Below are 56,788 nucleotides of genomic sequence, written 5' to 3' on the forward strand. Positions count from 1 at the left end.
GGCCGAACTGACCTCCCCGGCCAACCCCAACTAACCAACTGGCGCTGCCATGCAACCCCCCGCGCCGCAGGCAAACCCCAGCCCAGTGCAACGCCCCGCGCCGCAGGCAAAGCTAGACGCGGACGATCAGGGCATCGCCCTGTCCCCCGCCCCCGCACAGCGCTGCCGCGCCGACCCCGCCGCCGCGGCGCCGCAGTTCCAGGGCCAGCGAGAGGACGAGCCTCGCGCCGGACATCCCGATCGGGTGACCCAGGGCGATCGCGCCGCCGTTGACATTCACCTTGTCGAGGGAAATCCCCAGGTCCTTGACCGACTGGACGGCGACCGCCGCAAACGCCTCGTTGATCTCGACCAGGTCGAGGTCGTCCGCGGTCAGCCCCTCCTTGGCGAGCGCCGCGGCGATCGCGTTGGACGGCTGCGACTGCAGCGAGTTGTCCGGGCCGGCCACGTTCCCGTGGGCGCCGATCTCGGCGATCCAGGACAGGCCGAGCTCCTCGGCCTTGGCCCTGCTCATCACGACGACCGCCGCCGCGCCGTCGGAGATCTGCGAGGACGTGCCCGCGGTGATCGTCCCGTCCCGGGTGAACGCCGGGCGCAGCTTGGCCAGGGACTCGACCGTGGTCTCCGCGCGGATCCCCTCGTCGGCCGAGAAGAGGACCGGCTCGCCGCGCCGCTGCGGGATCTCGACCGGGACGATCTCCTCGGCGAAGACCCCGTTCTTGGCGGCGGCTGCCGCGAGCTGGTGCGAGCGGGCGGCGATCGCGTCCTGGGAGGCGCGGTCGATGCCGAGCCGGGTGTTGTGGACCTCGGTGGACTCGCCCATCGGGATGCCGTCGAAGGAGTCGGTGAGGCCGTCGTAGGCCATCGCGTCGAGGAGTTCGACCGCGCCGTACTTGTAGCCCTCGCGCGACTTCGGGAGCAGGTGCGGGGCGTTGGTCATCGACTCCTGGCCGCCGGCCACGACGATGTCGAACTCGCCGGCCCGGATCAGCTGGTCGGCCAGGGCGATGGCGTCCAGCCCGGAGAGGCAGACCTTGTTGATGGTGAGCGCGGGCACGTTCATCGGGATGCCGGCCTTGACCGCCGCCTGGCGGGCCGGGATCTGGCCGGCACCGGCCTGCAGCACCTGGCCCATGATCACGTACTGGACCTGGTCGCCGGTGATGCCCGCGCGGACGAGGGCCTCCTTGATGGCGATGCCGCCGAGGTCCGCGCCGGAGAAGCCCTTGAGGGAGCCGAGCAGGCGTCCCATCGGGGTGCGTGCGCCTGCGACGATCACGTTGCTCATTCTTCGTAGCCCCTTTGCTGCGATGAAGGTCTGGGCGCGGCGCTGCCACGGTCACTGCGATCCAGGGTTTCCGCCCAATGTACTGATGCGTAACGTCGTCGTCACCCGGGGACAGGTGTGATCACGGGCACGGTGGGGCCGGGTTTCGCCGGGCGGCGGTTTGCGGTGCACTGGACGGCAACCCCTCAGGATGGAGAAATCGTGCTCACGCGGATCGACCACATCGGCATCGCCTGTACCGACCTGGACCGGACGGTGGAGTTCTACCGGGCGACGTACGGGTTCGAGGTGTTCCACACCGAGGTCAACGAGGAGCAGGGGGTGCGCGAGGCGATGCTGAAGATCAATGACACCGGCGACGGCGGCGCCTCCTACCTGCAGCTGCTGGAGCCGACCCGGGAGGACTCCGCGGTCGGCAAGTGGCTGGCGAAGAACGGCGAGGGCGTGCACCACATCGCGTTCGGCACCGCGGACGTGGACGGGGACGCGGCGGCGATCAGGGACAAGGGCGTCCGGGTGCTCTACGACGAGCCGCGGACGGGGTCGATGGGGTCGCGGATCACCTTCCTGCACCCCAAGGACTGCGGGGGCGTGCTGACTGAGCTGGTCACCTCCGCGGCGACTCACGGGTAACAACAGAAAACGGGGCCACCCCCCTGCGCACCAGGCCCGTGACGTGAGAAAATACGCCGGTGCCTCGGTGCGAGGGGGCTGGCGGGCGGGGGGATTTGCGACCCTGGGATCTGTCACCATGTCTTCCTGAGGCAGGATGGACATCCAAGAGACACCAAGGAGCTCACTCGGACGGCCCAGCGCCGTGCGGTGGCGACCCGACCAGGAGACGGATGGGACCGCGGAGTGCGGGGCTACGAGGCTGACGATCACCTCTCCAAGCTCGAGGCCGAGATGGATCGGCTGCGAACGGAGCGGGAGAAGGCCGTCACACATGCCGAGGACCTCGCCTACCAGGTGGAGGTTCTGCGGGCGAAGCTGCACGAGTCACGTCGGCAGCTCGCCCAGCCACGCGCGTTCGACTCCGTTTCCGGGCAGGCCGAGCAGATCCTGCGGACCGCCGAGATGCAGGCCGAGCAGCTGCGGGCGGACGCCGAGCGGATGCGGATCGAGGCCCAGAACGCCACCCAGCGGGTGATGCAGGAGGCCGCGGACCGCTCCGCGCGGGTCCAGGCCGAGTGGCAGTCGGAGGCCGAGAACCGGCGCAGGCAGCTGGAGAACGAGCTCGCCGAACTGCGCCGGAACGCCGAGCGGCACGTCAACGACAACGTTTCCTGGGCCGAGCAGACCAGGGCCGGGACCGAGGAGCAGGCCCGGCGGATCCTGGACGAGTCCCGGGCCGAGGCGGAGCGGCTGCTGGCGTCGGCCAGGGCCGAGGCGATGGCCGTGTCCGAGCAGGCGACCTCGCAGGTCGCCGCGGACGTCGAGTCCACCAGGGCCGAGGCCGACCAGGTGCTGCAGCGGGCCAGGTCCGAGGCCGAGCGGCTGCTGACCGCCGCCGCGGCGCAGGCGCAGGACGCCACCGACTCGGCCGAGCGCGTGAAGCTGTCCGCGCACAGCGAGGTCGGCGAGCAGTTGCAGCAGGTCCAGGCCGAGCGGGACGGGCTGCGCCGGGCCGCGGAGGAGCAGCGGGCCGAGTACGAGCGGCTGCGGCAGGAGGCGGAGGCGCTGCGGGCCGAGGCCGAGGCCGCCGCGGTGCGGGTGCAGGCGGACGCGGAGGCGGCCGGGGAGCAGCGGACCGCCACCGCGAAGTCCGAGGTCGCCAGGATGGTCGCCACGGCCACCAAGGAGGCCGAGCAGGTGCGCGCGGAGGCGCAGCAGCTGCTGGAGCAGGCCCGGGCCGAGGTGGAACGGCTGCGGACGGAGGCCGAGGAGGCCGCCGAGACGCTGCGCCGCGAGGCCGAGGAGTCCGGGCGGACCGAGGGCGCGGCGAGCGCCACGGTGCACCTGGCGAAGGCCGCGCGGACCGCGGAGGACGTGCTGGGCCGGGCCACCCGCGAGGCGGAGGAGACCCGGGCGGCGGCGGCCGAGGAGGCCGACCGGATCCGGGCCGAGGCCAGGACCGAGGTGGAGCGGCTGCGGGCGGAGAGCCGGGCCGGGGTCGAGCAGGCGCAGGGCACCGCGCTGGACCAGATCCAGGCGCACCAGGACGAGGCGGCCCGGCTCCGGGCCGAGGCCGAGGAGCTGCGGGCGGAGGCCGAGCGGGAGCGCAACGACCGGCTCGGTGAGGCCCGGCGGCAGGCCATAGCCCAGATCGAGGAGGCCGCCAAGACCGCGGAGGAGCTGCTGGTCCGGGCCAAGGCGGACGCGGACGAGCTGCGCGGCGGCGCGGCGGTGGAGCTGGCGAAGCTCCGCGAGCGGGCCAATGAGCAGGCCACCGAGGTGCAGAGCCGGGCGGAGGCGGTGCTGGCACGGGCCAGGGCCGAGGCCGAGCGGTTGCGCGGTGCGGCCGAGCAGGCCAGGGACGAGGCCGCGGCCGAGGCCGAGCGGGAGCGCGCGGAGATCGTCGCGGCGGCCGAGCGCGCCGCGGCCGAGTCGGCCGCCGCGGCGGCGGCTGCCGCCGAGGCGCTGCGGGTCGAGGCCGAGCGGCAGCGCGAGGAGCTGTTGGCCGCCGCCGCGCAGGAGCGGGACCAGGTGCTGCTGGCCGCCGAGCAGTTGGCCGGGGAGCGCGCCGACGAGGCGTCCGCCGCGGCGTCCGCGCTGCAGGAGCAGGCCCGGCAGGACTACGCCGACGCCGGTGCGGAGTTGGAGCGTCGCCGGGCCGCCGCCGAGGCGGACGAGGCCGCCGCCGCGGAGGCGCTGGCCGCCGCCGAGGCGCACGCGGTGGAGCTGCGCGAGCTGGTCGCGGCCGAGGTCGCCGGGCTGCGGTCGGAGTCGGCCGGGAAGATCGAGGCGGAGTACGCGGAGGCGCAGCGGCTGCGCGGCGACGCCGCCGAGGCGCTGACCGCGGCCGAGGCCTCCCGGGCCGCCGCGCAGGAGCTGGCCGACAGCGTGCTGGCCGAGGCCGAGGCCGAGGCGGCCCGGCTGCGCGAGCAGGCCGCCGCCGCCGCGGCGGAGTCCGACCGGGAGCGCGGGGAGCTGCTGGGCAGCGCCCAGGCCGACGCGGAGCGGATGCGCACCGAGGCCGAGGCCGCCGCGCAGGCATTGCGGACCGAGGCCGCCGAGGCCACCGAGCGGGCCGACCGGGAGCGCGCGGAGCTGCTCGCCGCCGCCGAGGCCGAGGCCGGACGGCTGCGGGCCGAGGCCGCGGACGAGCTGGCCGCCGCCGGGCGCGAGGCCGGGCAGGTCCGGGAGTTGGCGACCACCGAGGCCGCCCGGGTGCGGGCCGAGGCCGAGGCCGCCGCCGCGCTGGCCCTGGCCGGCGCGGAGGACGAGGCGGCGCAGGTCCGCCAGTCGGTGGCCGGGATGCACGAGGCCGCCGAGCAGCAGACCACCCAGCTGCGCGCCACCGCCGAGCGGGAGACCGCCCAGCTGCGGCAGGCCGCCGAGGCCGACGCGGGGCGGATGCGCGACGACGCCGCAGCCGAGGCCGGCGGGCTCCGGGCCAACGCCGAGGCCGACACCGCCGCGCTGCGCGAGTCCGTCGCCAACGAGGCCGCCCGGATCAGGGCCGAGGCCGAGGCCGCGCTGGTGGCCGGACGGGACGAGGCCGCCGCGCTGCGCGCCGAGGCCGAGGCGGTCCGGGCCGCCGCCGCCGCGGAGTCGGCCCGGATCGTGGAGGAGGCGGAGGCGCTGGCCGAGTCGGTCACCGGCGACGCCGAGACCGCCGCGCTGGCCACCACCGCAGCCGCCGAGGAGCAGGCCGACGCGATGGTGTCGGCCGCCCGCAAGGAGGCCGAGCGGCTGGCCGTGGAGGGCGCCGCCGAGGGCGCCGCGCTGGTCGAGCGGGCCCGCGCGGACGCCGACCAGATGCTGGTGGAGGCCCGCGGGGACGCCACCGCCATACGCGAGCGGGCCGAGGAGCTGCGCGACCGCACCGACGCCGAGACCACCGCGCTGCACGAGCGGGCCCGCAAGGAGTCCGCGGAGGCGATGAAGGCGGCCGGCGAGCGGGTCGACAAGCTGGTGACCGCCGCGACCGAGCAGGTCGAGGAGTCCCAGCGGGACGCCGCGCGGGCCCTGGCCGAGGCCAGGGAGCAGGCCGCGGCCCTGGTCGCGGCGGCCGAGGAGAAGGCCGGAGAGCTTGTCGCCGCGGCGGAGCGGGAGGCCGCGGAGACGCAGTCCGACGCGTCCACCGAGGCGAGCAAGGTCCGCCTGGCAGCCGTCCGCAAGGCGGAGGGGCTGCTGAAGGAGGCGGAGCAGAAACTCAGCGGGTCCACCGCGAAGGCGGAGGCCCGCGAGGCGGAGGCCGAACAGCACCTGGCCACGGCCAGGACGGAGGCGGAGCAGCTTCGGGCCGCCGCCGCCGAGGCCGCTGAGCGGACCCGCAAGACGGCGGCCCAGGCCGCCGAGGACGAGCTGGCCCGCGCCCGCGAGGAGGCGGAGCAGCTCACCGACGAAGCGCTGACGGAGGCCCAGCGGATCACCGACGAGGGGCGTCGTGAACTCGACGAACTCGTCAACCGCAGGAAGGACATCAACACCGAGATCGCTCGGGTGCAGGATGTCCTGCAGGCCCTGGAGTCCTTCGAGGCTCCGTCGTCAGGGTCCGGGTCGGGCAAGACGAACGGCAACGGGGGAAGTACGGCAAGCCGGACGAGCGGTGGCCGGGGCGCGACCCCGGCAGGCGTCGGCGCGGGCGCGCCCAGAGCGGGGGGAACCCGTTTGGGGGGCAAGCTCGGTGACGCCACACCACCCGATTGAGCGGACATTCTCCACTCTTCACGGGCTTTCAACCGATGACACTCCGAATCCGTGCCAGGATTCGCCTATTCACCCCACACCTCACCGGGCATACGACAGGAACTCCACCCCATGAGCGATCCACACTCTCCGCACGGCTTCGACACCGTGCGCCGCGGGTACGAGCGTGCTCAGGTCGACGAGCGCATCAGCAAGCTGGTCGCAGACCGGGACAGCGCCCTCGCCCGCATCACCGCTCTAGAGAAGCGCATCGAGGAACTCCACCTCGAAACCCAGAACGCACAGGCCCAGGTCACCGACGCGGAGCCCTCGTACGCAGGGCTCGGGGCGCGGGTAGAGAAGATTCTGCGCCTGGCCGAGGAAGAGGCGAAGGACCTCCGTGAGGAGGCCCGTCGCGCCGCCGAGCAGCACCGTGAGCTGGCCGAGGCCGCCGCGCAGCAGGTCCGCAGCGAGGCCGAGACCTACGCCAAGGACCGCAAGGCCAAGTCCGAGGACGAGGGCCAGCGCATCGTCGACAAGGCCAAGAGCGACTCGACCCAGCTCCGCGCCGAGGCCGCCAAGGACGCGCAGAACAAGCGCGAGGAGGCGGACGCCCTCTTCGAGGAGACCCGCGCCAAGGCCGCGCAGGCCGCCGCCGACTTCGAGACCAACCTGGCCAAGCGCCGGGAGCAGTCCGAGCGCGACCTGGCGGCCCGTCAGGCCAAGGCCGAGAAGCGCCTCGCGGAGATCGAGCACCGCGCGGAGCAGCTCCGGCTGGAGGCGGAGAAGCTCCGCACCGACGCCGAGCGCCGGGCCCGGCAGACGGTCGAGACGGCCCAGCGCCAGTCCGAGGACATCGTCGCGGACGCCAACGCCAAGGCCGACCGGATCCGCAGCGAGTCCGAGCGCGAGCTCGCCGCGCTGACGAACCGTCGGGACAGCATCAACGCCCAGCTGACCAACGTCCGCGAGATGCTGGCCACGCTCACCGGTGCGGCGGTCGCCGCGGCGGCCCAGCCGGACGACGACGCGATCACCCACGGGGTGCCCGCGCAGCAGTCGCGCTAACCGCGACCGACGAAGGCCCCGGAGCGCCCCCTCGCGGGGCGGGCCGGGGCCTTCGTCGCAGGCTGGCTACCGCACCCGCTCCAGCAGGCCGCGGACGGCCCAGTTGAAGGTGTCCGGGGCCTCCAGTGAGGAGAGGTGCCCGGCGGCGGGAATGACGGTGAGGACGACGTCGGGGAGCACCGCGGCCATCGCCTCGGCGTCGGCCACCGGGGTGATCGTGTCCTCCTCGCCGACCACCACCAGGGCCGGCACCGCGAGTTCCGCCAGCACGTCCAGCGAGGCGGGGCGGGCGGCCATCGCCCGCTGCGCCCAGGCGACGGCCTCCGGCGGGGCCTCGCCGACCATCCGGCGCAGCCGGTCCACCAGCTTGGGGCGCTCGGCCGCGGTGGTGGCGCCCAGCAGCGGTGAGGGGACCTGCTCGTTCAGCAGCAGCGCCACGCTGTCGCGGGCCAGCACCGCCTCGGCGATCCGCTCGCGGTTGGCGCGGGCCTGCTCGGTGTCCGCGGTGGCCTTGGTGTCCGCGAGCAGCAGCCCGGACAGCCGCCCCGGGTGCCGCCTGGCCAGCGCCATCGCCACGTAGCCGCCCATCGAGAGGCCGCCGACCACCGCGCGTTCGATCCCGGCCCGGTCGAGCAGCAGCGCCACGTCGTCGGCGAGCAGGTCGAGCGAGGGCTCGTCCGCGGGGTCGAGTCCGGTCCCGCCGAAGCCGCGCAGGTCGACGGCGAGCACCCGGGCCTCGCTGCCGTCCGTGCCCGGGAGTTCGTCCAGTTGGGGCTGCCACATCCGGGAGGAGAGCGGGAAGGCGTGCAGCAGCACCAGCGGGGTGCCGGTCCCGGTCTCACGCACGGAGATTCGATCGGTCATGGGTGCAGGGTATGGCCCGCTCGGCCGAACCCGTAGGGCGACACCGTCCGTTATGTCCTACTCTGACGCAAAGTGACCGGAGCCAGGCACACCCCCAGGGAGCGGCGATGATCGAGGTCCACGAGCTGACCAAGCGTTACGGCGAGACGCTCGCGGTGGACGCGCTCAGCTTCCGGGTGCCCGAGGGCGTGGTCACCGGCTTCCTCGGCCCCAACGGCGCCGGGAAGTCCACCACTATGCGGATGATGCTGGACCTCGACCGGCCGACCAGCGGCGCGGTCACCATCGACGGCAAGCACTACAACCAGCTCAACGAGCCGCTGAAGTACATCGGGGCGCTGCTGGAGGCCAAGGCCGTCCATCCGGGCCGCACCGCCTACAACCACCTGCTGTGGCTGGCGCAGAGCAACCGCATCCCGACCTCCCGGGTGGACCAGGTGCTCGGCCTGGTCGGGCTGCGCGAGGTGGCCAGGCGGCGTTCCGGCGGCTTCTCGCTGGGCATGGGGCAGCGGCTGGGCATCGCCGCGGCGATGCTGGGCGACCCGAAGATCATGATGTTCGACGAGCCGGTCAACGGCCTCGACCCGGAGGGCATCCTCTGGATCCGCAACCTGATGAAGTCACTGGCCGAGGAGGGGCGGACGGTCTTCGTCTCCTCGCACCTGATGAGCGAGATGGCGCTGACGGCGGATCACCTGGTGGTGATCGGCCGGGGCCGGCTGCTGGCCAATGTGTCGATGAACGACTTCATCGACCAGAACTCGCACGGCTTCGTCCGGGTCAGGACGCCGCAGCCGGAGGCCCTGCTCGACGCCCTGTCAGGGGCCGGGATCAGCGCCGCCCCGCACCCCGACGGCGGCTTCGAGGTGGTCGACGGCGACCCGGCCGCGATCGGCGACCTGGCCCGGGACCGCGGTATCGCGCTGCACGAGCTCAGCCCGCAGCGCGCCTCGCTGGAAGAGGCGTTCATGCAGATGACCTCGGAATCGGTGGAGTACCGGACCGGCGCCGAGCCGACGAAGGAGAGCTGACTGCCATGGCGAGCCCCGGAGCGGTCCTGCTCTCCGAGTGGACCAAGATCAAGACGGTTCGGTCCACCGTCGTCACCCTGCTGTCCGCCTTCGTGGTCACGGTCGGCCTGGGCGCGGTGATCTGCCTGGTCACCAACGCCCAGTGGAACAGCATGTCGGACCACGACAAGCTGACCTTCGACGCGACCAACACCAGCTTCTCCGGGATCTTCCTGGGCCAGCTGGCGGTCATCGTCTTCGCGGTGCTGGTGGTCGGCAACGAGTACAGCAGCGGGATGATCCGGGTCACCCTGGCGGCGGTGCCGCAGCGGGCCACCCTGCTGCTGGCCAAGACCGCGGTGCTGATCGCCCTGGTCCTGCCGGTGGCACTGGTCACCGCCTTCACCACGTTCTTCCTCGGCCAGGCGCTGCTGGGCTCGCACGGCGTCTCGCTGGGCGACCGCAATGTGCTGCGCGCGGTGATCGGCATGGCCCTCTACATGACCCTGATCGCGGTGCTGTCGCTGGGCGTGGGCTTCATGCTGCGCAAGCCGGTGCTGTCGCTGGGGCTGCTGATGCCCTTCTTCTTCCTGATCTCCCCGATCCTGACCGCGGTCCCCAAGGTCAAGACGGTCGCCCGCTACTTCCCTGACAGCGCCGGGCGGCGGATGTCCGAGGTCGTCCTCAGCAACGACATCCCGTACGGGCCCTACGCCGCGATCTTCGTCTGCCTGGCCTGGGCCGCCGCCTGCCTGCTCGGCGGCTACGTCCTGTTCAAGCGCCGCGACGCCTAGACGCCTAGTAGCGCGGGGCGTTGCGGCCGCGCTGGACCGCGGCGCCGCGGCGGTTCCTGGCGTTCCAGCAGGCGCGGTGCCAGTGCCTGCGGTCGTCCACGCCACCGAGCGCGCCGACCTCGTCGGCGGGCCAGGCGACCAGGTGGCCGACACCGGGCGGGATCTCCTGGTCGCAGCCGGGGCAGCGGTAGAACTTGCCGCTGTCGCCGGCCACCGGGCGGACCCGCCAGTCCTCGCCGCGGTAGCTCTCGGTCTGCTCGGTGAACCAGCCGCCACCGCCGCTCGAACGCGGTTCCGGCGGTTCACTCCCACGGGGGCGACTTCGGCGCGGTGACACGGTTCCCCCTGGGCGGGCGAGGATGCTGGACCCTCCAAGGGTAGCGGCCGGAACGCGTGGATCGTGCATTAGCACAAGATCTCTTATTGATCCAGAGGGCAACCCCAATTCCACCCGTTATCGGTCCTCTCAGCCCGAATTCGTGTGCCAGCGGCACATGACATGAGTTACTCCAGAGCGAAGGCGGGACCGAAGTTCCCCGCGGGACCGAGGAGTTGAATCCATGTCGGGCAGGACCAGAATCGCGGCGAGGAAGAGCAGCGGCGGCACCGGCGGCGGGCTCACCGTGCCCCACCAGCGCATCCACCACCGTACGGTGGCCAGGCCCGCCGCGCGGGCCCTCGGCGGCGGCGCCGGGCCGATCCGCACCGGCGCGTTCCTGCTCGCCGCGCAGTTCCCCGGGCAGGGCCACGCGGAGGCGCTGGACCGGGCGGTGTCGGCCACCGTCGCCGCCGAGCAGGCGGGGCTGGACAGCGTCTGGCTGGCCGAGCACCACTTCGTCCCGTACGGCGTCTGCCCCTCCGCGGCGACCCTGGCCGCGCTGCTGCTCGGCCGCACCAGCCGGATCCGGATCGGCACCGCGGTGAGCGTGCTGCCGACCCAGCACCCGGTGGCGCTGGGCGAGCAGGCCGCGCTGCTGCACCTCACCTCCGGCGGCCGGTTCACGCTGGGCGTCGGCCGCGGCGGGCCCTGGGTCGACCTGGACGTCTTCGGCGGCGGCGTGGAGGCCTTCGAGAGCGGCTTCCCCGAGGCGCTGGACCTGCTGCTGCGCTGGCTGCGCTCGTCCCGGGTCGGCGCGTCCGGACCGCGCTACTCCTTCCCCGAGGTGGCCGTGGTCCCCCGGGCCACCGAGCACCCGCTGCCGCTGCCGCTGCCGGGCGGCAGCAAGGGGCCCGAGTACGCCGGCGGGGCGGCGTTCGGAGCGGCGCCCACGGGTGCGGCGGGCACGGCCGGGCCGCCGGTGCTGGTCGCCTGCACCTCCCCCGGCACCGTCCGGCTGGCCGCCGCGCGCGGGGTGCCGATGCTGCTGGGGATGCACTCCGGCGACGACGACAAGGCCGCCATGGTCGCCCTCTACCGCAGCGCCGCGCGCGAGGCCGGGCGCACCCCGGAGCAGATCGACGCGATCGAGGCGGAGCACATGGCCGCGGGCGTCGCGCAGATCGAGGACAGCGCCGCCGAGGCGCGCCGGGTACTGCTCAAGTCCATGCCCGGCTGGCTCGGTTACGGCCTGTCCGCGCACCGCACGGTGGACGGGCGGGAGCGCCGGATGCGCGATCCGCACGAGTACACCGAGCTGCTCTGCGACCTGCACGCGGTGGGGACTCCCAAGCTCTGCGCCGACCGGCTGGCGGCGACGGCCGAGCGGACCGGGGTGCGGCGCTTCGCGCTGCTGGTGGAGGGTTCCGGCGATCGCGAGGCGACCCTGCGGAACGTCGCCCGGCTGGGGGGCGAGGTGCTGCCGCTGCTGGCCTGAGCGGTCGTCATCAGGCCGTCGCCGGGGGCGCAGGCGGCTCCTGGCGGGGCCGCGCCGTCCCGCCGACGTCGGGGGCGTCGGCGGGGGAACGGGGCGTCAGCCGTCAGCAGTCCCGGAGTTCCTCGGACTGGTTGAGCAGCTGGGCGCGGACCGAGGTGAACAGCGCGTACCGGGCCTCAGACCCGGGACCGGGCGGGAAGACCGCCACCCGGTGGCAGTTCTGGAACGCCAGGCGGACACCGAAGTGCCGCTCCAACGATCCCCGGATCGCATCACTCGCCATCGCGCGGAGCAGTTGGCCGCGGGCCTGCTCCGAGGGCGGCGGGACCTGATTGTCGGCGAATTCACTGCCGTCGACCTTCTGCTGGGCGACCAACGAGCTGATCAGGGCCCAGGCATAGGGCAGGGAGGTACGGACGCAGTCGACGAATTCCCTCTCGTCGACCTCGCCTCGCTCGGCCTTGTCAAGGAGGGCCGGTGAGACGTCGAGCGACATGGGTTCTCCTCTCGCATGCCTCGGGAGCCGGGCGGCCTCCGAGGTGGTGCTGCGGTGCGAAGGGGCTGCGGTACGAACGGGGAGGGATCGGGGGAGACCCGCCCCGCCCGCCAGTACGGCAGAGCCGCATACCTCCCGGTTTCGGAGAGGTGTACGGACCAGCGTCTCAGGGAACTCCGATGCTGGGGGCGGAACTTCACAATCCGCCTTGAGCACGGCCGGAATCGGCCAGAGCTGGGGGGCGGCACCGGTCATCGGCATCCTGACCCCCTTTCACGGCATCCCGGGACGCGCCGTCGGCCGCATCCGCGGATGTGCTTTTGGCGTGTACGTATCAAACCGTACCAGCTACCCCGCACACATCCTGCGGCCCTTCGACACAGCAAACGCACACACGCTCGCAGAGGGTTTCCCGGGAGCGGGTTCCACACCGGAATCGCTCCGAATGGCCCCCGTGGGCTAGCGTGGTCGGCCGTGCGTCTCGTAATTGCCCGCTGCTCAGTCGACTACGCAGGCCGGCTCACCGCCCACCTGCCGTCCGCCCCGCGGCTCATCCTGGTGAAATCCGACGGCTCCGTCGCGATCCACTCCGATGACCGCGCCTACAAGCCTCTCAACTGGATGTCACCGCCCTGCACCCTCAAGGAGGGCGACGGGCGGTGGACGGTCGAGAACAAGGCCGGAGAGAAGCTCGTCATCACCCTGGAGGAGGTCATGCTCGACTCCTCGCACGAACTCGGCATCGAGCCCGGACTGGTCAAGGACGGCGTGGAGGCCCACCTCCAGGAGCTGCTGGCCGACCGGATGGAGGTGCTCGGCGCCGGCTGGACCCTGATCCGGCGCGAGTACCCCACCGCGATCGGCCCGGTCGACATCCTGTGCCGGGACGACGCCGGGACCACCGTCGCCGTGGAGATCAAGCGCCGCGGCGACATCGACGGCGTCGAGCAGCTCACCCGCTACCTCGAACTGCTGAACCGCGACACCCTGCTGGCGCCGGTGAAGGGGGTCTTCGCCGCGCAGCAGATCAAGCCCCAGGCCCGGGTACTGGCCCTGGACCGGGGCATCAGCTGCGTACTGCTGGACTACGACGGCATGCGCGGCATCGAGGACGACAAGCTCAAGCTGTTCTGAGCCGGAGCCTCCGGCCTCCCCCGGGGTCAGACCACGGGGGAGGTCGGAGGCGCGGACTCCAGCGCCGAGGCCGACTGGGTGCTCGGGGTGTCCGTCGGCGTCGGGGAGACCGTGGCCGTCGGCGAGGACGCGGGTGACGTGGACGGCGGCGGCTTCGGCTTGGTCCTGGTCGGTGTCGGCTTGGCGTGACTCGGTGTCACCGTCGCGCTCGGGGTGTCGCTCGGCTGGGCCGGTCCGGTGGCCGGGTCGTGCGACTGCTCGCCGGGGTCCTGGGTCCGCGACCCGCTCGCGCTGGACGACGGCGTCGTGGTGACCGACGAGGACGGGGCGCCGACCGGCGCCGCTCCCCCGGTGTCCGCGGAGGTCGGCCCCGGCACCGCCGGGCCGGTCGCGCCCACGTCGGGCGGCACCGTCAGCCCGCTGCCCGCGCCCACCTTCTGGAACGCGCCGAAGCCCAGCGCGACCCCCGCGCCGAGCACCCCCATCAGCACCACACTGGCCGCGGCCAGCACGATCTGACGCCGGGTCACCCGCGAGTCGTCGGTCCGGTTGAACGGCAGCACCCGGCGCAGCCCGGACCGCCCGGCCCCGGACCGCCCGCCGAGCACGACGGTGCGCCCGGGGAGCAGCGAGCCGACGCTGTCCAGCTGCTTCAGCGCCCGCCGGCCGATCGCGGTGCCGCGGGCGTCGCTGAGCGCCCCGCGCAGCGCGACCGAGGCCTCCAGCTCGGCCCTGGACCGGTCGTACGCGCCCACGCACAGCGCCAGCACACCCAGTTCGTGGTGGAACCAGGCCTCCTCGGCGACCGCCTCGGTCGCCCGCGCGGACTCCAGGCCGAACCGCAGCGCGCGCTCCCAGGCGCCCCAGCGCAGGCCGAGCGCGAAGGCCGGGGCGGAGGCGCGGGCCAGCAGCACCACCTGCTGGTGCCGCCCCTGCTCGCGGTCCGCGTGCATCACCGCGAGCAGCACCTCGGCCTCGGCCGCGATCTGCTCCTCGGTCACCGAGGCGTGCCCGGTCCACCAGGCGAAGTGCTGGGCCGCGTCGGCGGCGGCGTCGGCGACCGGCCACTCCTCGGCGAGCAGCCCGGCGACCCCGGCGACCAGCCGGTGGTGCCGACTGCCGACCGGGGTGGCGAGACCGGCCTCGACCAGTTCCTCCAACGCCTCCTCGCCGTGGCCGACGTCGATCAGCGCGGGCAGGTGCGGTGCGCTGGGGCACTCGCCGCCGAGCGCGGTGGCCAGCCGCAGGGTGCGGCGGCCCGCGGTGCTCAGCCCGCGGGCGAGCCGGACCGCGGGCGCGGCGCTCTCGGCCACCGAGGGCAGCGGCACCGGGTCGACCAGCGGCTCCTGCTCCTCCCCGCCGTGCTGGCGCAGATAGGCCTCGAAGCCGCCGGGGGCGGGCTCCCTGGTCGGCACCAGGGCGCCGCCGGTGGAGCCCTCGGCGCCGGCCTCGATCGCCGCGGGCCCGCGCCACTCGGGGCCGGGTTCGCCCGCGGCCATCGCCTCGATCGCGCTCTCCCGGTGCCGCAGCAGCGCGGCGGCCTGGACGAAGCGCAGCGGCAGGCCCTCGGACTCGAACCACAGGTCCACCGCCCAGGCCCGCTCGGTCTCGTCCAGCGAGCGTCCGGCCAGCCGGGCCAGCAGGGCCAGCGAGGACTGCCGGGAGAGGCCCGGCAGCCGGGTGTCCTCCAACCGGGCGCTGCTCGGCGAGGAGGCGCTGAGCGGGGTGGCGACCGCGGTGGTGGAGGTGATCAGGAAGGAGCTCTCGGGGGCCGCGGCGAGCAGTTCCTCCAGTGCCTCCCCGCTGAACTCGACGTCGTCGACGACCACGACCGCGCACAGGTCGCGCAGCAGCTCCGGCAGCAGTGCCCGCCCGGGACGGTAGCCGGGGGCCTGGTGGGTGGCGCTGAAGAGGTCCTGCAACAGGTCGCCGGAGGTGCGGGAGTGGCCGGTGAGCCGGACCACCCCGGCCGGGGCGAGCCCGGAGCAGGCGGTGCCGACCGCGTCCAGGATGGCCGAGCGGCCCGATCCCTGCGGGCCGACCAGGCGGACCGAGCGGCCCTGCAGCAGCAGTCCGCGGAGCCGCTCGCAGAGCGCGTCCCGCTCCAGCAGGCCGCTGGTGACGCGGGGTCGGACGGTGGGGTCGGGGGCGACCGGGACGACCTGCGGCCGGGTGCCGGGCGGGAGGTCGAACGCGGTGCTGCCGTCCGGGGCGTTGACGACGAGCTGGAGCTCCCCGGTGACGACGCTGCCGGCACGGGCGCTGCCGTCGGCCGCGGTCTCGCCCTGCGATGGCTCGGCGAGCACCGCCACGGCCCGGTCCGGGTGCGCGAACGTGGCCAACTCGGCCGAACCGCCGCCGCGGTGGCGCACAGGCAGGTTCGCCGACGGATCGGCCTCCGCTATTCGGCCAAGGGTGTGCGACTCGGTGTCGTGGGCGGACCGGCCGTCCGGGCCGTCGCCCTCGATCGGAGTGGGTGTCTTCATCATCCTCTTTCGCCCCTGGGGCAGCTTTCCGACACCAACCCCCGGACTTTCCCACACTCTTCCGCAGCCGGAGCTCCGGCGGGAGAGGGGCCGGGCAGACTGTTATCCGAAAGTCACCTTGCGGGGGTTACGAGGGTGCGGAAACGGCAGCTTCGGGGACATAGCCCTCAATGGCCAGGATGCGGTGCAACTTGGTCGCCACCAGCAGCCGTTGCAGCTGGGCCGGGACGTCGCGCAGCACCAGCCGCCGGCCGCCGCGACCGGCCCTGCGGTGCGTCCCCATGATCACGCCGAGGCCGGTCGCGTCCCAGGAGTCCAGCAGCGAGAGGTCGAGCACCAGGTCACCGTGGCCGTAGTCGACGGCCCGGTGCAGCACGGAGCGCGCGTCGGCAGCGGTGCGCACGTCGAGGCGGCCCTCGATCGTGAGCCGGGTGTGGTCACCCCTGATCCGCATGCGCGCGCTCCCATGGAATAGCTGTTGAACTGATGCTTCTCTCATCTGACGCGGAACCAGGGGTCGGGGTTGCTGGCCACGGCGATATCGGAGAGGAATTCACCCTTAAGGGTGAGTAATTCTCTTTCTGCTTCGTACTAGTTTTCGTAGCTGTAGAAACCCTGGCCGCTCTTGCGGCCGAGATCCCCCGCCGTGACCATCCGGGCCATGATCTCCGGAGGCGCGAACTTCTCGTCCTGGGTCTCGGTGTAGATGTTCCTGGCCGCGTGCAGCAGGATGTCCACCCCGGTCAGGTCCGCGGTGGCCAACGGGCCCATGGCGTGGCCGAAACCGAGCCGGCAGGCGGTGTCGATGTCCTCGGCCGTGGCCACGCCCGACTCGTAGAGCTTCACCGCCTCCACCACCAGCGCCGAGATCAGCCGGGTGGTGACGAAGCCGGCCACGTCCCGGTTCACCACCACGCAGGTCTTGCCGACCCCCTCGGCGAACTCGCGGGCGGCGGCCAGGGTGGCGTCACTGGTCTTGTAGCCGCGCACCAGCTCGCAGAGCTGCATCATCGGCACCGGGGAGAAGAAGTGCACCCCGACCACGGACTCCGGACGCTCCGTCACCGAGGCGATCCGGGTGATCGGGATGGCCGAGGTGTTGGTGGCCAGCACCGCGCCGGGGCGGGCGATCCGGTCCAGCGCCCGGAACAGCTCCTGCTTGACCTCCAGCTGCTCGAACACCGCCTCGACCACCAGGTCGGCGCCGCCGACCGCGTCCAGGTCGGTGGTGGTGCTGATCCGGGCCAGCGCGGCCTCGGCCTCCTCGGCGGTGAGCTTCCCCTTGGCGACGAAGCGCTGGTAGGAGCCGCGGATACCGTCGAGACCGCGCCGCAGCGCCTCGTCCGTCACATCACGCAGCACCACCTGGTACCCCGCCTGCGCGGAGACCTGGGCGATGCCGGAGCCCATCAGGCCGGCTCCGATGACGGCGATCTGCTCGGCCACGATGGTGCCCTTCACGTGAGTCGGTTCGGACAACGCTGTCCATGTCCGCTGAATCTAACGTCGCGGATGCCCTCACGGCGACGGGTAGCCGTCTTCCAGTGGCGAAGCTCACGCTCGACAATGGAGTGGAGGACAAGGGAGGCACATCGTGGGAGGACTCGGCCCGATCGTCCAACTGGTGCTTCCCTTCGCGGTCCTGGGCGCCCTGGTGGCCCTGCTGCGCTGGGCCTGGAGCCCGCGGAAGGGGCGCTCGCTGGTCTCCCGCACGCCCCGGCGCGGTGCTCCGGACGAGTACGGGCTGCTGGTCGCGGTGGCCGCGCCGGCCACCGACGCGGAGACGCTCCGGCTGACCGCCCTGCTGGACGCGGCGGGCATCCGGCACACCCTGGTGGACACCACCGGCGGGCCGCGGCTGATGGTCTGGCCCGACTCCGCGCCCAGCGCCCGCCGGCTGCTCCGGGACACCGGCGCGGCGCCCTGAGCACCCGGCCCGGCCGGGCCCGGCGGCGGCCCGGCAGCGGCCTAGAGCCCGAACCCCGGGTCGGGCTCGCGGGTGACCTCCGCGCCCAGGTCGTTCAGCTGCCGGACCAGTCCGGCGTAGCCGCGGTCGATGTGGTGGATCTCGGAGACCAGGGTCACCCCCTCGGCCACCAGACCGGCCAGCACCAGCCCCATACCGGCCCGTACGTCGGTCGCCTGGACCGGGGCGCCGGAGAGCAGCGGGACGCCGCGCAGCACCGCGTGGTGGCCGTCGGTGCGGACCTGGCCGCCGAGCCTGGCCAGCTCCTGCAGGAAGACGAAGCGGGCCTCGAAGATGTTCTCGGTGATCATCGCGGTGCCCTCGGCCACCGCGTTCAGCGCGGCGAACTGCGGCTGCAGGTCGGTCGGGAAGCCCGGGTACGGCAGGGTCACCACGTCCACCGCGCGCGGCCGACGGTCCATCACCACCCGGAAGCCGTCCGGCACCGCGCTCACCTCGGCGCCGCAGGCGGTGATCCGGTCCAGCGCGATCCGCAGGTGCTCCGGGCGGGCGTGCTCCACGGTGACGTCGCCCCGGGTCATCGCCGCGGCCACAGCGAAGGTCCCGGCCACGATCCGGTCCGGGACGGTCTCGTAGGCCACCGGCGACAGCGCGGACACCCCCTGGACCTCGATGGTGGAGCTGCCCGCCCCGCCGATCTTGGCGCCCATCGCCTGCAGCATCAGGCACAGGTCGACGATCTCCGGCTCCCGCGCGGCGTTGTCGATCACCGTGGCGCCCTCCGCGAGCACCGCCGCCATCAGGATGTTCTCGGTCGCGCCGACGCTGGGGAACTCCAGCTCCACGGTGCTGCCGGTGAGCCCGCCGGGCGCGCTGGCGACCAGGTAGCCGTGCTCATTGGTGATCACCGCGCCGAGCCGGGTCAGCCCGTCGATGTGCATGTCCAGCCCGCGCGAGCCGATCGCGTCGCCGCCGGGCCGGGCCACCCGCACCTGCCCGCAGCGGGCCAGCAGCGGGCCCAGCACGGCGATCGACGCACGCATCATCCGGACCAGGTCGTAGTCCGCCTCGTGCCCCGGCTCGGCCGGGACGTCGATCACCGCCGTGCCGCTGTGGTGGCCGGGCAGCGCGGACCACTCCAGGGTCACCGTGCAGCCCATCCGCCGCAGCAGCTCGGCCATGATCTCCACGTCGAGGATCCGCGGCAGGTTGGCCAGCCGGGTCTCCCCCTCCGCCAGCAGCGAGGCCGCCATCAGCTTCAACGCGCTGTTCTTGGCCCCCGGCACGCGCACCCGCCCCGCGAGCCGCGCGCCGCCCACCACCCGCAACCGTTCCGTCATCTGGGCATCGTACGGGCAGCGCGGCGGCTCAACGGTTCTCGCCGGGCACCCAGAGCACGTCGCCCTGTGCCTTGTTGGCCGTCCTGGCGAGGATGAACAGCAGGTCGGAGAGCCGGTTGAGGTAGGTCGCGGCGAGCGGGTTGACGGTGTCGCCGTGCGCCTCGACCGCGGCCCAGGTGCTGCGCTCGGCGCGGCGCACCACGGTGCAGGCGACGTGCAGGTAGGCGGCGCCGGGGGTGCCGCCGGGGAGGATGAAGCTGCGCAGCTTCTCCAGTTCGCCGTTGAAGCGGTCGCAGTCCTGCTCCAGCCGGTCGACGTAGCTCTGCAGCACCCGCAGCGGCGGGTACTTCGGGTCCGGCGCCACCGGGGTGGCCAGGTCCGCGCCGACGTCGAAGAGGTCGTTCTGGATCCGGGTGAGCACGGTGACCAGCTCGTCCGGGAGCGCGCCGCAGGCGATCGCCACGCCGATGGCGGCGTTGGCCTCGTTGCTGTCGGCGTAGGCGGCCAGCCGGGGGTCGGTCTTCCGGGTCCGGCTCATGTCCCCGAGCGCGGTGCTGCCGTCGTCGCCGGTCCTGGTGTAGATGCGGGTGAGATTGACCATGCCAGGGAGCCTAGGGCCTCAGGCGACGTTGACGCGCTGTCCGGGCGGGGCGGCTTCCAGCCAGGCCAGGAAGCCGGTCAGGGCGTCCTCGCTCATCGCCAGCTCCACCGGCTCGCCGGCGTGCAGGCAGGTCAGCACGACCGCGCCGGAGAGCAGCGCCAGCTCCTCCTGGCCGACCGGGGTGCGCCGGTGCAGCACCTCGATCCGGGAGCGCTGGAGCACCTTGCGCGGGCGGGGGGCGTAGCTGAAGACCCGGAACCACTCCACCGAGTCGCGGTTGTAGCGGCCGATGCCGAACACCCAGCCCTTGCCGCCGCTGTCGCCGCCGCCCTCGGGCGCCGGGGCCGAGCCGGAGGGCAGCGGGGCGTCCGGGTCCAGCGGTTCCGCCGGGTCGGCGGCGGCCGGGACCCGCAGCCGCGCGGAGCAGTCGAAGGTGCCGCCGGGGCGCTGGATCAGCCGCCTGCGCACTGCGAACGCGCCCAGGCCGCAGAGGGCGACCAGCAGCACCGCCACCACGATCACCACCGCGTGGACCACGTCCTGCCACCTCCCTCGTGCGTCGGCCCGTGTGCCTTTTCAACGGCCCTCGCGCCCCGGGGGTAACTCTCGTTCTCCCGTGCGATCCGGCCGCTGTGGATACAGCGCGGTCCCGGGGCCACTCGCGTGCCCCGGGACCGGTCGTGCCCAGTGTGCGCCTAGCGGATCGCCGCCGCCTGGAGCCGGACCGAGGCCCGGCGCGCGGCGCCCGCCTCGGCGTCGGCCTTGGCCGCGGTCAGGGCCCGCTCGGCCCGCTCGACGTCGATCTCGTCGGCCAGCTCGGCGACCTCGGCCAGCAGCGACAGCTTGTTGTCCGCGAAGGACAGGAAGCCGCCGTGCACGGCCGCGATCACGGTGGTGCCGTCCGCCTGGCGGATGGTCACCGGGTCGGACTCCAGCACCCCGAGCACGGGCGTGTGCCCGGCCTGGATGCCGATGTCGCCGGACTTGGTACGGGCAAGGACGATCGTGGCCTCGCCCGACCAGACCTTGCGGTCGGCCGCGACCAGCTCGACGTGCAGCTCAGCCACTGTGGGCTCCCTCGGTCTTGATGCCCGTGCCGTGAAGCCCGGGTTGCGGAAAGAATAACCGGCGACCCGATCAGACGCGCAATCGGGTCGGCAAGGACCGAGGGGCGGTCCCGTACGGGGCCGCCCCTCAGTGCCAGCCGGGGCCGGGACGTACTACTTCTTGGCCAGCTCGGCCGCGTTGCGCTCCAGGTCCTCGATGCCACCGCACATGAAGAACGCCTGCTCCGGGACGGCGTCGTACTTGCCGTCGGCGATGGCGTTGAACGCGTGGATGGTCTCGTCGAGCGGGACCGTCGAGCCCTCGACACCGGTGAACTGCTTCGCCACGTAGGTGTTCTGGGACAGGAAGCGCTCGATCCGCCGGGCGCGGTAGACGGTGATCTTGTCTTCCTCGCTCAGCTCGTCGATGCCGAGGATCGCGATGATGTCCTGGAGGTCCTTGTACTTCTGCAGGATCCCCTTGATCCGGACCGCCGTGTCGTAGTGGTCCTGCGCGATGTAGCGCGGGTCCAGGATGCGGGACGTGGAGTCCAGCGGGTCGACGGCGGGGTAGATGCCCTTCTCCGAGATCGGACGGGAGAGGGTGGTGGTCGCGTCGAGGTGGGCGAACACGTTGGCCGGGGCCGGGTCGGTCAGGTCGTCCGCGGGGACGTAGATCGCCTGCATCGAGGTGATCGAGTGACCGCGGGTCGAGGTGATGCGCTCCTGGAGGAGGCCCATCTCGTCGGCCAGGTTCGGCTGGTAGCCCACCGCGGAGGGCATCCGGCCGAGCAGGGTCGACACCTCGGAACCGGCCTGGGTGAACCGGAAGATGTTGTCGATGAAGAGCAGCACGTCCTGGCCGACCACGTCGCGGAAGTACTCCGCCATGGTGAGCGCGGACAGCGCGACCCGGAGCCGGGTGCCCGGCGGCTCGTCCATCTGGCCGAAGACCAGCGCGGTCTTGTCCAGGACGCCGGAGTCCTTCATCTCCTCGATGAGGTCGTTGCCCTCACGGGTGCGCTCACCGACGCCGGCGAACACCGACACGCCACCGAAGTTCTCGGCGACACGGTAGATCATCTCCTGGATGAGCACCGTCTTGCCGACGCCGGCGCCGCCGAACAGGCCGATCTTGCCGCCCTGGACGTACGGGGTGAGCAGGTCGATGACCTTGATGCCGGTCTCGAACATCTCGGTCTTGGACTCGAGCTGGTCGAACCGCGGGGCGACCCGGTGGATCGGCCAGCGGGTCTCGACCTGGGCCTCGAACTCCGCCTTGTCCGTGTTCAGGACCTCGCCGAGGGCGTTGAAGACCTTGCCCTTGGTGATCTCGCCGACCGGCACCGAGATCGCGGCGCCGGTGTCGGAGACACCCGCCCCACGGGTCAGGCCGTCGGTGGGCTGCATCGAGATGGCGCGGACCAGGCCGTCGCCGAGGTGCTGCGACGTCTCCAGGGTCAGCACCTTGCGGCCGGTGCCGTCCGGGGCGTCGATCTCGACCTTGAGGGCGTTGAACATCGCCGGCATGGCGTCGACGGGGAACTCCACGTCGACGACCGGCCCGATGACCCGCGCGACACGGCCGGTGGCCGTCGCGGTCTCAACAGTGGCAGTCATGTGTTAGTCACTCCCCGCGTTCGCGTCGGCCAGGGCGGTGGCGCCACCGACGATCTCGCTGATTTCCTGGGTGATCTCGGCCTGTCGGGCCGAGTTGGCAAGCCGCGACAGCGACTTGATGAGCTCTCCCGCGTTGTCGGTCGCGCTCTTCATCGCACGCCGGCGGGCGGCGTGCTCCGAGGCGGCCGACTGCAGCAGCGCGTTGTAGATCCTGCTCTCCACGTACCGCGGCAGCAGGGCGTCCAGGACGCCCTCGGCCGACGGCTCGAAGTCGTACAGCGGGAAGGGGCCGTGCTCCTTCGCCGCCGCCTGCGTCTCCTCCAGCTTGAGCGGGAGCAGCCGCACGTCCACCGGGTTCTGGGTGAGCATCGACACGAACTCGGTGGAGACCATGTGCAGCTCGTCCACGCCGCCCTCGGCGGTGTCCTTGACGAAGGCGTCGATCAGATCGGCCGAGACCGTCTTGGCGTCCTGGTAGACCGGCTTGTCGGAGAAGCCGGACCAGGAGGCCGCGATCGGCATCTCCCGGAAGGCGTAGAAGCCCACGCCCTTGCGGCCGACCATGAAGGTGACGACCTCCTTGCCCTCGGCGCGCAGCCGGTCCGACAGGACCACCGCCTGCTTGATGGCGTTGGAGGAGTACCCGCCGGCCAGACCGCGGTCGGCCGTGACCACCAGCACCGCCGCCCGGACCGGGTGCTCCGGCTCGGTGGTCAGCGGGTGCTTGGCGTTGGACCTCGTCGCGACCGCGGTCACCGCACGGGTGAGCTCGTCCGCGTACGGGGAGGAAGCGGCCACCGCGCGCTGCGCCTTCATGATGCGCGACGCGGAGATCATCTCCATCGCCTTGGTGATCTTCTTCGTCGCGGTGACAGAGCGGATCCGGCGCTTGTAGACCCGAAGCTGTGCTCCCATGGGTCAGTTACCGTCCTTTCCGTCGCTCGTCAGGCCGAGTCGCCGAGCAGCGCGCCCTGGGAGGTGGTGAACTCCTGCTTGAACGAGGTGATGGCCTCGGTCAGCGAGGTGATCGTGCCGTCCTCGAGCTTGCTGGTCTCGACGATCGTGGTCAGCACGCCCTTGTGCTCGCGGCGCAGGTAGTCGAGGAACTCGCGCTCGAACTTGCGGATGTCCGCGACCGGGACGTTGTCGAGCTGGCCGGTGGTGCCGGCCCAGATCGAGACGACCTGCTCCTCGACCGGGAAGGGCTGGTACTGGCCCTGCTTGAGCAGCTCCACCATGCGGGCGCCGCGCTCCAGCTGCGCCTTGGAGGCCGCGTCCAGGTCGGAGCCGAAGGCGGCGAAGGCCTCCAGCTCGCGGTACTGGGCCAGGTCCAGACGCAGTCGCCCGGCCACCGACTTCATGGCCTTGATCTGCGCCGAGCCGCCGACCCGGGAGACCGAGATACCGACGTTCACGGCCGGGCGGATGCCCGAGTTGAACAGGTCGGACTCCAGGAAGCACTGGCCGTCGGTGATCGAGATCACGTTGGTGGGGATGTACGCCGAGACGTCGTTGGCCTTGGTCTCGATGATCGGCAGACCGGTCATCGAGCCCGCGCCCAGCTCGTCCGACAGCTTGGCGCAACGCTCCAGCAGACGGGAGTGCAGGTAGAAGACGTCGCCCGGGTAGGCCTCGCGGCCCGGCGGACGGCGCAGCAGCAGCGACACGGCGCGGTACGCCTCGGCCTGCTTGCTCAGGTCGTCGAAGACGATGAGGACGTGCTTGCCGTCGTACATCCACTCCTGGCCGATGGCCGAACCGGTGTACGGGGCGAGGTACTTGAAGCCGGCCGGGTCGGACGCCGGGGCGGCCACGATGGTGGTGTACTCCAGCGCGCCCGCCTCCTCCAGCGCACTGCGCACGGAGGCGATGGTGGAGCCCTTCTGGCCGATGGCGACGTAGATGCAGCGGACCTGCTTCTTCGGGTCGCCGGAGCGCCAGTTGTCACGCTGGTTGATGATCGTGTCGATCGCCACCGCGGTCTTGCCGGTCTGGCGGTCGCCGATGATCAGCTGACGCTGGCCGCGGCCGATCGGGGTCATCGCGTCGATGGCCTTGATGCCGGTCTGCATCGGCTCGTGCACCGACTTGCGGACCATGACGCCGGGAGCCTGCAGCTCCAGGGCGCGGCGGCCGGTGGAAGCGATCTCGCCGAGGCCGTCGATCGGCTGGCCCAGCGGGTCGACCACGCGGCCGAGGTAGCCCTCGCCCACCGGGACCGACAGCACCTCGCCGGTGCGGCGGACCGTCTGGCCCTCCTCGATCGCGTTGAACTCGCCGAGGACGACGACACCGATCTCGCGGGTGTCGAGGTTCAGCGCGAGACCGAGGGTCCCGTCCTCGAACTTCAGCAGTTCGTTCGCCATGACCGAGGGCAGTCCCTCGACTCGGGCGATACCGTCAGCCGTGTAGACGACCGTGCCGACCTCTTCGCGCGAGGCGGCGTCCGGCTGGTACGACTGGACGAAGGTGTCCAGCGCGTCCCGGATCTCCTCCGGCCGGATCGTGAGCTCCGCCATCTGGGTTCCCTGCTCTCCTAGTTGCGATCCTCGGCCCGCCCGTGGAGGGCCGCAAGTATTCGACTCTCGATCAGCATGTCCACTGACCGTATTGACCGACCGAGGGTCGGATAATGCTTGGGTCTAGCCCGCCAGGCCCTGCCGCGCGCCGTCCATCCGGCTCGCGACGGTGCCCTCGATGATCTCGTCGCCGATCTGGACCCGGACACCGCCGAGGACCGCGGGGTCCACCTCGATGTTCAGGTGCACCTGGCGACCGACCAGCCGTGCCAGCGAAGCGGCGAGCCGCTCCTTCTGCGCGTCGGACAGCGGCACCGCGGCGGTCACCAGGGCGACCACCCGGTCACGCCGACCGGCGGCGAGCCGGGAGAACTCCTCCAGGCCGCCTTCCAGGCTACGACCACGCGGCTGGGTCACCAGTCCGGTGATCAGCTGCACGGTCTGCGGCTTGGCCTTGCCGCCCAGCAGACCGCGGAGCAGCTCGCCCTTGGCCGCGGTGTCCGCGGCGCCGTCGGTGAGCGCGGACCGCAGCTCGGGGTTGGCGGCGACGATCCGTCCGAAGCGGAACAGCTCGTCCTCGACCTCGTCCAGCGAGCCGGCCCGGTCCGCACCGATGATCTCGGTGAGCGAGGCCAGCTGCTCGATCGCGTCGACCAGGTCGCGTGACTGCGCCCAGCGCGAGCGGACCATGCCGGAGACCAGGTCGAGCGCTTCCGCGCCGATCTTGCCGCCGAGCAGCGCGGTGGCCAGGTCGGCCTTGCGCTGTCCATCGGTCGCCGGGTCGGTGAGGGTACGGCGCAGCCCGACCGCGCGGTCGAGCACACCGGTCACGGCCAGCAGATCCGCACCGAGCGCGACGAGGTCCACCGACGTGCTGTCGGTCAGGGCCTCCAGGCGCTCGCGGGCCGCGGCGTTGGACTGACGTGTGGCGCTGCTCACTTGGCGGCGCTCGCAGCCTCGGCCGACTTCGCCTCGAGCTCGTCGAGGAAGCGGTCGATGATCCGGCTCTGCCGGGCGGAGTCCTCCAGGGACTCGCCGACGACGCGGCCTGCCAGGTCGGTGGCGATCCGGCCGACGTCCTGACGGAGCACGTTGGTCACCTGGCGGCGGTCGGCTTCGATCTGGGCGTGGCCCGCGGTGATGATGGACTCGCGCTGGCGCTGTCCCTCTTCCTTCATCTCCGCGATGATCACGGCGCCCTGCTCACGCGCGTGCTCGGTGATCCGAGCAGCCTCGTGACGGGCCTCCGCGAGCTGGTCCTGGTATTCCTTCAGCGTCCGGGTGGCCTCGGCCTGCGCCTCAGCCGCCCGCTCCAGGCCACCCTCGATCGCGTCGCGCCGCTCCTCCAGAGTCTTCTGGATACCGGGCAGCAGCTTCTTGCCGAGGACGCCGAAGACGATGAAGAAGCAGAGCAGGCCGATGATCAGTTCCGGGATCTCGGGGATGAGCGGGTTCTGCGCTCCTCCCTCTGCCAGGAAGAAGTTCATCATGTCTGAACCTTTCGTCGAGTGTGGCTACTGGCTGGTCGGCTTACTTGAAGATGAAGGGGACGACCAGGCCGAGCAGCGCCAGAACCTCACACAGGGCGAAGCCGAGGAACATGTTCTGGCGGATGATCGGCATGGCCTCGGGCTGACGGGCCATGGCCTCGATCGAGTGGCCGAAGACCAGGCCGATGCCGACGCCGGGGCCGATCGCGGCGAGACCGTAGGCCACGGCGCCGAGGTTGCCGGAGACGCCGGCGGCGAGCTCAACAGAAGCAGACATGGTGTCTCTGTCCTTTGGTGTTTTGCCGTACCGCTGGGGGGCTTCCCAGCGGAAGTCTTGGGGTGGTGCGGGCGGGTCAGTGACCCTCTTCGAGCGCTCCGCTGATGTACAGCGACGTCAGCAGCGTGAAGATGTACGCCTGGAGGAACTGGATCAGCACCTCGAACGCGGTCATGCCGACGGCCATGATGAACGAGCCGCCCGAGAAGAGCGCGAAGACCGAGGGGGTGAGCATGTACCAGCAGGCGGCGCTGAACATCACGATGAGCATGTGGCCGGCGAACATGTTGGCCCAGAGCCGCACCGCGAGGGTGAACGGACGCAGGATCACGTTCTGCAGGAACTCGATCACGATGATCAGCGGGAGCAGCCACCCCGGCAGGCCCTGCAGCACGGTGAGGTGCTTCCAGCCGCCGACGAAGCCGTGGGTCTTGAAGGTGAGGTACATGTACGTCACCCACACCAGCAGCGCGATGGACACCGGGAAGGCGAACCGGGACGCCACCGGGAACTGCGCCAGCGGGATGATGGACATGATGTTCATGATCCACACGAAGAAGAAGATCGAGGTCAGGAAGGGGACGTACTTGTCGCCCTTCTTGCCGATCACATCGCGGGCGATACCCCGGGAGATGAAGGTGTAGCCGATCTCGCCGACCAGCTGCAGCTTGCCGGGGACCAGCTTCGGCTTGGCGAACGCCGACCAGAAGAACCCGACCACCAGCAGCATGCAGATGATCGCGAGCAGCATCGGCTTGGTGAAGTCGAAGCTGCCGACGCTGAAGATCGGCTTGAAGTTGAACGAGTTGAGACCCGGGGCGGGGAAACCACAGCCCGAGGGCGTGATGTGACACCCGCTCTCAGCGAGCAGCGATTGGGCACTCACCCGTGACTCCTTCGTCGTGACGCATAAGAACTGCAACCTTGTGTGTCGGCGCGGCCTGTGCGGCCACGGTTCGGCACGGGAACGTGAGGTGGTGGCGCCCTGCCGGTCGACTCGGCTCTACCGCCGAGGACCAGGCGCCTCCGGGAGGGGACTGAGGTCCCTTTCGACCGGATGCGATTCCGGACGATAGCAGATCGGGATGAAGCGGCTTTACTCCGCCCTTACGTCCCATCTCGGGACTCCGCCTTCACCGGGACCGAGGGCTCCGGATCGACGTAGAGCGTCTTGCCCCGCAGCGTGAAGTAGACCTGTCCGCCCACCCAGGCCAGCGCGGTGACCAGCAGCGTGAGCGCGAAAGCCCGGCCGTTGAACAGGGTGGTGTTCTTGAACACGACGATGAAGACGCCGATGAGCAGCATCTGCACCGCGTAGACCAGCAGTCCGGCCATCATCACCAGTTGCGGCCGGTTCTGGGTCAGCCGCATCAGCAGCCAGAAGCCGAGCCCGAAGAACACGGCGACCACGGCGATGGCGACCACGGCGCCGATCAGACCCTTGGAGCCGGCGAGGACCGTGCTGAGCACAGCGGCGACGATTCCCACAGGGACAGCCGGCAGGGCTGCTCCCCGGAGAATCCGGGCGTCGTTGGACAGCATCGTCGTCAACTCCGGCGCGATGGTTGGAAAGGCGATCAAGGGAAGTCGAGGAGGGCGAGCACGGGATCACAGACCCGCGAGGCGGATCGCGACCGAACGACCTTCTCCCATAAGGTCCTTCGGCTCTTCTCCTGATGTCGTGAACGGTATCACAAGCTATTTGGTGAGGTCTTTACCCTAGAGCTGTGCTTCTTGCCACACGGGGCTCACTCGGAAGGGCTATCGGACGGTTCGTCCCGATGCGCCCGAATGGCGTCCGGCGGCGTGCGAGCCGGTCCCGATCGTGCGGAGCAGCTCCTCGTCCTCGTCGGAGAAGGATTCGACCCCCTCGGTAAGAAGTTCCCTTACCTTGGGCTCCGGCTCGGCGGAGTCGTCCGGACGGCGGTAGCGCGGCGGCAGGAAGCGCTGCGCTATCAGGGGGGCGTGCGGCTTGAAGCGGGGCAGCAGCAGCACGATGATGCCGATCAGGCAGGCCGCCATGGCGATCTTCACAGCCAGCAGCGGGGTGCGGTTCACCGAGAAGGCGATGGTCGCGAAGGCGAACAGGGCGGCCCAGAAGTACATGATCAGCACGGCCCGGCTGTGCGAGTGGCCGATCTGCAGCAGCCGGTGGTGCAGGTGGCCCTTGTCGGCCGCGAACGGCGACTGGCCGTTCCAGGTGCGCCGCACCACCGCCAGCACCAGGTCCGCCAGCGGCACCGCGATCACGGTCAGCGGCAGCAGCATCGGGATGTAGATGGGCACCATCGCGTGCACCGCGTCGGTCTGCGAGCCGGTGGTGATCACGCTCGGGTCCACCCGGCCGGTCAGCGAGATCATCGACACCGAGAGCACCAGGCCGAGCAGCAGCGCCCCCGAGTCGCCCATGAAGATCCGGGCCGGGTGCAGGTTGTGCGGCAGGAAGCCCAGGCACATCCCCACCAGGATCGCGCTGAACAGCGTTGCCGGGAGGGCGTCGGCGATGCCATGGCCGTAGGACAGCCGGTACGAGTAGGCGAAGAAGGCCAGTGCCGCGATGCAGACCATCCCGGCCGCGAGGCCGTCCAGGCCGTCGATGAAGTTCACCGCGTTCACGCTGATCACCACCAGGGCCACCGCGATGAAGGTGCCCCAGGTCTGGTGCAGCACCACCGTGCCGACACCGGGGATCGGCAGCCACAGCACGGTGACGCCCTTGAAGACCATGACGCCGGCCGCGACCATCTGGCCGCCCAGCTTCACCAGGGCGTCCACGCCCCACTTGTCGTCCAGGACCCCGATCACCCACATGATGGTGGCGCCGGCCAGCAGCGCGGGGACGTCCCCGGTGTTGGTGAAGATGCTGGAGAGCTTGCTGAGGTGGTCCGCCACCAGCAGCCCCGCGCACAGGCCGCCGAACATCGCGATGCCGCCCAGCCGGGGGGTCGGCTCCTTGTGCACGTCCCTGGCGCGGATCTGCGGCATCGCGCCCGCGATGATCGCGAACTTCCGGACCGGGCCGGTCAGCAGGTAGGTGACCGCGGTGGTGACGCAGAGCACCAGCAGGAACTCACGCATCAGCGCCCTCCAATATTGCGGTCGGCACCCCCGTGACTCCGGCTGAGCATAGCGGCCGGGGCTGCTGGGATGAACGGTGTTGCTGCGGCATCACAGCCCACCACCCTATGCATACGGACGCTCGGACCCACCATTGCGGTTTTGTCTACAGATGACTAAAGCCATGATTGTTCCGGTTCCGGCGGAAAGCGCCCGGTCAGCGCGCGCACCTCGGCCGCCACCGCCCGCGCCTCCTCCTGGCCGTCGGCCCGCAGCGCCCGGCCGACCAGGGCGCCGACCTCGGCCATCTCCGGCACGCCCATCCCCTGCGTGGTGACGCAGGCGGTGCCGAGCCGGACCCCGGAGGCCGACGCGGGCGGCGCCTGGTCGAACGGGACCGCGCACCGGCCCAGCAGCACTCCGGCCGCCTCGCAGCGCCGCTCGGCCTCCTGGCCGGTCAGCCGCAGCGGCCGGGCGTCGGCGGTGACCAGGTGGGTGTCGGTGCCGCCGGTCAGCGGACGCAGCCCCTCCGCCGCCAGCGCCGCGGCCAGCGCCTGCGCGTTGGCGACCGTCCGGCGGGCGTAGCCGGCGTACTCCGGGGTCGCGGCCAGGCCCAGGACCAGCGCCTTCGCCGCGATCTGGTTCATCGCCGGGCCGCCCTGGGTGAACGGGAACACCGCCCGGTCGACCCGTCCGGCCAGCTCCTCGGTGCACAGCAGCAGCCCGCCCCTGGGGCCGCCGAGCAGCTTGTGGGTCACCCCGCAGACCACGTCCGCGTACGGCACCGGGGAGTCCAGCACCCCGCCCGCGACCAGGCCGATGGTCTGCGCGGCGTCCGCCACCAGGTACGCGCCGACCTCGTCGGCGACGGCCCGGAAGGCGGCCCAGTCCAGGGCCCGGGGGTAGGAGATGGCCCCGGCCAGGATGGCCTTCGGCCGCACCGCTCGGGCCAGGTCGCGGACCTGGTCCAGATCCAGCAGGCCGTCCCGCTCGCGGACCCCGTAGCCGGTGAAGTCGAACCAGCGGCCGGAGAAGTTGGCCCCCGAACCGTGCGTCAGATGCCCGCCGTGCTGCAGCGACAGCGCCAGCACCGCGTCGCCGGGGCGCAGCAGCGCGGCGTACGCGGCGAGGATCGCGGAGGTGCCGGAGTGCGGCTGGACGTTGGCGTGCGCGGCGCCGAACAGCGCCTTGGCCCGCTCCACCGCGAGCAGTTCGACCTGGTCCGCGTGCGCGCAGCCGGTGTGGTGGCGGTGCCCGGGATAGCCCTCGGCGTACTTGTCGGCCAGCGGCCCGGCCAGTACCGCGCGGACCGAGGGGGCGGAGAAGTTCTCTCCGGCGAGCAGGTGCAGCTGGCTCGCCCGGCGCCGCTGCTCGGCCGCCAGGACGTCGGCGAGCCGCGGATCCTGCTCGCTGAGCACTGCCATCGCTACGCTCCCTGCACCGTGTGGTGGGCCCCGCAAGCTCACTGTAGGGCGGGAGTAATCGTTACGCCTGGGCTAGGCGGGCACTCGGGCTACCCCGGTCAGCGCGGTGACGATGGGGTCGAGCGCGTCGAAGATCTCCTCGCCGCAGTTGCGGAACATGCCCAGCGGGGCGCCGTAGGGGTCGTCCACCTCGTCGGCCTCCGGGGTCGCCGCCAGCAGCCAGCCGCGCAGCGCGGCGGCGGCGCGGACCAGGACCCGGGCCCGTTCGGCGATCTCGCCGGGGCCCTCGGCGGCCTCCGGCAGGGTGGCCGCGTCTATCGCCGTCACCAGCCGGGTGAACTCCTTGAGGGTGAAGGTGCGCAGCCCGGCGGCGTGGCCCATCGAGATGACCTGGGCCCGGTGGTCCAGGGTCGCGGTGAGCACCAGGTCGGCGCCGATGACGTGCTCGTCCAGCAGTTCGCGGCCGACGAAGCCGCGCGGGTCGGCACCGTACTCGCTGAGGATCTCGGCGGCGTTGGACTCCATCGGCGCGCCCTCGTGGCCCCAGGTGCCGGCGCTCTCCACCAGGATGTCGCCGGCCCGCGAGCCGAGCCGGTGGCTCAGCTCGTGCCGGGTCAGCCGCTCGGCAATGGGCGAGCGGCAGACGTTCCCGGTGCACACGTAGAGGATGGTGAAGGCGCCGTGCCGGGGCTCGGCGCCGCCGTAGTACGGCCGGGGGACCGGACGGGCGTGCCGTCCGCTCCCGGTGAGACCGCCCAGGGGCATGACGGAACCCGGCGCGGCACCGCGATGCGGCCCGGTTCCGTTCACGGCCGCCCGGACGTCGGTCAACTGCCGACCACCAGGTCGGGTACCACCTCGCGGAGCTGGGCCGTGGTGACCGCGCCCTCGCGCAGCAGCACCGGGACCTTGCCGCTGACGTCGACGATGGACGAGGCGACGGCGTGGTCGGCCCGGCCGCCGTCCAGGTAGACCGAGACGCTGTCGCCGAGCTGGCCCTGTGCCTCGTCGCAGTCGGCCGGGGGCGTGCCGCCGGTCAGGTTGGCGCTGGAGACGGCCAGCGGCCCGGTGGCGTTGAGCAGTTCGATGGCGACCGGGTGCAGCGGCATCCGGACCGCGACGCTGCCGCGGGTGTCGCCCAGGTCCCAGCGCAGCGACGGCTGGTGCTTGGTGACCAGGGTCAGCCCGCCCGGCCAGAAGGCGTCCACCAGCTCCCAGGCGGACTCGGAGAAGTCGCTGACCAGGCCGTGCAGCGTGGTCGGCGAGCCGACCAGGACCGGCACCGGCATGTTCCGGCCGCGGCCCTTGGCGGCCAGCAGCGCGGCGACGGCGTCCGGGGTGAAGGCGTCCGCGCCGATCCCGTAGAGGGTGTCGGTGGGCAGGACCACGAGCTCGCCCCGGCGGATCGCCGAGGCGCACTCGCGCAGGCCGGCGGCACGGTCGCTCGGATCGGCACAGTCGTAGCGGCGGCTCATCGGTACTGGCCCCTCTCTAGGGCGGATACGGCGGTCACAGCGCGGCCCGGCGGGCCGTGGCGAAGCGCGGGCGGTTGTTGAGGTCGCGGTGGTCTGCGGCGTCGGTCCAGCCGGACTCCTCGCGGAAGATCCACGGGACCAGCCCGCCCTGGGTGTCGGCGTGCTCGATCACCACCACCCCGCCGGGGCGGAGCAGCCGGGCGGCGACCTTCTCGATCCCGCGGATGGCGTCCAGGCCGTCCTCGCCGGAGAACAGCGCCAGCTCGGGGTCGTGGTCCCGGGCCTCGGGGGCGACGTACTCCCACTCGGTCAGCGGGATGTAGGGCGGGTTGCTGATCACCAGGTCGAACCGGCCGTGCAGTTCGGGCCGGTCCTCGAAGGCGGTGGTGGCGTCGCCCTGGACCAGGCTGATCCGGGACGCGTCCGGGCTGGCGTCGACGTTGCGCCGGGCCCAGCCGTAGGCCTGCTCGGACAGCTCGACCGCGTGCACCCGGCTCCGCGGCACCTCCTGGGCCAGCGCCAGCGCGATCGCGCCGGAGCCGGTGCAGAGGTCCACCACCAGCGGTTCGGCGACGTCCATCGAGCGCAGCGCGTCTATGGCCCAGCCGACCACCGACTCGGTCTCCGGGCGCGGCACGAACACCCCGGGGCCGACCAGCAGCTCCAGGTAGCGGAAGAAGGCCCGCCCGGTGATGTGCTGCAGCGGCTCGCGGGCCTCGCGGCGGGAGATGACCTCCCAGTAGCGGGCGTCGAACTCGCCGTCGGCGACGGTGTGCAGCTCGCCCCGCTTGACCTCGTGGACGTACGCGGCCAGCTCCTCGGCGTCGAAGCGCGGCGAGGGCACGCCCGCCGCGGCCAGGCGCTGGGTGGCCTGGGCCACCTCGGCGAGCAGCAGGTTCACCGCGTACCTCCTCGGGTGTTCTGGGCTCAGTTGTTGTGGGCGGCGGCTTCGAGCCTGGCCGCGGCGTCGGCGTCGACCGCCGACTGGATCACCGGGTCGAGCTCGCCGCCGAGGACCTGGTCCAAGTTGTACGCCTTGAAGCCGGTGCGGTGGTCCGAGATGCGGTTCTCCGGGAAGTTGTAGGTCCGGATCCGCTCGGACCGGTCCACGCTGCGGACCTGGCTCCGGCGCGCGTCGCTGGCCTCCTGGTCCGCCTCCTCCTGAGCGGCGGCGAGGATCCGCGACCGCAGGATGCGCATGGCCTGCTCCTTGTTCTGGAGCTGGCTCTTCTGGTTCTGGCAGGAGGAGACGATACCGGTGGGGAGGTGGGTGATCCGGACCGCCGAGTCGGTGGTGTTGACCGACTGGCCGCCGGGGCCGGACGAGCGGTAGACGTCGATCCGCAGGTCGTTGGCGTTGATCTCGATCTCGACCTCCTCCGCCTCGGGCGTGACCAGCACACCGGCCGCGGAGGTGTGGATCCGGCCCTGCGACTCGGTCGCGGGCACCCGCTGCACCCGGTGCACGCCGCCCTCGTACTTCAGCCGGGCCCAGACCCCCTGGCCCGGTTCCAGGGCGCCGCGGGCCTTCACCGACACCTGGACGTCCTTGTAGCCGCCGAGGTCGGACTCGTTGGCGTCGATGACCTCGGTCCGCCAGCCGACCTTCTCGGCGTAGCGCAGGTACATCCGCAGCAGGTCCCCGGCGAACAGCGCCGACTCCTCGCCGCCCTCGCCCGCCTTGACCTCCAGCAGGACGTCCTTGTCGTCGTTGGGGTCGCGCGGGACCAGCAGCAGCCGCAGGTCCTCGGTCAGCTGCTCGCGCTGCCGCTCCAGGGACTTGATCTCGGCGTAGAAGTCCGGGTCGTCCTCGGCGAACTCGCGGGCCGCCTCGATGTCGTCGCCGGTCTGCCGCCAGGCCCGGTAGGCCGCGGTGATCGGGGTCAGCTCGGCGTACCGCTTGGAGAGCCTGCGGGCCTCCCCCTGGTCGGCGTGGACCGCCGGGTCGGCCAGCCGCTCCTCAAGGACCGCGTGCTCGCTCAGGAGCTCCTCGACTGCCTCGAACATGGCGCTGTGCCTTCTTCCGACGTGCGTGTGGCCTGACAGGGCGGGGGTGTCCAACGCGAACGGCGCCGACCGGGCCGCACCTCCGCGAGGGAGAGCGCGCCCGGCCGGCGCCGAGGAACCGCTACTGGTGCTTGGCGGCGTGCTTCTTGCCGAAGCGGGCCTCGAAGCGGGCCACGCGGCCACCGGTGTCCATGATCTTCTGCTTGCCGGTGTAGAACGGGTGGCAGTTGGAGCAGATCTCGGCGCGCATGACGCCGGACTGCTCGGTGCTGCGGGTGGTGAACTCGTTGCCGCAGGTGCAGGTGACCTGGGTGACCACGTAGGTGGGGTGGATCTCGGACTTCAAGGGGTGCTCCTAGGTTCGGGAGGGTTCCGGGTCGCACGGCGGGCTGCCGTCCGTGAACCGGGACCGACGTACCAGTCTGCCAGCACTGGCCGCATCTGCCCAAACCGGCGGGGGGCGCCCGCTATTCCGGGCTCCGGTCGGAGCTCGTGCCGGACGCGCTCGGGCCTGCGCCGCTGCTCGCGCTCGGGCCGGCCGCCGGGGTCGGGCTGGTGGCCGGGTTCTGCAGCTGCAGGGCCAGCACCGAGGCCGGGACCGGCTGGTCCAGCGCCAGCGCCGCCCACAGGTCGGCTGCCTGCGGGTCCAGGGCGACCAGGCGGTTGGGGTCGCTGGGGGCGACCACGGTCGGCATGGTGACCGCGGTGATGTCCTTGTCGCCGATGCCCCGCATCCCCTCGGCCAGCGACACCAGCGACGTCACCGAGCCCAGCTGGCTGTCGGTGGTGAGCGCGCTGGTCGCGGTGTCCGCGATGTCCAGCAGTTTGACCGGGTCGGAGAGCAGCCCCATGCCCTCCACCTTGGTCAGGATCGACTTCATCATCTGCTGCTGCAGCTCGATCCGGCCCAGGTCGCTGCCGTCGCCGACGCCGTGCCGGGTCCGCACGAAGGCCAGCGCCTGGGTGCCGTTCAGGGTGTGCGTGCCGGCCGCGAGGTGCAGCCCGCTCTTCTGGTCGTCGATCGGGACGGTGGTGGTCACGGTGACCCCGCCGAGGGCGTCGATGAGCTTGGCGAAGCCGGAGAAGTCCAGTTCGACGTAGTGGTCCATGCGCAGCCCGGTCATCGACTCCACCGTCTTCACCGCGCAGGCGGGCCCGCCGACCTCGTACGCGGTGTTGAACATCGCGCCGTCCGCCGCCGCGGCCGTGCCGCCCTTCACCGAGGGGCAGGAGGGCCTGCTGACCAGGGTGTCCCGGGGGATGCTGACGATGTCGGCGTGGTCGTGTGCCTGGTTCACATGGATCACCATCGCGGTGTCCGAGCGCGCGGTGCCGTCGGCGGCCCCCCCGGCCAGCTGCCCGTTGCTGCCGGAGCGGGAGTCCGAGCCGAGCAGCAGGATGTTCATCGTTCCGCTGCCCGAGGCGCCGGGGCGGTCGCTGCCCAGCGCCCCGCTGATGTCCACGGTCCTGAGGTTGCTGTTGAGCCGCCAGTAGACGTACCCGCCCGCCCCGGCGCAGAGCACCAGGACGGCCGCCGTGGACCAGGCCAGAATCCGCAGCAGGCGGCGCCGGGGACGGCCGCTTTCCGCAGGTTGAGGCTTTTCATCCGACTTGTCCGTCATTCCGCGAGCGTACGGCAGCCGGATCGGGGCCGCCCGCAGGAGCCGCCCGCGGCAGGGGACGCCGCAGCCCCGGACGGCTGTGCGTCCGGGGCTGCGGCGTGGCGACGGGGCCGGGTCAGTCCTGGCCGGGCGTCGTCTTGGCGATCTGCATCAGGAACTCGGCGTTGCTCTTGGTCTGCTTCATCTTGTCCAGCAGCAGCTCGATGGCCTGCTGGCCGTCCAGCGCGTGCAGCACCCGGCGGAGCTTCCAGGTGATCGCCAACTCCTCGGAGCCGAGCAGGATCTCCTCCTTGCGGGTGCTGGACGCGTCCACGTCCACCGCCGGGAAGATGCGCTTGTCCGCGAGCTTGCGGTCGAGCTTGAGCTCCATGTTGCCGGTGCCCTTGAACTCCTCGAAGATCACGTCGTCCATCCGCGAGCCGGTGTCGACCAGCGCGGTGGCGATGATGGTCAGCGAGCCGCCGTTCTCGATGTTGCGCGCGGCGCCGAAGAACTTCTTCGGCGGGTAGAGCGCGGTCGAGTCGACACCGCCGGACAGGATGCGTCCGGAGGTCGGGGCCGCCAGGTTGTAGGCGCGGCCCAGACGGGTGATCGAGTCCAGCAGCACGACCACGTCGTGGCCCAGCTCCACCAGCCGCTTGGCCCGCTCGATGGCCAGCTCGGCGACGGTGGTGTGGTCCTCGGCCGGACGGTCGAAGGTCGAGGAGATGACCTCGCCCTTGACCGAGCGGGTCATGTCGGTGACCTCTTCCGGACGCTCGTCGACCAGGACGACCATCAGGTGGCACTCGGGGTTGTTGTGGGTGATCGCGTTGGCGATCGCCTGCATGATCATGGTCTTGCCGGTCTTCGGCTGGGCCACGATCAGGCCGCGCTGGCCCTTGCCGATCGGCGCGACCAGGTCGATGATCCTGGTCGTCAGCACGCCCGGGTCGGTCTCCAGCCGCAGCCGCTCCTGCGGGTACAGCGGGGTCAGCGTGTTGAACTGCGGGCGGTTGCGGCCGTTGTCGGGCTCGCTGCCGTTCACCGAGTCCAGCCGGACCAGCGCGTTGAACTTCTCGCGGCGCTCGCCGTCCTTGGGCTGGCGCACCGCGCCGGTGATCGCGTCACCCTTGCGCAGGCCGTTCTTGCGGACCTGGGCCAGCGACACGTACACGTCGTTCGGGCCGGACAGGTAGCCCGAGGTCCGGACGAAGGCGTAGTTGTCCAGGATGTCCAGGATGCCGGCCACCGGGATCAGCACGTCGTCGTCGTTGACCGGCTGCTCCGGCGGGGCGTCGAAGCCGTCCCGGCGGTTGCGGCGGTTGCGGTCGCGGTAGCGCCCGCGGCGACGGCCGCCGCCGAACTCGTCGTCGTCCTGGAAGCCGCCCTGCTGGTCCTGGCGCTGGTCCTGCTGGCGCTGGGACTGCCCGCCGCCCTGCTGGCCCTGGCCGCCGCCCTGGCGGCCCTGCTGGCCGTCCTGGCCCTGGTTGTTGCCGCGGTCGCGGCGGTTGCGGCGCTCACTGCGGTCGTTGCCGGCGCCGGCGTTGCCGCGGTCGGCGTTGCGGTCGTTGCCGCGCTCCCTGCGGTCGCTGGAGCGGTCGCCGCCCTCGGTCTCCACCGCGGCGCCGTCCTGGCTGCGCTCACGCCGCTCACGGCGGTCCCTGCGGCCTTCGCGGGCGGTCTCCCCGCCGTCCCCGCGGCCCTGCTCCTGCGCCGGACGCTCGCGCACCTCGGTCGCCACGGCGGCGGCCGGCTCGGCGGCCGGGGCGTCCTGCGCGGCGCCCTCGGCGCCGGTGAGCGAGGTCGAGGTGACCGGGGCGGTGGCCCGGCGGCTGCGCCGCGGGGCCCGCTCGGCGACGGTCTCACCGGCGGTCTGCACCGGGATCTCGATCTGCTGCTCGGCCGCGCGGGACCGGGCGGTGCGCCGGGCCGGGGGCGCCTCGACGGCCTCGGCCGCGGGGGCCGCGGGGGCGTCGGCGGCGGCCGGGGCGGCGGCGGTCTTGCGGGGGGCTCGCTTCGCGGCCGGCGCCTCGGAGGCAGCGAGCAGCGGGTCCCCGCCGTTCTTCTCCTTGATGGCGTCGATCAGGTCGCTCTTGCGCATCCGGCCGGTGCCGCTGATGCCGAGGCCGGTGGCGAGCTGCTGCAGCTCTGCGAGCACCATGGCGTTCAGCCCGGTGCCCGTGGTCCGACGGCGCTTCGGCGCAGGGGCCGTGGTTGCGTCCGACGCGTCAGCGTCCGGGCGCGCGCCCATCAGATCGGTGGTGTCGCTCACGAAGGGTCCTTCCCTGGAGCGGACGTCGGCCTGTCTGGCTCGGCGACCGGTTGTGCTGTCCGTCGCTGCGCTCGTTTTCGCAGCTACGGGGCGGTGGTCCGCCGGATGGCGGTCATGCGTACGTGCGGTGTTGGTGTTCTGTGTGCTGACGCACACCGCTTCCCGGGCCCCCGTCGCGTGTCATGGGTGTAAGTCACATGCGGGACCGAGGCACCGACACGGCTTCGGGATGCGGTCACACTCGCGCAGGCAGGCTGCGTACGCGCTGTGGCGGGCTCCCGGAGAATTGCTGTCCCGGAACAGTCGCTCCGCGGAACGGAGCGGACCAGGATCGGGACGCGGCGCACCGGGCCCCGTAGGGCGCCTGGTGCAGACATGAGATTAACACTACTGGACCCAACAAACATTCCCCCACTCCGCGTCTGCCAATCGTGTCCCCGATCTCACCCCTCGGTACACCCCGCTCAGCCCTCGGGCGGCTTCGGCCCGGCGCCGGGCGTCTCCGGCTTCGCGTCGGACTGGAGCGGGAGGACGCAGGCGCCGTCGAGGTCGAGGTCCAGGCGGTGGGCGGCCCAGCGCGGCCCCGACAGGTGCGCGGAGACCTCGGCCGGCAGCGTGTCGGCGGTGGCCGGGTCGGTCAGCGCCAGCACGGTGGGGCCCGCGCCGGAGATGACCGCGGCGACGCCCCGGGCCCGCAGCACCGCCACGAGTTCGGCGCTGGCCGGCATCGCCGGGGTGCGGTAGTCCTGGTGCAGCCGGTCCTCGGTGGCGGGCAGCAGCAGTTCCGGCCGCCGGGTGATCGCCTCGACCAGCAGCGCCGCCCGGCCGACGTTCGCGGCGGCGTCGGCGTGCGGCACGGTGGCCGGCAGCAGGCCCCGGGCGACCTCGGTGAGCACCGGGTCGGCGGGCACGAACACCAGCGGGACCACGGCGGCGGACGGCTCCAGGGTCACCGCGTGGGCGGCCGAGGCGGTGGGCGCGTCGTCGGTCCAGGCGATGGTGAAGCCGCCGAGCACGCAGGCGGCGACGTTGTCGGGGTGGCCCTCGATCTCGGAGGCCAGCGCGAGCACCGCGGCCTGGTCCATCAGCTCGGCGCCGCCGACGGTGACGGCGCGGGCGGCGGTGATGCCGGCCACGATCGCGGCCGAGGAGGAGCCGAGGCCGCGGCCGTGCGGGATGCGGTTGGCGCAGACCACTTCGAGGCCGCGGGGCTGGCCGCCGAGGCGGTCGAAGGCAGCGCGCATGGAGCGGACCACCAGGTGCCGCTCGTCGCGGGCGAGGGTGTCGGCGCCCTCGCCCGCGATGTCGACGTAGAGGCCGGAGTCGGCGACCCGGACCACCACGTCGTCGTAGAGGCTCAGGGCCAGGCCGAAGGCGTCGAAGCCGGGACCCAGGTTGGCGCTGGTCGCGGGGACGCGGACGCGGGTCGCGGCGGCGCGGAAGGACGGGGCCGGCATGTCGCTGTCGCTCCTGGGTTTTCTTCGCCTGCGGCGGGGCCTCTAGCGTATCGAAAAGGTGTTCTGGCCGAACAGGCCCTGGGGTCCGAACAGACCCTAGAGCAGGCCGAGGCGTTCGGCGGCGGCGGTCGCGTCGATCGGGATGGTGGTGGGTCGGGGCGCGCCCGCGACCGCCCAGTCCGGGTCCTTGAGGCCGTTGCCGGTGACCGTGCAGACGATCCGCTGGCCGGGGTCGACCAGGCCCTGCTCGGCGGCGTGCAGCAGGCCGGCCACGCTGGCAGCCGAGGCGGGCTCGACGAACACGCCCTCGCGGGAGGCCAGCAGCCGGTAGGCGGACAGGATCTGACGGTCGGTGACCTTGTCGATCAGACCGTGGGAGTCGTCCCTGGCGGCGATCGCCTGCTCCCAGGAGGCCGGGTTGCCGATCCGGATCGCGGTGGCGATGGTCTGCGGGCTCAGCACCGGGGCGCCGTCCACGATGGGGGCCGAGCCGGAGGCCTGGAAGCCCCACATCCGGGGGGCGTGCGACGCGAGGCCGTCCTTGGCGTACTCCTGGTAGCCCTTCCAGTAGGCGGTGATGTTGCCCGCGTTGCCGACCGGGAGGACGTGGATGTCCGGGGCGTCGCCGAGCATGTCGACGATCTCGAAGGCCGCGGTCTTCTGGCCCTCGATCCGGGCCGGGTTGACCGAGTTGACCAGGGCCACCGGGTACTTGTCGGAGAGGTCGCGGGCCAGCGTCAGGCAGTCGTCGAAGTTGCCGTCGACCTGGAGGATCTTCGCGCCGTGGACCAGCGCCTGGCCCATCTTGCCGAGCGCGATCTTGCCCTGCGGGACCAGCACCGCGCAGACCATCCCGGCCCGTACCGCGTACGCCGCGGCGGAGGCCGAGGTGTTGCCGGTGGAGGCGCAGATGACGGCCTGGGCGCCCTCCTCGGCGGCCTTGGACATCGCCATGGTCATCCCGCGGTCCTTGAAGGAGCCGGTCGGGTTGGCGCCCTCGACCTTGAGGTAGACCTCGCAGCCGGTGCGCTCGGAGAGCAGCTGGGCCGGGACGAGCGGTGTGCCGCCTTCGAGCAGGGTGACCACGGGGGTGGCGTCGGTCACCGGGAGGCGGTCGCGGTACTCGTTGATGAGGCCGCGCCACTGGTGGGTGTGGGTGAGAGTGGTCATGAGGTCATTCCCCTTCGACACGCATGATGCTGGCCACGCCGCGGACGTTGTCCAGGCTGCGCAGTGCGGAGACCGTAGCGGACAGCGCGGCGTCGGTGGCGCGGTGGGTCACTACGACGAGTGAGGCGTCGCCCTCCCGGCCCTGCTGGCGGACGGTGTCGATGGACACGCCGTGCTCGGCGAAGACGGTGGCGACCTGGGCGAGGACGCCTGCCTTGTCGGCTACGTCGAGGCTGACGTGGTAGCGGGTGACCACGCCGTCCATGGGGCTCACGGTGAGCTGAGCGTACGCCGACTCCCCCGGTCCGGTGGAACCGGCCAGCTTGTTGCGGCAGACCGCGACCAGGTCGCCGAGCACCGCGCTGGCGGTCGGGGCGCCGCCGGCGCCGGGGCCGTAGAACATCAGCTGCCCGGCGGCCTCGGACTCGACGAAGACCGCGTTGTAGGCGCCGCGGACGTTGGCCAGCGGGTGGGTGCGCGGGATCATCGCCGGGTGCACCCGGGCGGTGACCCTGCTGCCGTCGGCCGAGCGCTCGCAGATGGCGAGCAGTTTGACCACGCTGTTCATCGCCTTGGCGCTGGCGATGTCGGCGGCGGTGACCTCGGTCAGGCCCTCGCGGAAGACGTCGGCGGCGGTGACCCGGGTGTGGAAGGCGATTCCGGCCAGGATGGCGGCCTTGGCGGCGGCGTCGAAGCCCTCCACGTCGGCGGTGGGGTCGGCCTCGGCGTAGCCCAGCGCGGTGGCCTCCTCCAGCGCCTCGGAGTAGCCGGCGCCGGTGCTGTCCATCTTGTCGAGGATGAAGTTGGTGGTGCCGTTGACGATGCCGAGGACCCGGTTCACCTTGTCGCCGGCGAGGGACTCGCGGAGCGGGCGGATCAGCGGGATGGCCCCGGCCACGGCGGCCTCGTAGTAGAGGTCGGCCCCGGCCGCGGCGGCAGCGGCGTGCAGCGCCGAGCCGTCGGCGGCGAGCAGCGCCTTGTTGGCGCTGACCACGGAGGCGCCCTGCTCGAAGGCGGTGAGGATCAGGCTGCGGGCCGGCTCGATGCCGCCGATGACCTCGATCACCACGTCGATGTCGTCGCGTTTGACCAGCTCGGCGGCGTCGGTGGTGACCAGCTCGTCCGGGATGCCGGGACGGGGGCGGTTGGCGCGGCGGACGGCGACCCCGGCGAGCTCCACCGGGGCGCCGATCCGGGCGGCCAGGTCGGCGGCGTGCGTCGTCATGATGCGGGCCACTTCGGTGCCGACTACTCCACAACCGAGGAGCGCTACCTTCAGTGTGCGCATCGTCCGACTCCACTCTGCTTGGGTGATGGATGCTTGGGACAGGGATCCTTGTTCAGTTTCGGGGACGACCCGGATAAATCTGCGGGCGTTCCAGAGTCTGAGATGTGAATTTCGTCAGCCGATATCCAGGCGCAGGAGATCCTCCTCCGTCTCGCGCCGGACGATGACCCGGGGCCCCGCCTCGGAGACGGCGACCACCGGCGGCTTGAGGGCGTGGTTGTAGTTGCTGGCCATCGAGCGGCAGTAGGCGCCGGTGGCCGGGACCGCGAGCAGGTCGCCGGGGGCCAGGTCGGCGGGCAGGAAGGCGTCCCTGACCACGATGTCGCCGGACTCGCAGTGCTTGCCGACCACCCGGCTGAGCATCGGCTCGGCGGAGGAGGCCCGGGAGACCAGCGCGACCGAGTACTCGGCGTCGTAGAGGGCGGTGCGGATGTTGTCCGACATGCCGCCGTCCACGCTGACGTAGGTGCGCAGCCCCTCCAGCGGCTTGACCGTGCCGACCCGGTAGAGGGTGAAGGCGGTGGGGCCGACGATGGCGCGGCCGGGCTCGACCGAGAGCCGGGGGGTGCTCAGGCCCGCGGACGCGCACTCGCGCCGGACGATGTCGGCCAGCGCGCTGGCGATGTCGGCGGGCTCGGCCGGGTCGTCCTCGCTGGTGTAGGCGATGCCGAGGCCGCCGCCGAGGTCGATCTCGGGGAGCTCCACGCCGTGCTCGGCCTTGATCTCGGCGAGCAGGCCGACCACCCGGCGGGCGGCGACCTCGAAGCCGGCCATGTCGAAGATCTGCGAGCCGATGTGCGAGTGGATGCCGCGGAGTTCCAGGCCGTCCAGGGTCAGCGCCCGGCGCACCGCCTCGGCGGCGTGGCCGCCGGAGAGCGAGAGGCCGAACTTCTGGTCCTCGTGCGCGGTGGCGATGAACTCGTGGGTGTGCGCCTCGACCCCGACCGTGACCCGGATCAGGATCTTCTGCCGGACGCCCTGCTGCTCGGCGATCCAGGAGAGCCGGACCAACTCGTCGTAGGAGTCCACCACGACGTGGCCGACCCCGGACTTGACGGCGTATTCGAGCTCGGGGACCGACTTGTTGTTGCCGTGGAAGGCGATCCGGTCGGCGGGCATTCCGGCGGACAGGGCGACGGTCAGTTCGCCGCCGCTGCACACGTCCACGTTCAGGCCCTCTTCGTGCAGCCAGCGGACCACCGCGCGGGAGAGGAAGGCCTTGCCCGCGTAGTAGACGTCGGCGTCCGCGCCGAAGGCGTCGCGCCAGGCCCGGCAGCGGGCGCGGAAGTCCTGCTCGTCGAGGATGTAGGCGGGGGTGCCGAACTCCTCGGCGAGCTGCCGCACGTCGACGCCGCCGACGGTGACCGGGCCGCTGAGGGTGCGGGTGACCGTGCGGGCCCAGACCTTGGGGTCCAGGGCGTTCAGGTCGGCCGGAGGGGCGGTGAAGTGCCCCTCCGGCATGACGTCCCCGTGGCGCGGGCCTGCGGGGTGGGCGGAGCGGCTCATGCGTTCTCCACTGGGCTCACATACGTTCGGGGGCTGAAACGCCCAGCAGGGCAAGGCCGTTGGCGATCACGGTGCGTGTCGCCTCGACCAGCCAGAGCCGGGACCGGTTCAGGTCGGTGACCTCGTCGTCACCGAAGGGGAGGACCCGGCACTGGTCGTTGAAACGGTGGTAGGAGCCGGCCGTCTCCTCCAGGTAGCGGGCGATGTGGTGCGGCTCGCGGAAGCGGCTCGCCTTGGCGACCTCACCGGGGAACGCGGCGAGGGCGCCGAGGAGCTCCCGCTCGGCCTCGGTGTCCAGCAGCTCCGGCGCGAAGCCCTCGGTCGGGCCCTTGTCGAAGCCGAGCGCGGCGGCGTTGCGCTGGATCGAGCACATCCGCGAGTGCGCGTACTGCACGTAGTGGACGTGGTTCTCGTTGGACGTGCTGGTGAGCACGTTGATGTCGAGGGTGATGGTGGAGTCGGAGGGCGAGCGGGAGAGGGTGTACCGCGCGGCGTCCACGCCGATCCACTCGACCACGTCGTCGATGGTGATGATGTTGCCGGCCCGCTTGGACATGCGGACTTCCTGGCCGTCCTTGACCATCTTGACGAACTGGCCGATCAGGACCTCGATGTTGCGGGCCGGGTCGTCGCCGGCGCAGGCCGCGATGGCCTTCAGCCGGTTGACGTAGCCGTGGTGGTCCGCGCCCAGCATGTAGACGTTGACCTCGTGGCCGCGGTCCCGCTTGCTGAGGTAGTAGGCGGCGTCGGAGGCGAAGTAGGTGGTCTCGCCGTCCGCCTTGATCAGCACCCGGTCCTTGTCGTCGCCGAAGTCGGTGGTGCGCAGCCAGATCGCGCCGTCCTGCTCGAAGACGTGGCCCTGCTCGCGGAGCCGGTCCACCGCCTTCTCCACCGCGCCGGAGTCGTGCAGCGACTTCTCCGAGAACCAGACGTCGAAGTGCGCGCCGAACTCCTCCATCGACCGCTTGATCTCGGTCACCATCAGCCGCAGGCCCTCGGCCCGGAAGCGCTCGCGCTGCTCGTCCTCGGGCAGCGCGAGGATGCCCGGGTTCTCCGCGGTGATCTGCGCGGCGATGTCCTTGATGTACTCGCCGACGTAGCCGTCGTCCGGCACCGGGCGGTCGTTGGCGGCGGCGAGCAGGGAGTTGCCGAACTTCGACATCTGCACGCCGGCGTCGTTGATGTAGTACTCGGTGGTGACCTCGGCGCCGGAGGCGCGCAGGATCCGGCCGAGCGAGTCGCCGAGCGCGGCCCAGCGGACCCCGCCGATGTGGATCGGGCCGGTCGGGTTCGCGGAGACGAACTCCAGGTTGACCCGGGCCCCGGCGAAGGAGTCGTTGTGCCCGTAGACCGGACCCTCGCCGAGAACGCTGCGGGCGACCTCGCCCCTGGCCGTGGCGTCCAGGGTGATGTTCATGAAGCCGGGCCCGGCGATGTCGACCCGGTCGACCCCGGGCAGCTCGCGCAGGCGCCCGGCGACCAGCTCGGCCACCTGGCGCGGCGGTCGTCCGGCCGCCTTCGCCAGTTGCAGGGCCACGTTGGTGGCGTAGTCGCCGTGGTCCTTGTTCTTGGGCCGCTCGACGGTCACCGTCTCGGGGGCGGCGACGCTGAGTTCGCCCGCCTCGACGGCGGCACGAACCGCGGACTGGACTGCCTGGGAAAGCTCTGCGGGTGTCACAGGGGCAAGCGTAGGCGAGACGGGGGGCTCGTCCGCCACCGCGTTTAGGGGCTGAGACGGTCGTGTCCGGCGGATGGCGGAAGCGGCGTTCGCTCAGAGCTGAACCGGGAGGCCGCGGCCAGCCTGCGGACCAGGTCGATCAGGTCCATCGGCTCGAAGGGCTTGCCGAGGTAGGCGTCCACGCCGACCGACTCGCCGCGTTCCAGATCCAGCTGGGTGCAGGCGCTCACGATCGCGATCGGCAGGGCGCTGGTGCGCGGGTCGGCGCGGAGCCGGGCCGCGGTCCGCAGGCCGTCCAGGCGCGGCATGACCACATCAAGGGTGATCACGTCGGGTCGTACCGCGTGGACGACGTCGAGGCACTCGGCGCCATCCGCGGCGGTCACCACCTCGAACCCTTCGAGTTCCAGGTTGACCCTGATCAGCTGACGGATCACCTCGCTGTCGTCGACGACGAGGACCCGCCCGAACGAGCCTGACATGTCACTCAGGGTAGGCGGAGGGCTGACGGCCCGTCCCCGCTTTCCCGGTTTCCCTGAACCGGCGGCACCGGGGCGACGCCACGGCGACACCGCCCCGGGCGAAACCCGTGCACGAGGACCAGGTCGGGGCTGGTAGTGTTCTGCCTGTTGCACAGCAGGCCCCCGTAGCTCAGGGGATAGAGCACCGCCCTCCGGAGGCGGGTGCGTAGGTTCGAATCCTACCGGGGGCACTCCGTACGGAGTGCCACAAAGGCCCAGGTCAGCGAGTATATCTCGCCGAACTGGGCCTCTTTGTTTAGGATCACCGGCTCACGGCCGTGCCAGTCACGCGCCAGAAGCCGCCGGGGGATCTTGCTTCGGCAGGCGCTTTCGGCCGTTGCCCTGAGCCTTCTTGATCTCGGCATCCATGGCGTCGGCGATCAACCGGTCACGCTCGCCCCGCATGTGCTGATATCTCAGGGCCGCGTCCATGGTGGAGTGGCCCATCCGGTGCATCAACTCACGGGTACTGGCCCCGGTATCGGCCGCCATGGTGTTGCCCGTGTGGCGAAGATCATGAAAGCGCACCGGCAGGACCCCGGCATCCGCCAGCGCTTTGGACCAGATGTGGTGGAAGTTGCTCCGCCGGAGCTTGCCGCCCTTCGGCCCCACGAACAGCCGACCGGACGACTCGGACTCCCCGAACCAGCGGAGATGCGTCTCCATGTCCTTGACGATGGCCGAAGGCAGCGCCACCGGTCGGACGCCCGCAGCACTCTTCGGGTCCTTGACCGGGAGCTGCCCCGTCGCCAGCTCCACCTGAGCCCGCCGCACCCGGACGATCTGCCGCTCCAGGTCGAGATCACGCCGGGTGAGCGCCGCCAACTCGCCGAAGCGGAGACTGGAGAAGGCCGCCAGCAGCACCAGCGCCCGGTAGCGAGGCTGGATCGCGTCAGCCACCGCGTAGACCTCCGCCAAGGTCAGGATCGGCCGCTCCGGTGACTTGTCGTCAGCCGCCCCCTTGATCCGGCAGGGATTCCGGGGGATCAGACCGTCATCCACAGCCGTGTGGAGAACCGCCCGCAGCACGCGGTACGCCTTGGCAACGGTCGGAGCCCCAACCCCCGCTTCGAGCAGGTCCGTCCGCCAGGAACGCACCTTGGCCGGAGTGATCGCCACCAGTGTCCCCGCCCCGAGGCCCGGCTTGAGGTGCAGCCGGATCACCCCCTCGTAGCGCTCCCGCGTCCGGGCAGCCAGCTCCCGATCCCTCAGCCAGTTGTCGGCGTACTCGCCGAAGTTGACGTTCCCCGCGTCCGGGTCGGTCCAGTCGCCTCGGGTGATGTCCGCCTCGATCAGCGTCAGTGCGACCGTGGCATCCGTCTTCGTGTCGTAGGTGCGCTCCCCCGGGCGCATCAGGCCCGTCCTGGGGTCCGGGTAGCGGATCTGCCAGCGCCCCGAGCGGAGCTGTCGAACCGAGCCGAAGCGCCGCCGGTTGCCCTTCGCGTTCGCCATCAAGCCACCGTCCTCAGGCCGCGCCGACGAGTCACCGGGTGCACCGTGTTGGCCGCCAAGTACGCCTCGACCGCGCTCTCGCGGATGCGGACGTGTCGTCCGACGTGGATGAACTCGATCCGTCGTTCGGCGATCAGCCGCCGGGGGAACCGCTCCCCCGAGTCCTCCCAGGTCCCCAGCAACTCAGCCACTTGCGCCACGTTCAGTAGGCGGTCTGCCATGATTCCTCTTCCTCCCAGTCGGCTTGCAGCTCCTTCCTGATCTCGCGGTTGGCCGCGAGGTCCCGTGCGATGGTGGCGGCGAACATCGACTCGCCGGGCGTCAGTCCGGCTCCGGCGAAGCGCCAGTGCGCGAGGACCAGCGTGCTTCCCTCCGAGTCGTCGCCGTCCTCCGGCAACCCGCGCTCGCGGTGCTCCTGCCGGGCCCGCCAGTCCGCCCGCGTCTTGCGCAGCTCTCCGAGGGTGACCGAGTAGTGGCGGGACTTGGAGGAGAAGTGGCCGCGGAAGCCGAGCATGTGCGACCAGTGCTCCAGCAGCCGCTTGGGGTACACCGCCTCCAGCGCCCAGCAGGCTTCGATCAGCCGCCGGGTGTGGTCGGGGATGCTCAGCTTGTCCAGCTCCGACAGCTCCCCGATCCGGCGGTCCACCGTCTCCGTGGTCTCTGCTGCCTTGGTGGCGTACTTGGCGACGTACCCGGCCACGGCTTCCTCGGTCAGCTCCCCGGCGCCGGCCGATCCGGTGATCTCGTGGACGTCGACCTGCTGCCCCCAGCCCAGGCGCAGTGCGGGGCGGTCCCCGGCAGCGTCCACCGGCACCGAGACCGCGGCCGCAGCGGTGCGGATCGCCTCGTTCAGCAGGGTCGCGGTCGCCCAGGACGGAGGTGTGTCACCGGGCCCACCAGGGCCGTCCAGGCGCACGATGGCGTGGAAGTGGACCGCGCCGCGGCGCTGGAACTCGGCGACCTTGGCGAACGAGATCCGGCACACCTTCGTCAGCGCGGTCTGTGAGAGCCCGACCCGGCGCGCCACCTCCCGGCGCAGGTAGATCGAGAAGTACCGCCACAGGTCACCCGCGTAGTTGTTCCACAGCACCGCCCCCGCGTAGTCGTACGTCCGTGCGTCCAGCGGCGTGCCCAGCCGGGCATCGGTCTCGGTGTGGCGGGCACCGCAGCGGCACCGGCCGGACTTGGGGACGTTGTGGACGCGGCCGAAGGAGGGGGCTGTCAGGGTGGCGAACACCCGCGGGTGCGAGCGGACATCGGCCGGGACGCCTTTGGTGGCGTCGCCCGTCAGTCCGGCGCGGATCAGGTGGAAGGTGTCCCCGGCGTAGGTGCGCGCGCACGAGGGGCAGCGCGAGGCGCGGCGGTTGCCGCACGCCAGCCGCAGCACCCCGCCGGGCTCGGTGACGGTGGAGTACGAGCGCTCCGCCACCACGCTGCCCGTGGCGCGGTCCACGGTCCTGCGCCATCCGGCGATCCGGATCGGGTGCGCGCAGCCGCCCGTGCGCTGCATCTGCCAGTGCCACCGGGCGAAGTCCGGCCGCGAGGCCACCCGCGTCAGGTCGGCGATCGCCAGCGGGTCCAGCGGGGCCGTCATGCCGCCACCGCCAGTGCCGGGAGCAGCAGGGACCGCGCAGGGCCGGTGGGCGGTTCGCTGGAGCCGTTGCACAGCTCCTCCCCGTCGTGGGTCAGGAACTTGCGGCCCTCGACCTCATCCAGGACCCAGCACCAGCCAGGAGCCGGGGCGAAGCAGTGCGGGCACAGGCCCGGGACGGTCACCCGGCAGCGCCGGGCCAGGCCGCACAGGGCACGCCATTCGGTCTCGGTCACCGCTCAGCCCTCCACGATCTTCGAGCCGCCGCAGACCCGGCACCAGATCGCCATCCCGGTCGAGTCCCAGCCGGTCCCCGCGCAGTCCGCGCAGGCCACCCAGACGTGAGCCGAGAACTCCGCCGCGCAGTCCAGCGGCGAGGAGCAGGGGGCAGACGCGCAGACCGGGCACTCACGACCGGCGCGCGAGACCCGCACGGGCTTCAACTCAGCCACCGGCACGGACAGCACCGGGGCGACGACAGCAAGAGCAACAGGCATGATGTGACTTCCCTTCGTGGGACGGAGAGCGGCGGGCTGACTTGGCGGTTGGTCGCCGCTCTCTGCTCGATTCAGAAGGATCACTACCTCACTAGTGAGGCAGTGATGTCACCGTACTGGCACACTCCGCACGGGGTCAATACCTCACTAGTGAAGTGCGCTAATCTAGTCGCGTGACCATCAACCCGAGCGACCCAAGGTCCCCGTCCCGGCAGATCGCCGACGCCTTGCGCGAGCGCATCATCAGCGGCGAACTCGCCCCCGGCGCCGCTCTGCCCTCCGAACGCGAACTCGTCGAGGAACACGGGACAGCGCCGCAGACCGCCCGCCAGGCCGTCGCACTGCTCAAGAACGAAGGACTCGTCGTCGGGATACGCGGTCGCGGCGTGTTCGTCCGAGAGAAGCCCCCCATCATCCGCGTGGGCTCGGACCGATTCGCCCGCCACTACCGCGACGTGGGCAAGGCAGCCTTCCAAGCCGAGGTCGAAGCCGCCGGACTGGAGTGGCGACAGGAGATGCTCGAACTGGCCGAGGTCCCCTCACCGGCATGGGTCGCCAAGTGGTTCGGCATCGAGCCGGGAGCTCTCGTCTTCGTACGCCGCCGCCGGACCTGGATCGAGAACTACCCCACGCAGCTCGCCGACAGCTATTACCGGCTGGAGATGATCGAGGGCACCACCATCCGCCAGGAGAACACCGGCCCCGGTGGCAGCTACCAGCGGTTGGAGGAGCGGGGGTACAGGCTGACGAAGTTCCGCGAGGAGATCGAGGCCAGGATGCCCAGCCCCGACGAGAGCAAGGCCCTGCGCCTGGTGCCGGGCACGCCCGTTGCCGAACTGCACCGCATCGCGTTCGCAGGAGAGCAACCGGTCGAGGTCTTCCGCTCCGTGATGGCTGCCGACCGCCACGTATTCGCCTACGAGTTCCCGGCCCCCGAGTAACCAAGGAAGACCAGTGCAGATCAGCTACGTATGCCAGGCCAGCCCCGACGCGACCGCGAACGAAGATTTCATCCTCGCGTCCGAGCGGTTCGTCATCGTCCTGGACGGCGCGACCGCCAGCGGGCTGCCCAACGGCTGCGTCCATGATGTTGCCTGGCTCGCCAGCCGACTCGGAGGCCAGCTCGCAGCGGTGCTGATCGCACAACCGGATCTCGCGCTGCGCGAAGTACTGCGCCAAGGGATCATCAACACCCGGGCGCTGCACCCTGAGTGTGATCTGACGAACCCGAACAGCCCTTCCAGCACCGTCGCCATCGTCCGCGAGCACAACGGGATCCTGGACTGCCTGGCACTGGCCGACTCTCCCGTCGTGGTCGAGACCCACAGCGGGGAGATCATCGAGGTCAACGACGACCGGACCTCGCACCTGCCCGCCTACGACCGCGACTCGCTCATGCAGCTCCGCAACACCGACGAAGGCTTCTGGGTGGCCAGCACCAAGCCCGAGGCAGCCGACCGGGCCGTGACCGCCAGCGTTCCCGTGACCGACGTACGCCGCTTCGCACTCGTCACCGACGGAGTGTCCCGACTGGTCGAACGCTACGGCTGGAGCTGGCTGCACATCCTCGACGCCCTGGAGAAGCAAGGCCCGGCATCCGCCGTCCAAGCCGTACGCGAAGCCGAGATCGCCACCGAGCCAGGCACCTACCGCGGGAAGCGTCACGACGACGTCACAGCAGCATTCGGCCTGATCGGATAGCCGAGCGGCACGGCTCCGCCGACCTGGTTACCGAAATCGCTACTGACTCAAGGCACCCGGCGTCGCTACCGCTCCGCCGGGCGCGCGGCGCGGCGCGCTCGCGCCTGCGCTCCTGTCTTCGCCCCGCGCTGGCGCGGCTCGCCACATCGCGCGCCCGCAAGAGATAGGCCCAAGGGCATGCCAGAGAGAACCCCACCAGCGCCCAGGCAGCCCGACAGCCCACGCCCAGGACGATGCCTCCGGCGGGGGCGCTCCGGCTCCGGGATGGCCACGGTTCGGACGGCGCGCTTACGTCGTTCATGGTTGAGGTGGTGGCTGCCATCCCGTCTGCCGTCGTCCCAGGCAGAGCCGAGCAGCCTTGCTCCCTGGTGTCCAGGTCGTTCGTCCAGTAGGGCGCTGCACCTGGACACCAGGGAGCAAGCCCGCTCCACGTTGTGTGGGACGACGGCAGACGGGATGGCAGCAGGGAGGAGTGTGGTTCCTGCGGAGGGGCCGGGGCCTAGCCAAGAGCTGACCTCCGACAGCGATAGCCTTCCGCGCATGACCGCACCCAATACGATCAAGATCCGCTGCGTAAATGGCAAATGGGTGTGCGAACCCCAAGCGCCTCTGCCACCAGTGCAGGCGTACGTGACAGGTGGCTGGAGACAGATCGCAGAGCTGCGCTTCCTGTTTGGCGCGGTCGCTCACTTCGAGACTGAGGACTACGCGACCTTTGTGGCCCAGTACGGCGAACCCCCTGCGGGACCGCCTAGCCCTTGAGCCAGCCGAGCCACCAGACCCCAGCAGCCCCTTGGGCCGTCTCGGGGCCGTGCGAGGGTGACCAAGGGCGCACAACGACGACAACCGCCGACCGCTCCCCAGCAGCTCAGGAGGGCGATCAGCGGTTGCCTCGCAGGTCACAGGACCGGGGTGTCACTTCTTCGGCTTTTGGGTACGAGGCTTGCCGCATGAGTTGAACCTTGATGGGATCAGACGGTGACCACCGAGGACTACGACGCGGCCATGCCCGCCCTCAGGGAGTACGCGGGCAAGTTCGAAGCCGCGATCGCGGAGGTCCGTGCTGAGTACGCTCGCGGCCAGTACGAGACCGTTCACCGCGAACTACTCGCCCGCCTGCGAGCCGTCGGCATCGAGCCAGTGCCTCAGGTTGTCGAAGACCTTGCCCGGCAGATATGCGCCGGTGAGCGCTGACCCGCGCACCGCGCCAGAAGCGCGCCAGATCGGACGGCTCAGTGAGGAGACTGGCGGCCAGTCAGGGGTCAAGGGCACAGATCCATCGGGTCGCATTTGCCCAGGTCGGTAGGATCGGGCCCTTCGCACCCTCCGGAGGCGGGTGCGAAGGTTCGAATCCTACCGGGGGCACTTCGCGAGGAGTGTCACAAAGGCCCAGGTCAGCGGGAGTTCCCGTGAGCCTGGGCCTCTTTGTTGCGGAGGTCGGTCGGTGCAGGTCAGCTATGTGTGCCGGGCCGGGCCCGACACGGCTGTGAACGAGGACTTCGTGCTGGCCTCGGAGCGGTTCGTGGTGGTGCTGGACGGCGCGACCGCCAGCGGGCTGCCCACCGGCTGCGTCCATGACGTGGCCTGGCTCGTCGGGCGGCTGGGCGGGCAGTTGGCCGCGCTGCTGATCGAGCGGCCGGAGCTGGCGCTGCCCGAGACGCTGCGCCAAGGGATCGTCAACACCCGGGCGCTGCACGGCGGATGCGATCTGACCAACCCGGACAGCCCGTCCAGCACGGTCGCCCTGGTGCGGGAACGGGAGGGCGTCCTCGACTGCCTGGTGCTGGCCGACTCGCCGGTGGTGCTGGAGACCACCGCCGGGGAGATCGTCGAGGTGAGCGACGACCGGGTGGCACGGCTGCCGGCCTGCGACCGGGTGGCGCTGTCCCGGCTGCGCAACAGCGACCAGGGCTTCTGGGTGGCGGGCAGCAGGCCCGAGGCGGCCGACCGGGCCGTCGTCCTCAGCCTCCCGGCCGCGGAGGTGCGCCGCTTCGCCGTGGTCACCGACGGAGTGTCCCGGCTGGTCGAGCGGTACGGCTGGAGCTGGCTCCGGCTGCTCGACGCGCTGGAGCAGGAGGGCCCCGACTCCGTCGTCCGGGCGGTGCGGGCGGCCGAGCACGCCACCGCCCCCGGCGCCTACCGCGGCAAGCGCCATGACGATGTGACAGCGGTGTTCGGGCTGGTCCGGTAGCGGCGTTTCCGAATCCGCGTTGGCTAAGGTCGATGGGGTGAGGACACGGGAGGCCCTGGCGGCCTGGCTCGGCGGGCTCGGCGCGGGGCAGTTGACCGAGCTGCTGGAGCAGCGCGGGCTGCCCGGCGCGGCCGTCGGCGGGGCCGGGGTGGGCTCGACCCGGGTGCTGGCGGACCTGCTGCTGACGGACGGCTCGGTGGGCCGGGCGCTGCGGGCCGCGAACACCGCGGACGTGCAGGTGCTGACCGCGATCGGGGCGCTGGCCGAACGGACCTTCGGCCCGGTGCCGGCACCGGGCCGGGGCGGCTCTTCGGACTGGGGCGGCTTCGCGGATCCGGCCGAGCGGGCCGTGCCGCGGGCAGCGCTGGAGGAGTTCCTGCGGTTGGACGCCGCGGCGGCGCGGGCGCTGGGGGCGGTGCTGGCCCGGCTCGCGGAGTCGGCGCTGCTGCTGCCGCATCCGCAGGGACTGCTGGTGGCGCCTCAGCTGATCTACCGTCAGACCCCGGAGCTGCTGGGGCTCGGCGGTCCGGTCGACGCTGCGCTGAGCACGGTGTTCCAGGCCGGTGAGATCACCCGGATCCACCGGGCGCTGGGGCTGCCCGCGGAGTCCACCAGGGACGCCCGGCAGCGGGCGATCGTGGCCGCGCTCAGCGACACCGGGACGGTCCGGGCCCTGGCCGACCAGGCGCCGCCGGCCGCGCGGGCGGTGCTGGACCGGCTGGTCGCCGGGCCCGCCGCGGTGCGCACCCGCTGCTTCGTCTCGCGCTACGGCGGCTACTACACCTCCGCGCCGACCACCTACGTCCTGCGCCCCGGCTCCGGCGACCCCGGGGCCGACTGGCTGGCCGAGCACGGCCTGCTGGTCCCGGCCGGGGAGGAGCTGGCCGAGCTGCCCTACGAGGCCGGCACGGCGCTGCGCGACCCGGACGCCAGGCCGCCGTACGACCCGGTGCCGCCGCAGCCGCGGCACACCGCCGCGGTGCAGCGCGAGGCGGTGGACCACGAGGCGCGGGCGGCGGCGTTCGGGGCCGCCGCCCGGATCGAGCTGCTGATGCGTCAGGTCGCGGTCCAGCCGCTGGCGGTACGGCGGTCGGGCGGCATCGCGGTACGCGACACCCGGCGGCTGGCGAAGGCGCTGGGCGCGACCGAGCAGCAGACCCGGCTGTGGCTGGACCTGGCCTCCTGCGCGGACCTGCTGGCTCCGCTGCATCCGGAGCCCGAGCCGGTGCGCGGCAGGCGGAGCCGGCACGCCCCGCCGCCGCCTCCGCCGCGGATGCTGCCCAGCGGGCGCTTTCCGCGCTGGCTGGCCGCGGCCCCGGCCGAACGGCTGCTGCCGCTGGTCGCCACCTGGGCGGTGGTGCCGGAGGTGTTCAGCCACTGGCCCGATCCGGAGTCCACCCCGGTCGCCCTGGTCGATCCGGAGGACCCGGCGGCCGTCCCGCTGCGGCGGGCGCTGCTGGAGGCGCTGGCGGAGCTGACGCCGGGTCAGGGGGTGTGCACGGACCGGCCGGACGCACTGGAGGACCTGCTGGCGGTGGCCGCCTGGCGGCTCCCGGCGCTGGTGGGCAGGCGTCCGCGCGATCCGGAGCGGCTGGCCGCGACGCTGGCCGAGGCCGAGCTGCTGGGCGTGGTCGCACACGGGGTGCTGACCCCGATCGGGCACGCGGTGCTCGGCCTGCTGCGGGCCGGGGCGGACCGGCACTTCCCCGCGGTGCCCGGCGCCGGCCCCTCGCTCAAGGGACGCCCCGAGCTGGCGGCGGCGGTCGCGGCGCTGGCCGCCGCGCTGGCCGAGCTGCTGCCCGCGCCGCGGACCACCGCCCGGTTCCAGGCGGACCTGACCGTCGTGGTCTCCGGGTCGGCCGCGCCGGAGCTGACCGACCTGCTGGCCTCCTGCGCCGACCGGGAGTCCGAGGGGCACGCGGTGGTCTGGCGGATCAGCGCCGCCTCGATGCGCCGGGCGCTGGACTCGGGCAGCGATCCGGAGGAACTGCTGGCCCGGCTCGGCGAGGTCTCCGAGGGCGGGCGCGGACTGCCGCAGCCGCTGGAGTACCTGGTCAAGGACACCGCGCGGACGCACGGCCGGATGCGGGTGGTCCGCTCCGGCTGCTGCGTCCGCTCCGACGACGAGTCGCTGCTGCTGGAACTGTCCAGGACCAGGGCGCTGGCCAGGCTCGGGCTGCGCCGGATCGCGCCGACGGTGCTGATCAGCGCGGCCGATCCGGACACCACGCTGGCGGCGCTGCGCCGGGCCGGGTTCGCGCCGGTGCTGGAGGCCGAGACCGGCGGCACCGTCATCGAGCGGGTGGAGCAGGAGCACGCCCCGGCCCGGATGCCCTCGCTGGACGCCGCCCACCCCGCGTACGGGCGCGGCCCGCGGACCGCCAGGGCGCTCGCCGCCGCGCTGCTCGGCACCGGCGAGCCCGAGTAGTTCACACCCACGCCTTACCGGAATTCCGAACCTTTTCCGAAGGTTGATATTCACAGGAAATTCGCCCGGCCGTGGCGTCTAGTATGCAGTGGTGTCCATATCTGTCACAGTCGTCGTTCCCACCTACAATTCGGGGCAGTTGATCGATTCGCTCGTCAATTCGATGAGGGAACAGACGATGAGCCGCGACGAGTTCGAGGTGCTTTTCGCCGACGACGGCTCGACCGACGGCACACCGGACCGGCTGGAGACCCTGGCCGCGCAGGACCCGCTGTTCCGGGTGCTGCGGCTGCCGAACTCGGGCTGGCCGGGGCAGCCCCGCAATACCGCGGTCGCCGCGGCCCGCGGCGAGTACGTCCAGTTCGTCGACCACGACGACACGATGGGCCCGGAGGCGCTGGAGCGCATGTACGCGCTCGGGCGCCGCAACCGCTCGGACATCGTCATCGGAAAGGTCAGCAGCACCCACCGGCTGCGCGGGATACCGCACGCCCTGATGAGCCGCACCCGGGAATCCTGCACCTATCGCACCGCGCCGCTGCACGACAGCCTGACCGTGCACAAGATGTACCGCACCGCTTTCCTGCGCGAGCAGGGCATCGTGTTCCCGGTCGGCCACTACGTCGGCGAGGACTTGCTGTTCATGGTCCCGGCGGTGCTGCGGGCCGCGAGCGTGTCGGTGGTCGGCGACTACCCCTGCTACTACTACCTGGAGCAGGAGGACGGCGGCAACGCCACCCCGTCCCGGCTCGACCCCGGCAGCTACAGCGGCAACCTCCGCGAGATTTTCGACGCGCTGCTGGCCGAGACCGACGACGAGGCGGTGCGGGAGACCTGGCTGCGCCGCTTCTGGCGGGCCGACCTGGTCAAGTACCTGAGCGAGCCGATCTTCCCGGCCTAT

Annotated in this window: 53 protein-coding genes and 1 tRNA gene (1 of these 54 cut by a window edge); 15 read left to right on the top strand and 39 right to left on the bottom strand. The window is 71.9% G+C overall.

The window, feature by feature from the left end; all coding sequences use genetic code 11:
* Positions 1-112 precede the first annotated feature (112 nt).
* On the bottom strand, positions 113-1,288 hold the full coding sequence (locus tag ACEZDE_RS11295; RefSeq protein WP_380535168.1) for an acetyl-CoA C-acetyltransferase: 1,176 nt from the start codon (positions 1,286-1,288) through the stop codon (positions 113-115).
* 201 nt (positions 1,289-1,489) lie between these two features.
* Here ACEZDE_RS11295 and mce point away from each other — a divergent pair, with 201 nt between their 5' ends.
* From mce to ACEZDE_RS11310, 3 genes are all read left to right on the top strand, one after another.
* Positions 1,490-1,921 carry a methylmalonyl-CoA epimerase gene (gene mce, locus ACEZDE_RS11300; RefSeq protein WP_380535170.1) on the top strand — a complete coding sequence of 144 codons (432 nt, stop codon included), beginning with the start codon at positions 1,490-1,492 and terminating at the stop codon, positions 1,919-1,921.
* A 225-nt stretch (positions 1,922-2,146) separates the two neighbouring features.
* Positions 2,147-6,103 (top strand): hypothetical protein, encoded by a 3,957-nt coding sequence (locus ACEZDE_RS11305; RefSeq protein WP_449341704.1) that lies wholly within the window; start codon positions 2,147-2,149, stop codon positions 6,101-6,103.
* Positions 6,104-6,214: 111 nt separating this feature from the next.
* Positions 6,215-7,150: a cellulose-binding protein gene (locus tag ACEZDE_RS11310; protein ID WP_380535174.1), complete on the top strand. Its 936-nt coding sequence runs from the start codon at positions 6,215-6,217 to the stop codon at positions 7,148-7,150.
* 66 nt (positions 7,151-7,216) lie between these two features.
* Here ACEZDE_RS11310 and ACEZDE_RS11315 read toward each other — a convergent pair whose 3' ends face one another.
* On the bottom strand, positions 7,217-8,014 hold the full coding sequence (locus tag ACEZDE_RS11315) for an alpha/beta fold hydrolase (protein WP_380535176.1): 798 nt from the start codon (positions 8,012-8,014) through the stop codon (positions 7,217-7,219).
* Positions 8,015-8,121: 107 nt separating this feature from the next.
* Here ACEZDE_RS11315 and ACEZDE_RS11320 point away from each other — a divergent pair, with 107 nt between their 5' ends.
* Both ACEZDE_RS11320 and ACEZDE_RS11325 read left to right on the top strand, forming a co-directional pair.
* Positions 8,122-9,045, top strand: coding sequence for an ATP-binding cassette domain-containing protein (locus ACEZDE_RS11320; RefSeq protein ID WP_380535178.1), 924 nt, complete (start codon positions 8,122-8,124; stop codon positions 9,043-9,045).
* A 5-nt stretch (positions 9,046-9,050) separates the two neighbouring features.
* Entirely contained in the window at positions 9,051-9,818 is a 768-nt protein-coding gene (locus ACEZDE_RS11325; protein ID WP_380535180.1) for an ABC transporter permease, read from the top strand.
* 4 nt (positions 9,819-9,822) lie between these two features.
* On the opposite strand, the gene ACEZDE_RS11330 is transcribed toward ACEZDE_RS11325, so the two are convergent.
* On the bottom strand, positions 9,823-10,155 hold the full coding sequence (locus tag ACEZDE_RS11330; protein WP_380535182.1) for an ATP/GTP-binding protein: 333 nt from the start codon (positions 10,153-10,155) through the stop codon (positions 9,823-9,825).
* Between the two features lie 361 nt (positions 10,156-10,516).
* On the opposite strand from ACEZDE_RS11330, the gene ACEZDE_RS11335 reads away from it, so the two are divergent.
* A complete protein-coding gene (locus ACEZDE_RS11335; RefSeq protein ID WP_380535681.1) occupies positions 10,517-11,632 on the top strand; it encodes an LLM class flavin-dependent oxidoreductase in 1,116 nt (371 codons plus the stop codon).
* Between the two features lie 103 nt (positions 11,633-11,735).
* Here ACEZDE_RS11335 and ACEZDE_RS11340 read toward each other — a convergent pair whose 3' ends face one another.
* The gene (locus tag ACEZDE_RS11340) at positions 11,736-12,128 is read right to left on the bottom strand and encodes an SCO5389 family protein (RefSeq protein ID WP_380535184.1); all 393 of its coding nucleotides are present in this window, start codon (positions 12,126-12,128) and stop codon (positions 11,736-11,738) included.
* A 474-nt stretch (positions 12,129-12,602) separates the two neighbouring features.
* On the opposite strand from ACEZDE_RS11340, the gene nucS reads away from it, so the two are divergent.
* Positions 12,603-13,262 (top strand): endonuclease NucS, encoded by a 660-nt coding sequence (gene nucS, locus ACEZDE_RS11345; RefSeq protein WP_380535185.1) that lies wholly within the window; start codon positions 12,603-12,605, stop codon positions 13,260-13,262.
* Positions 13,263-13,288: 26 nt separating this feature from the next.
* Here nucS and ACEZDE_RS11350 read toward each other — a convergent pair whose 3' ends face one another.
* From ACEZDE_RS11350 to ACEZDE_RS11360, 3 genes are all read right to left on the bottom strand, one after another.
* On the bottom strand, positions 13,289-15,751 hold the full coding sequence (locus ACEZDE_RS11350; RefSeq protein WP_380535187.1) for an ATP-binding protein: 2,463 nt from the start codon (positions 15,749-15,751) through the stop codon (positions 13,289-13,291).
* A gap of 124 nt (positions 15,752-15,875) precedes the next feature.
* A complete protein-coding gene (locus tag ACEZDE_RS11355; RefSeq protein ID WP_380535189.1) occupies positions 15,876-16,202 on the bottom strand; it encodes an STAS domain-containing protein in 327 nt (108 codons plus the stop codon).
* A gap of 137 nt (positions 16,203-16,339) precedes the next feature.
* Positions 16,340-17,194: a 3-hydroxyacyl-CoA dehydrogenase family protein gene (locus ACEZDE_RS11360; RefSeq protein WP_380535683.1), complete on the bottom strand. Its 855-nt coding sequence runs from the start codon at positions 17,192-17,194 to the stop codon at positions 16,340-16,342.
* Between the two features lie 148 nt (positions 17,195-17,342).
* Between ACEZDE_RS11360 and ACEZDE_RS11365 the strand changes: the two genes are divergently transcribed.
* Positions 17,343-17,675, top strand: coding sequence for a hypothetical protein (locus ACEZDE_RS11365; protein ID WP_380535191.1), 333 nt, complete (start codon positions 17,343-17,345; stop codon positions 17,673-17,675).
* Positions 17,676-17,716: 41 nt separating this feature from the next.
* Here ACEZDE_RS11365 and murA read toward each other — a convergent pair whose 3' ends face one another.
* The 27 genes from murA to ACEZDE_RS11500 all read right to left on the bottom strand — a co-directional run bounded on the left by murA (position 17,717) and on the right by ACEZDE_RS11500 (position 45,988).
* Positions 17,717-19,015, bottom strand: a complete 1,299-nt coding sequence (gene murA, locus ACEZDE_RS11370) for a UDP-N-acetylglucosamine 1-carboxyvinyltransferase (protein WP_380535192.1) — start codon at positions 19,013-19,015, stop codon at positions 17,717-17,719.
* Positions 19,016-19,043: 28 nt separating this feature from the next.
* A complete protein-coding gene (locus tag ACEZDE_RS11375) occupies positions 19,044-19,616 on the bottom strand; it encodes a cob(I)yrinic acid a,c-diamide adenosyltransferase (RefSeq protein WP_380535193.1) in 573 nt (190 codons plus the stop codon).
* An 18-nt stretch (positions 19,617-19,634) separates the two neighbouring features.
* Complete coding sequence (locus ACEZDE_RS11380) at positions 19,635-20,153, bottom strand: DUF2550 domain-containing protein (protein ID WP_380535195.1); 519 nt, start codon at positions 20,151-20,153, stop codon at positions 19,635-19,637.
* Positions 20,154-20,311: 158 nt separating this feature from the next.
* On the bottom strand, positions 20,312-20,683 hold the full coding sequence (locus tag ACEZDE_RS11385) for a F0F1 ATP synthase subunit epsilon (RefSeq protein ID WP_380535197.1): 372 nt from the start codon (positions 20,681-20,683) through the stop codon (positions 20,312-20,314).
* 153 nt (positions 20,684-20,836) lie between these two features.
* On the bottom strand, positions 20,837-22,282 hold the full coding sequence (gene atpD / locus ACEZDE_RS11390; protein ID WP_380535199.1) for a F0F1 ATP synthase subunit beta: 1,446 nt from the start codon (positions 22,280-22,282) through the stop codon (positions 20,837-20,839).
* 3 nt (positions 22,283-22,285) lie between these two features.
* Positions 22,286-23,197, bottom strand: coding sequence for a F0F1 ATP synthase subunit gamma (locus ACEZDE_RS11395; protein WP_380535201.1), 912 nt, complete (start codon positions 23,195-23,197; stop codon positions 22,286-22,288).
* A 29-nt stretch (positions 23,198-23,226) separates the two neighbouring features.
* A complete protein-coding gene (gene atpA / locus ACEZDE_RS11400; protein WP_380535203.1) occupies positions 23,227-24,801 on the bottom strand; it encodes a F0F1 ATP synthase subunit alpha in 1,575 nt (524 codons plus the stop codon).
* 123 nt (positions 24,802-24,924) lie between these two features.
* The gene (locus ACEZDE_RS11405; RefSeq protein ID WP_380535204.1) at positions 24,925-25,740 is read right to left on the bottom strand and encodes a F0F1 ATP synthase subunit delta; all 816 of its coding nucleotides are present in this window, start codon (positions 25,738-25,740) and stop codon (positions 24,925-24,927) included.
* Positions 25,737-26,288 carry a F0F1 ATP synthase subunit B gene (locus ACEZDE_RS11410; protein ID WP_380535685.1) on the bottom strand — a complete coding sequence of 184 codons (552 nt, stop codon included), beginning with the start codon at positions 26,286-26,288 and terminating at the stop codon, positions 25,737-25,739. The genes ACEZDE_RS11405 and ACEZDE_RS11410 overlap by 4 nt, the downstream gene beginning before the upstream one ends.
* 43 nt (positions 26,289-26,331) lie before the next feature.
* Positions 26,332-26,568, bottom strand: a complete 237-nt coding sequence (gene atpE, locus ACEZDE_RS11415) for an ATP synthase F0 subunit C (RefSeq protein WP_380535206.1) — start codon at positions 26,566-26,568, stop codon at positions 26,332-26,334.
* A 76-nt stretch (positions 26,569-26,644) separates the two neighbouring features.
* Positions 26,645-27,454 carry a F0F1 ATP synthase subunit A gene (atpB, locus tag ACEZDE_RS11420; protein ID WP_380535209.1) on the bottom strand — a complete coding sequence of 270 codons (810 nt, stop codon included), beginning with the start codon at positions 27,452-27,454 and terminating at the stop codon, positions 26,645-26,647.
* 221 nt (positions 27,455-27,675) lie between these two features.
* Positions 27,676-28,038 (bottom strand): hypothetical protein, encoded by a 363-nt coding sequence (locus ACEZDE_RS11425; RefSeq protein WP_380535212.1) that lies wholly within the window; start codon positions 28,036-28,038, stop codon positions 27,676-27,678.
* Between the two features lie 291 nt (positions 28,039-28,329).
* The gene (locus tag ACEZDE_RS11430) at positions 28,330-29,646 is read right to left on the bottom strand and encodes an MraY family glycosyltransferase (RefSeq protein ID WP_380535214.1); all 1,317 of its coding nucleotides are present in this window, start codon (positions 29,644-29,646) and stop codon (positions 28,330-28,332) included.
* A gap of 155 nt (positions 29,647-29,801) precedes the next feature.
* Positions 29,802-31,049: a serine hydroxymethyltransferase gene (locus ACEZDE_RS11435; RefSeq protein ID WP_380535216.1), complete on the bottom strand. Its 1,248-nt coding sequence runs from the start codon at positions 31,047-31,049 to the stop codon at positions 29,802-29,804.
* 72 nt (positions 31,050-31,121) lie between these two features.
* Positions 31,122-31,814, bottom strand: a complete 693-nt coding sequence (locus tag ACEZDE_RS11440; protein ID WP_380535217.1) for an arsenate reductase/protein-tyrosine-phosphatase family protein — start codon at positions 31,812-31,814, stop codon at positions 31,122-31,124.
* Positions 31,815-31,876: 62 nt separating this feature from the next.
* Positions 31,877-32,524, bottom strand: coding sequence for an L-threonylcarbamoyladenylate synthase (locus ACEZDE_RS11445; RefSeq protein WP_380535219.1), 648 nt, complete (start codon positions 32,522-32,524; stop codon positions 31,877-31,879).
* Between the two features lie 34 nt (positions 32,525-32,558).
* Positions 32,559-33,425 carry a peptide chain release factor N(5)-glutamine methyltransferase gene (gene prmC / locus ACEZDE_RS11450; protein WP_380535221.1) on the bottom strand — a complete coding sequence of 289 codons (867 nt, stop codon included), beginning with the start codon at positions 33,423-33,425 and terminating at the stop codon, positions 32,559-32,561.
* A gap of 26 nt (positions 33,426-33,451) precedes the next feature.
* A complete protein-coding gene (prfA, locus tag ACEZDE_RS11455) occupies positions 33,452-34,531 on the bottom strand; it encodes a peptide chain release factor 1 (RefSeq protein WP_380535223.1) in 1,080 nt (359 codons plus the stop codon).
* Between the two features lie 121 nt (positions 34,532-34,652).
* On the bottom strand, positions 34,653-34,877 hold the full coding sequence (rpmE, locus tag ACEZDE_RS11460; protein ID WP_380535224.1) for a 50S ribosomal protein L31: 225 nt from the start codon (positions 34,875-34,877) through the stop codon (positions 34,653-34,655).
* 121 nt (positions 34,878-34,998) lie between these two features.
* Positions 34,999-36,153, bottom strand: coding sequence for an LCP family protein (locus ACEZDE_RS11465; RefSeq protein ID WP_380535225.1), 1,155 nt, complete (start codon positions 36,151-36,153; stop codon positions 34,999-35,001).
* 115 nt (positions 36,154-36,268) lie between these two features.
* Positions 36,269-38,407 carry a transcription termination factor Rho gene (rho, locus tag ACEZDE_RS11470; RefSeq protein WP_380535226.1) on the bottom strand — a complete coding sequence of 713 codons (2,139 nt, stop codon included), beginning with the start codon at positions 38,405-38,407 and terminating at the stop codon, positions 36,269-36,271.
* Between the two features lie 464 nt (positions 38,408-38,871).
* Positions 38,872-39,864 carry a homoserine kinase gene (gene thrB / locus ACEZDE_RS11475; RefSeq protein ID WP_380535228.1) on the bottom strand — a complete coding sequence of 331 codons (993 nt, stop codon included), beginning with the start codon at positions 39,862-39,864 and terminating at the stop codon, positions 38,872-38,874.
* A 96-nt stretch (positions 39,865-39,960) separates the two neighbouring features.
* Positions 39,961-41,034 (bottom strand): threonine synthase, encoded by a 1,074-nt coding sequence (gene thrC, locus ACEZDE_RS11480; protein ID WP_380535230.1) that lies wholly within the window; start codon positions 41,032-41,034, stop codon positions 39,961-39,963.
* A gap of 4 nt (positions 41,035-41,038) precedes the next feature.
* Entirely contained in the window at positions 41,039-42,322 is a 1,284-nt protein-coding gene (locus ACEZDE_RS11485; RefSeq protein ID WP_380535232.1) for a homoserine dehydrogenase, read from the bottom strand.
* Positions 42,323-42,436: 114 nt separating this feature from the next.
* A complete protein-coding gene (lysA, locus tag ACEZDE_RS11490; RefSeq protein ID WP_380535234.1) occupies positions 42,437-43,828 on the bottom strand; it encodes a diaminopimelate decarboxylase in 1,392 nt (463 codons plus the stop codon).
* Positions 43,829-43,844: 16 nt separating this feature from the next.
* Positions 43,845-45,506 carry an arginine--tRNA ligase gene (gene argS, locus ACEZDE_RS11495; protein WP_380535236.1) on the bottom strand — a complete coding sequence of 554 codons (1,662 nt, stop codon included), beginning with the start codon at positions 45,504-45,506 and terminating at the stop codon, positions 43,845-43,847.
* Between the two features lie 44 nt (positions 45,507-45,550).
* A complete protein-coding gene (locus tag ACEZDE_RS11500; RefSeq protein WP_380535237.1) occupies positions 45,551-45,988 on the bottom strand; it encodes a response regulator in 438 nt (145 codons plus the stop codon).
* A 158-nt stretch (positions 45,989-46,146) separates the two neighbouring features.
* On the opposite strand from ACEZDE_RS11500, the gene ACEZDE_RS11505 reads away from it, so the two are divergent.
* Positions 46,147-46,218, top strand: a tRNA-Arg gene (locus tag ACEZDE_RS11505).
* A gap of 94 nt (positions 46,219-46,312) precedes the next feature.
* Here ACEZDE_RS11505 and ACEZDE_RS11510 read toward each other — a convergent pair.
* From ACEZDE_RS11510 to ACEZDE_RS11530, 5 genes are read right to left on the bottom strand one after another with little or no spacing between them, the layout of a single operon-like run.
* A complete protein-coding gene (locus ACEZDE_RS11510) occupies positions 46,313-47,479 on the bottom strand; it encodes a tyrosine-type recombinase/integrase (protein ID WP_380535238.1) in 1,167 nt (388 codons plus the stop codon).
* Entirely contained in the window at positions 47,479-47,700 is a 222-nt protein-coding gene (locus tag ACEZDE_RS11515) for an excisionase family DNA-binding protein (RefSeq protein WP_380535239.1), read from the bottom strand. Before ACEZDE_RS11515 ends, ACEZDE_RS11510 begins: the two co-directional genes overlap by 1 nt.
* A complete protein-coding gene (repSA, locus tag ACEZDE_RS11520) occupies positions 47,682-49,073 on the bottom strand; it encodes a replication initiator protein RepSA (RefSeq protein WP_380535242.1) in 1,392 nt (463 codons plus the stop codon). The genes ACEZDE_RS11515 and repSA overlap by 19 nt, the downstream gene beginning before the upstream one ends.
* Positions 49,070-49,306, bottom strand: coding sequence for a hypothetical protein (locus tag ACEZDE_RS11525; RefSeq protein WP_380535244.1), 237 nt, complete (start codon positions 49,304-49,306; stop codon positions 49,070-49,072). Before ACEZDE_RS11525 ends, repSA begins: the two co-directional genes overlap by 4 nt.
* A gap of 3 nt (positions 49,307-49,309) precedes the next feature.
* The gene (locus tag ACEZDE_RS11530; protein WP_380535246.1) at positions 49,310-49,567 is read right to left on the bottom strand and encodes a hypothetical protein; all 258 of its coding nucleotides are present in this window, start codon (positions 49,565-49,567) and stop codon (positions 49,310-49,312) included.
* Positions 49,568-49,740: 173 nt separating this feature from the next.
* On the opposite strand from ACEZDE_RS11530, the gene ACEZDE_RS11535 reads away from it, so the two are divergent.
* The 6 genes from ACEZDE_RS11535 to ACEZDE_RS11560 all read left to right on the top strand — a co-directional run.
* Positions 49,741-50,508, top strand: coding sequence for a GntR family transcriptional regulator (locus ACEZDE_RS11535; RefSeq protein ID WP_380535248.1), 768 nt, complete (start codon positions 49,741-49,743; stop codon positions 50,506-50,508).
* Positions 50,509-50,521: 13 nt separating this feature from the next.
* Positions 50,522-51,268: a protein phosphatase 2C domain-containing protein gene (locus ACEZDE_RS11540; protein WP_380535249.1), complete on the top strand. Its 747-nt coding sequence runs from the start codon at positions 50,522-50,524 to the stop codon at positions 51,266-51,268.
* Positions 51,269-52,246: 978 nt separating this feature from the next.
* The gene (locus ACEZDE_RS11545; protein ID WP_380535251.1) at positions 52,247-52,462 is read left to right on the top strand and encodes a hypothetical protein; all 216 of its coding nucleotides are present in this window, start codon (positions 52,247-52,249) and stop codon (positions 52,460-52,462) included.
* Between the two features lie 250 nt (positions 52,463-52,712).
* Complete coding sequence (locus tag ACEZDE_RS11550) at positions 52,713-53,459, top strand: protein phosphatase 2C domain-containing protein (protein WP_380535253.1); 747 nt, start codon at positions 52,713-52,715, stop codon at positions 53,457-53,459.
* Positions 53,460-53,496: 37 nt separating this feature from the next.
* Positions 53,497-55,887: a helicase-associated domain-containing protein gene (locus tag ACEZDE_RS11555; protein WP_380535255.1), complete on the top strand. Its 2,391-nt coding sequence runs from the start codon at positions 53,497-53,499 to the stop codon at positions 55,885-55,887.
* A gap of 91 nt (positions 55,888-55,978) precedes the next feature.
* On the top strand, positions 55,979-56,788 hold the beginning of the coding sequence (locus ACEZDE_RS11560) for a glycosyltransferase (RefSeq protein ID WP_380535257.1). 2,283 nt of this gene lie beyond the right edge of the window; the window shows 810 of its 3,093 coding nt (coding positions 1-810); it begins with the start codon at positions 55,979-55,981; the stop codon falls past the right edge of the window.

Source organism: Streptacidiphilus cavernicola, from assembly GCF_042510955.1.
In the GTDB taxonomy this organism is placed as follows: domain Bacteria; phylum Actinomycetota; class Actinomycetes; order Streptomycetales; family Streptomycetaceae; genus Streptacidiphilus; species Streptacidiphilus cavernicola.

What these genes read in the sequence shown, in the direction of transcription:
- atpE (WP_380535206.1), bottom strand. Translation starts at nt 26,568, where the DNA reads ATGTCTGCTTCTGTTGAGCTCGCCGCCGGCGTCTCCGGCAACCTCGGC.
- ACEZDE_RS11465 (WP_380535225.1), bottom strand. Translation starts at nt 36,153, where the DNA reads ATGACGGACAAGTCGGATGAAAAGCCTCAACCTGCGGAAAGCGGCCGT.
- ACEZDE_RS11295 (WP_380535168.1), bottom strand. Translation starts at nt 1,288, where the DNA reads ATGAGCAACGTGATCGTCGCAGGCGCACGCACCCCGATGGGACGCCTG.
- ACEZDE_RS11435 (WP_380535216.1), bottom strand. Translation starts at nt 31,049, where the DNA reads ATGGCAGTGCTCAGCGAGCAGGATCCGCGGCTCGCCGACGTCCTGGCG.
- ACEZDE_RS11485 (WP_380535232.1), bottom strand. Translation starts at nt 42,322, where the DNA reads ATGCGCACACTGAAGGTAGCGCTCCTCGGTTGTGGAGTAGTCGGCACC.
- ACEZDE_RS11395 (WP_380535201.1), bottom strand. Translation starts at nt 23,197, where the DNA reads ATGGGAGCACAGCTTCGGGTCTACAAGCGCCGGATCCGCTCTGTCACC.
- prfA (WP_380535223.1), bottom strand. Translation starts at nt 34,531, where the DNA reads ATGTTCGAGGCAGTCGAGGAGCTCCTGAGCGAGCACGCGGTCCTTGAG.
- ACEZDE_RS11515 (WP_380535239.1), bottom strand. Translation starts at nt 47,700, where the DNA reads ATGGCAGACCGCCTACTGAACGTGGCGCAAGTGGCTGAGTTGCTGGGG.
- ACEZDE_RS11325 (WP_380535180.1), top strand. Translation starts at nt 9,051, where the DNA reads ATGGCGAGCCCCGGAGCGGTCCTGCTCTCCGAGTGGACCAAGATCAAG.
- repSA (WP_380535242.1), bottom strand. Translation starts at nt 49,073, where the DNA reads ATGACGGCCCCGCTGGACCCGCTGGCGATCGCCGACCTGACGCGGGTG.
- ACEZDE_RS11315 (WP_380535176.1), bottom strand. Translation starts at nt 8,014, where the DNA reads ATGACCGATCGAATCTCCGTGCGTGAGACCGGGACCGGCACCCCGCTG.
- atpD (WP_380535199.1), bottom strand. Translation starts at nt 22,282, where the DNA reads ATGACTGCCACTGTTGAGACCGCGACGGCCACCGGCCGTGTCGCGCGG.
- lysA (WP_380535234.1), bottom strand. Translation starts at nt 43,828, where the DNA reads ATGAGCCGCTCCGCCCACCCCGCAGGCCCGCGCCACGGGGACGTCATG.
- ACEZDE_RS11410 (WP_380535685.1), bottom strand. Translation starts at nt 26,288, where the DNA reads ATGAACTTCTTCCTGGCAGAGGGAGGAGCGCAGAACCCGCTCATCCCC.
- ACEZDE_RS11510 (WP_380535238.1), bottom strand. Translation starts at nt 47,479, where the DNA reads ATGGCGAACGCGAAGGGCAACCGGCGGCGCTTCGGCTCGGTTCGACAG.
- ACEZDE_RS11320 (WP_380535178.1), top strand. Translation starts at nt 8,122, where the DNA reads ATGATCGAGGTCCACGAGCTGACCAAGCGTTACGGCGAGACGCTCGCG.
- ACEZDE_RS11310 (WP_380535174.1), top strand. Translation starts at nt 6,215, where the DNA reads ATGAGCGATCCACACTCTCCGCACGGCTTCGACACCGTGCGCCGCGGG.
- ACEZDE_RS11440 (WP_380535217.1), bottom strand. Translation starts at nt 31,814, where the DNA reads ATGCCCCTGGGCGGTCTCACCGGGAGCGGACGGCACGCCCGTCCGGTC.
- ACEZDE_RS11430 (WP_380535214.1), bottom strand. Translation starts at nt 29,646, where the DNA reads ATGCGTGAGTTCCTGCTGGTGCTCTGCGTCACCACCGCGGTCACCTAC.
- ACEZDE_RS11530 (WP_380535246.1), bottom strand. Translation starts at nt 49,567, where the DNA reads ATGCCTGTTGCTCTTGCTGTCGTCGCCCCGGTGCTGTCCGTGCCGGTG.
- atpA (WP_380535203.1), bottom strand. Translation starts at nt 24,801, where the DNA reads ATGGCGGAGCTCACGATCCGGCCGGAGGAGATCCGGGACGCGCTGGAC.
- ACEZDE_RS11445 (WP_380535219.1), bottom strand. Translation starts at nt 32,524, where the DNA reads ATGAGCCGCCGCTACGACTGTGCCGATCCGAGCGACCGTGCCGCCGGC.
- ACEZDE_RS11340 (WP_380535184.1), bottom strand. Translation starts at nt 12,128, where the DNA reads ATGTCGCTCGACGTCTCACCGGCCCTCCTTGACAAGGCCGAGCGAGGC.
- thrB (WP_380535228.1), bottom strand. Translation starts at nt 39,864, where the DNA reads ATGCCGGCCCCGTCCTTCCGCGCCGCCGCGACCCGCGTCCGCGTCCCC.
- ACEZDE_RS11500 (WP_380535237.1), bottom strand. Translation starts at nt 45,988, where the DNA reads ATGTCAGGCTCGTTCGGGCGGGTCCTCGTCGTCGACGACAGCGAGGTG.
- murA (WP_380535192.1), bottom strand. Translation starts at nt 19,015, where the DNA reads ATGACGGAACGGTTGCGGGTGGTGGGCGGCGCGCGGCTCGCGGGGCGG.
- ACEZDE_RS11375 (WP_380535193.1), bottom strand. Translation starts at nt 19,616, where the DNA reads ATGGTCAATCTCACCCGCATCTACACCAGGACCGGCGACGACGGCAGC.
- ACEZDE_RS11350 (WP_380535187.1), bottom strand. Translation starts at nt 15,751, where the DNA reads ATGATGAAGACACCCACTCCGATCGAGGGCGACGGCCCGGACGGCCGG.
- ACEZDE_RS11355 (WP_380535189.1), bottom strand. Translation starts at nt 16,202, where the DNA reads ATGCGGATCAGGGGTGACCACACCCGGCTCACGATCGAGGGCCGCCTC.
- thrC (WP_380535230.1), bottom strand. Translation starts at nt 41,034, where the DNA reads ATGACCACTCTCACCCACACCCACCAGTGGCGCGGCCTCATCAACGAG.